The organism is Cronobacter condimenti 1330 (genome assembly GCF_001277255.1).
GTDB classification, from domain to species: Bacteria; Pseudomonadota; Gammaproteobacteria; order Enterobacterales; family Enterobacteriaceae; genus Cronobacter; species Cronobacter condimenti.
The window spans coordinates 746,033-803,703 of record NZ_CP012264.1 but is presented as its reverse complement, the minus strand read 5'-3'; the positions used below and the strand labels follow the sequence as shown (position 1 = coordinate 803,703).

The 57,671-nt window shown below is 57.1% G+C and carries 50 protein-coding genes and 1 riboswitch (2 of these 51 running past the window's edge); of the genes, 23 read left to right on the top strand and 27 right to left on the bottom strand.

The window, feature by feature from the left end; all coding sequences use genetic code 11:
* The 16 genes from AFK62_RS03675 to leuO all read right to left on the bottom strand — a co-directional run.
* Positions 1-904, bottom strand: the 5' portion of a protein-coding gene (locus AFK62_RS03675; RefSeq protein WP_007677048.1) for a D-alanine--D-alanine ligase. The gene continues 17 nt to the left of window position 1, outside the view; only the first 904 of its 921 coding nucleotides appear in the window; its start codon is at positions 902-904; its stop codon lies beyond the left edge, outside the window.
* The gene (murC, locus tag AFK62_RS03670; protein WP_007677049.1) at positions 897-2,363 is read right to left on the bottom strand and encodes a UDP-N-acetylmuramate--L-alanine ligase; all 1,467 of its coding nucleotides are present in this window, start codon (positions 2,361-2,363) and stop codon (positions 897-899) included. The genes AFK62_RS03675 and murC overlap by 8 nt, the downstream gene beginning before the upstream one ends.
* A 66-nt stretch (positions 2,364-2,429) precedes the next feature.
* Complete coding sequence (gene murG / locus AFK62_RS03665) at positions 2,430-3,497, bottom strand: undecaprenyldiphospho-muramoylpentapeptide beta-N-acetylglucosaminyltransferase (protein ID WP_007677050.1); 1,068 nt, start codon at positions 3,495-3,497, stop codon at positions 2,430-2,432.
* On the bottom strand, positions 3,494-4,738 hold the full coding sequence (gene ftsW, locus AFK62_RS03660) for a cell division protein FtsW (RefSeq protein WP_053531721.1): 1,245 nt from the start codon (positions 4,736-4,738) through the stop codon (positions 3,494-3,496). Before ftsW ends, murG begins: the two co-directional genes overlap by 4 nt.
* Positions 4,738-6,054, bottom strand: a complete 1,317-nt coding sequence (gene murD / locus AFK62_RS03655) for a UDP-N-acetylmuramoyl-L-alanine--D-glutamate ligase (RefSeq protein WP_007677052.1) — start codon at positions 6,052-6,054, stop codon at positions 4,738-4,740. The genes ftsW and murD overlap by 1 nt, the downstream gene beginning before the upstream one ends.
* A gap of 2 nt (positions 6,055-6,056) precedes the next feature.
* Positions 6,057-7,139 carry a phospho-N-acetylmuramoyl-pentapeptide-transferase gene (mraY, locus tag AFK62_RS03650; protein WP_007677062.1) on the bottom strand — a complete coding sequence of 361 codons (1,083 nt, stop codon included), beginning with the start codon at positions 7,137-7,139 and terminating at the stop codon, positions 6,057-6,059.
* A complete protein-coding gene (gene murF / locus AFK62_RS03645) occupies positions 7,133-8,491 on the bottom strand; it encodes a UDP-N-acetylmuramoyl-tripeptide--D-alanyl-D-alanine ligase (RefSeq protein ID WP_032984671.1) in 1,359 nt (452 codons plus the stop codon). The genes mraY and murF overlap by 7 nt, the downstream gene beginning before the upstream one ends.
* Positions 8,488-9,975, bottom strand: coding sequence for a UDP-N-acetylmuramoyl-L-alanyl-D-glutamate--2,6-diaminopimelate ligase (murE, locus tag AFK62_RS03640; protein WP_032984672.1), 1,488 nt, complete (start codon positions 9,973-9,975; stop codon positions 8,488-8,490). Before murE ends, murF begins: the two co-directional genes overlap by 4 nt.
* Positions 9,962-11,728 (bottom strand): peptidoglycan glycosyltransferase FtsI, encoded by a 1,767-nt coding sequence (locus tag AFK62_RS03635; protein WP_007677065.1) that lies wholly within the window; start codon positions 11,726-11,728, stop codon positions 9,962-9,964. The genes murE and AFK62_RS03635 overlap by 14 nt, the downstream gene beginning before the upstream one ends.
* Before the next feature lie 15 nt (positions 11,729-11,743).
* Entirely contained in the window at positions 11,744-12,109 is a 366-nt protein-coding gene (gene ftsL / locus AFK62_RS03630) for a cell division protein FtsL (RefSeq protein ID WP_032984673.1), read from the bottom strand.
* A complete protein-coding gene (rsmH, locus tag AFK62_RS03625) occupies positions 12,106-13,047 on the bottom strand; it encodes a 16S rRNA (cytosine(1402)-N(4))-methyltransferase RsmH (protein ID WP_007677067.1) in 942 nt (313 codons plus the stop codon). The genes ftsL and rsmH overlap by 4 nt, the downstream gene beginning before the upstream one ends.
* A gap of 3 nt (positions 13,048-13,050) precedes the next feature.
* Positions 13,051-13,509 (bottom strand): division/cell wall cluster transcriptional repressor MraZ, encoded by a 459-nt coding sequence (gene mraZ / locus AFK62_RS03620; RefSeq protein ID WP_007677071.1) that lies wholly within the window; start codon positions 13,507-13,509, stop codon positions 13,051-13,053.
* Positions 13,510-14,088: 579 nt separating this feature from the next.
* Entirely contained in the window at positions 14,089-15,093 is a 1,005-nt protein-coding gene (cra, locus tag AFK62_RS03615; protein WP_007677073.1) for a catabolite repressor/activator, read from the bottom strand.
* Positions 15,094-15,272: 179 nt separating this feature from the next.
* Entirely contained in the window at positions 15,273-15,764 is a 492-nt protein-coding gene (ilvN, locus tag AFK62_RS03610; RefSeq protein ID WP_004386411.1) for an acetolactate synthase small subunit, read from the bottom strand.
* A gap of 2 nt (positions 15,765-15,766) precedes the next feature.
* A complete protein-coding gene (ilvI, locus tag AFK62_RS03605; RefSeq protein ID WP_032984675.1) occupies positions 15,767-17,491 on the bottom strand; it encodes an acetolactate synthase 3 large subunit in 1,725 nt (574 codons plus the stop codon).
* A 400-nt stretch (positions 17,492-17,891) separates the two neighbouring features.
* Positions 17,892-18,836, bottom strand: a complete 945-nt coding sequence (leuO, locus tag AFK62_RS03600) for a transcriptional regulator LeuO (protein ID WP_032984676.1) — start codon at positions 18,834-18,836, stop codon at positions 17,892-17,894.
* Between the two features lie 615 nt (positions 18,837-19,451).
* Between leuO and leuL the strand changes: the two genes are divergently transcribed.
* The 5 genes from leuL (at position 19,452) to leuD (ending at position 24,318) form a co-directional block, all read left to right on the top strand.
* On the top strand, positions 19,452-19,538 hold the full coding sequence (leuL, locus tag AFK62_RS23045) for a leu operon leader peptide (RefSeq protein WP_129232671.1): 87 nt from the start codon (positions 19,452-19,454) through the stop codon (positions 19,536-19,538).
* A gap of 98 nt (positions 19,539-19,636) precedes the next feature.
* On the top strand, positions 19,637-21,208 hold the full coding sequence (leuA, locus tag AFK62_RS03595; RefSeq protein WP_007677102.1) for a 2-isopropylmalate synthase: 1,572 nt from the start codon (positions 19,637-19,639) through the stop codon (positions 21,206-21,208).
* The gene (gene leuB / locus AFK62_RS03590; protein WP_007677105.1) at positions 21,208-22,299 is read left to right on the top strand and encodes a 3-isopropylmalate dehydrogenase; all 1,092 of its coding nucleotides are present in this window, start codon (positions 21,208-21,210) and stop codon (positions 22,297-22,299) included. The genes leuA and leuB overlap by 1 nt, the downstream gene beginning before the upstream one ends.
* Positions 22,300-22,301: 2 nt before the next feature.
* Positions 22,302-23,702 carry a 3-isopropylmalate dehydratase large subunit gene (leuC, locus tag AFK62_RS03585; RefSeq protein WP_007677108.1) on the top strand — a complete coding sequence of 467 codons (1,401 nt, stop codon included), beginning with the start codon at positions 22,302-22,304 and terminating at the stop codon, positions 23,700-23,702.
* Positions 23,703-23,712: 10 nt separating this feature from the next.
* Positions 23,713-24,318, top strand: coding sequence for a 3-isopropylmalate dehydratase small subunit (leuD, locus tag AFK62_RS03580; protein WP_007677111.1), 606 nt, complete (start codon positions 23,713-23,715; stop codon positions 24,316-24,318).
* Between the two features lie 76 nt (positions 24,319-24,394).
* Here the strand turns inward: leuD and AFK62_RS03575 are convergent, their stop codons facing one another.
* Complete coding sequence (locus tag AFK62_RS03575; RefSeq protein WP_007677114.1) at positions 24,395-25,573, bottom strand: MFS transporter; 1,179 nt, start codon at positions 25,571-25,573, stop codon at positions 24,395-24,397.
* Between the two features lie 120 nt (positions 25,574-25,693).
* Positions 25,694-25,858, bottom strand: coding sequence for a glucose uptake inhibitor SgrT (gene sgrT / locus AFK62_RS20820; protein ID WP_007677117.1), 165 nt, complete (start codon positions 25,856-25,858; stop codon positions 25,694-25,696).
* 86 nt (positions 25,859-25,944) lie between these two features.
* Between sgrT and sgrR the strand changes: the two genes are divergently transcribed.
* From sgrR to thiQ, 4 genes are all read left to right on the top strand, one after another.
* Positions 25,945-27,609 carry an HTH-type transcriptional regulator SgrR gene (gene sgrR, locus AFK62_RS03570; RefSeq protein ID WP_007677119.1) on the top strand — a complete coding sequence of 555 codons (1,665 nt, stop codon included), beginning with the start codon at positions 25,945-25,947 and terminating at the stop codon, positions 27,607-27,609.
* A 35-nt stretch (positions 27,610-27,644) separates the two neighbouring features.
* Positions 27,645-27,746, top strand: a riboswitch (TPP riboswitch).
* 32 nt (positions 27,747-27,778) lie between these two features.
* The gene (gene thiB, locus AFK62_RS03565; protein ID WP_007677121.1) at positions 27,779-28,762 is read left to right on the top strand and encodes a thiamine ABC transporter substrate binding subunit; all 984 of its coding nucleotides are present in this window, start codon (positions 27,779-27,781) and stop codon (positions 28,760-28,762) included.
* Positions 28,738-30,348 (top strand): thiamine/thiamine pyrophosphate ABC transporter permease ThiP, encoded by a 1,611-nt coding sequence (gene thiP / locus AFK62_RS03560; protein WP_007677140.1) that lies wholly within the window; start codon positions 28,738-28,740, stop codon positions 30,346-30,348. Before thiB ends, thiP begins: the two co-directional genes overlap by 25 nt.
* Positions 30,332-31,033, top strand: coding sequence for a thiamine ABC transporter ATP-binding protein ThiQ (gene thiQ / locus AFK62_RS03555; RefSeq protein ID WP_007677142.1), 702 nt, complete (start codon positions 30,332-30,334; stop codon positions 31,031-31,033). The genes thiP and thiQ overlap by 17 nt, the downstream gene beginning before the upstream one ends.
* Here the strand turns inward: thiQ and AFK62_RS03550 are convergent.
* Both AFK62_RS03550 and araC read right to left on the bottom strand, forming a co-directional pair.
* Positions 31,027-31,797 carry a DedA family protein gene (locus tag AFK62_RS03550; protein WP_007677145.1) on the bottom strand — a complete coding sequence of 257 codons (771 nt, stop codon included), beginning with the start codon at positions 31,795-31,797 and terminating at the stop codon, positions 31,027-31,029. The two genes, thiQ and AFK62_RS03550, sit on opposite strands and share 7 nt — an antisense overlap.
* Before the next feature lie 116 nt (positions 31,798-31,913).
* The gene (araC, locus tag AFK62_RS03545; RefSeq protein WP_085960981.1) at positions 31,914-32,759 is read right to left on the bottom strand and encodes an arabinose operon transcriptional regulator AraC; all 846 of its coding nucleotides are present in this window, start codon (positions 32,757-32,759) and stop codon (positions 31,914-31,916) included.
* A gap of 339 nt (positions 32,760-33,098) precedes the next feature.
* On the opposite strand from araC, the gene araB reads away from it, so the two are divergent.
* The 6 genes from araB to rluA all read left to right on the top strand — a co-directional run bounded on the left by araB (position 33,099) and on the right by rluA (position 43,274).
* A complete protein-coding gene (gene araB / locus AFK62_RS03540; RefSeq protein ID WP_007677150.1) occupies positions 33,099-34,811 on the top strand; it encodes a ribulokinase in 1,713 nt (570 codons plus the stop codon).
* A 10-nt stretch (positions 34,812-34,821) separates the two neighbouring features.
* Positions 34,822-36,324, top strand: coding sequence for an L-arabinose isomerase (gene araA, locus AFK62_RS03535; RefSeq protein WP_032984680.1), 1,503 nt, complete (start codon positions 34,822-34,824; stop codon positions 36,322-36,324).
* Positions 36,325-36,410: 86 nt separating this feature from the next.
* Positions 36,411-37,106, top strand: coding sequence for an L-ribulose-5-phosphate 4-epimerase (gene araD / locus AFK62_RS03530; protein ID WP_007677155.1), 696 nt, complete (start codon positions 36,411-36,413; stop codon positions 37,104-37,106).
* A 98-nt stretch (positions 37,107-37,204) separates the two neighbouring features.
* The gene (gene polB / locus AFK62_RS03525; RefSeq protein WP_053531720.1) at positions 37,205-39,565 is read left to right on the top strand and encodes a DNA polymerase II; all 2,361 of its coding nucleotides are present in this window, start codon (positions 37,205-37,207) and stop codon (positions 39,563-39,565) included.
* Between the two features lie 133 nt (positions 39,566-39,698).
* Positions 39,699-42,605 carry an RNA polymerase-associated protein RapA gene (rapA, locus tag AFK62_RS03520; RefSeq protein WP_053531719.1) on the top strand — a complete coding sequence of 969 codons (2,907 nt, stop codon included), beginning with the start codon at positions 39,699-39,701 and terminating at the stop codon, positions 42,603-42,605.
* 12 nt (positions 42,606-42,617) lie between these two features.
* Positions 42,618-43,274: a bifunctional tRNA pseudouridine(32) synthase/23S rRNA pseudouridine(746) synthase RluA gene (gene rluA / locus AFK62_RS03515; protein WP_007677165.1), complete on the top strand. Its 657-nt coding sequence runs from the start codon at positions 42,618-42,620 to the stop codon at positions 43,272-43,274.
* 109 nt (positions 43,275-43,383) lie between these two features.
* On the opposite strand, the gene djlA is transcribed toward rluA, so the two are convergent.
* Positions 43,384-44,196, bottom strand: coding sequence for a co-chaperone DjlA (gene djlA, locus AFK62_RS03510; protein ID WP_007677167.1), 813 nt, complete (start codon positions 44,194-44,196; stop codon positions 43,384-43,386).
* A 183-nt stretch (positions 44,197-44,379) separates the two neighbouring features.
* On the opposite strand from djlA, the gene lptD reads away from it, so the two are divergent.
* Genes lptD through apaH form a run of 6 tightly spaced genes read left to right on the top strand, consistent with a single transcriptional unit; the run spans position 44,380 to position 51,132 of the window.
* Positions 44,380-46,743: an LPS assembly protein LptD gene (gene lptD, locus AFK62_RS03505; protein WP_007677169.1), complete on the top strand. Its 2,364-nt coding sequence runs from the start codon at positions 44,380-44,382 to the stop codon at positions 46,741-46,743.
* A 53-nt stretch (positions 46,744-46,796) separates the two neighbouring features.
* Entirely contained in the window at positions 46,797-48,083 is a 1,287-nt protein-coding gene (gene surA, locus AFK62_RS03500) for a peptidylprolyl isomerase SurA (RefSeq protein WP_007677171.1), read from the top strand.
* Positions 48,083-49,078, top strand: coding sequence for a 4-hydroxythreonine-4-phosphate dehydrogenase PdxA (gene pdxA, locus AFK62_RS03495; RefSeq protein WP_032984681.1), 996 nt, complete (start codon positions 48,083-48,085; stop codon positions 49,076-49,078). The genes surA and pdxA overlap by 1 nt, the downstream gene beginning before the upstream one ends.
* Complete coding sequence (gene rsmA / locus AFK62_RS03490; RefSeq protein ID WP_007677182.1) at positions 49,075-49,896, top strand: 16S rRNA (adenine(1518)-N(6)/adenine(1519)-N(6))-dimethyltransferase RsmA; 822 nt, start codon at positions 49,075-49,077, stop codon at positions 49,894-49,896. The genes pdxA and rsmA overlap by 4 nt, the downstream gene beginning before the upstream one ends.
* A 2-nt stretch (positions 49,897-49,898) precedes the next feature.
* On the top strand, positions 49,899-50,276 hold the full coding sequence (apaG, locus tag AFK62_RS03485) for a Co2+/Mg2+ efflux protein ApaG (protein ID WP_007677184.1): 378 nt from the start codon (positions 49,899-49,901) through the stop codon (positions 50,274-50,276).
* A gap of 4 nt (positions 50,277-50,280) precedes the next feature.
* Positions 50,281-51,132, top strand: a complete 852-nt coding sequence (gene apaH / locus AFK62_RS03480; RefSeq protein ID WP_007677187.1) for a bis(5'-nucleosyl)-tetraphosphatase (symmetrical) ApaH — start codon at positions 50,281-50,283, stop codon at positions 51,130-51,132.
* Between the two features lie 171 nt (positions 51,133-51,303).
* Here apaH and folA read toward each other — a convergent pair whose 3' ends face one another.
* Positions 51,304-51,783, bottom strand: a complete 480-nt coding sequence (gene folA, locus AFK62_RS03475) for a type 3 dihydrofolate reductase (protein WP_004386239.1) — start codon at positions 51,781-51,783, stop codon at positions 51,304-51,306.
* Positions 51,784-52,047: 264 nt separating this feature from the next.
* Here folA and AFK62_RS03470 point away from each other — a divergent pair, with 264 nt between their 5' ends.
* On the top strand, positions 52,048-52,662 hold the full coding sequence (locus tag AFK62_RS03470; RefSeq protein ID WP_007677197.1) for a LysE family transporter: 615 nt from the start codon (positions 52,048-52,050) through the stop codon (positions 52,660-52,662).
* 49 nt (positions 52,663-52,711) lie between these two features.
* Here AFK62_RS03470 and kefC read toward each other — a convergent pair whose 3' ends face one another.
* Both kefC and kefF read right to left on the bottom strand, forming a co-directional pair.
* A complete protein-coding gene (kefC, locus tag AFK62_RS03465; RefSeq protein WP_007677200.1) occupies positions 52,712-54,574 on the bottom strand; it encodes a glutathione-regulated potassium-efflux system protein KefC in 1,863 nt (620 codons plus the stop codon).
* On the bottom strand, positions 54,567-55,097 hold the full coding sequence (kefF, locus tag AFK62_RS03460) for a glutathione-regulated potassium-efflux system oxidoreductase KefF (RefSeq protein ID WP_007677202.1): 531 nt from the start codon (positions 55,095-55,097) through the stop codon (positions 54,567-54,569). The genes kefC and kefF overlap by 8 nt, the downstream gene beginning before the upstream one ends.
* Before the next feature lie 196 nt (positions 55,098-55,293).
* On the opposite strand from kefF, the gene AFK62_RS03455 reads away from it, so the two are divergent.
* A complete protein-coding gene (locus tag AFK62_RS03455) occupies positions 55,294-55,680 on the top strand; it encodes a putative T6SS immunity periplasmic lipoprotein (RefSeq protein WP_007677204.1) in 387 nt (128 codons plus the stop codon).
* 70 nt (positions 55,681-55,750) lie between these two features.
* Here the strand turns inward: AFK62_RS03455 and AFK62_RS03450 are convergent, their stop codons facing one another.
* The 3 genes from AFK62_RS03450 to carB all read right to left on the bottom strand — a co-directional run.
* Positions 55,751-55,984, bottom strand: a complete 234-nt coding sequence (locus AFK62_RS03450; protein WP_007677206.1) for a YgdI/YgdR family lipoprotein — start codon at positions 55,982-55,984, stop codon at positions 55,751-55,753.
* A gap of 132 nt (positions 55,985-56,116) precedes the next feature.
* Complete coding sequence (locus AFK62_RS03445; protein WP_053531718.1) at positions 56,117-56,980, bottom strand: hypothetical protein; 864 nt, start codon at positions 56,978-56,980, stop codon at positions 56,117-56,119.
* Between the two features lie 160 nt (positions 56,981-57,140).
* Positions 57,141-57,671, bottom strand: the 3' portion of a protein-coding gene (carB, locus tag AFK62_RS03440; protein ID WP_053531717.1) for a carbamoyl-phosphate synthase large subunit. It continues 2,694 nt past the right edge of the window; 531 of the gene's 3,225 nt are visible here — the last part of the coding sequence; its start codon lies off the right edge, out of view; its stop codon occupies positions 57,141-57,143.

Genomic DNA, 57,671 nt, shown 5'->3' with positions numbered 1-57,671 from the left:
GAATACGCACGACCAGCTGCGGGAAGCTCATGCCCGCCTGACGCGCCGCCATCGGCACAAGACTATGGCTGGTCATACCCGGCGCCGTATTTACCTCCAGCAGATAAAACTCACCATCGCTGTCCTGCATCACATCTACACGGCCCCAACCACGGCAACCCAACACACGCCAGGCTTTCATCACCAGTGCCTGCAATGCCTGTTCACGGTCGGCATCAAGGCCAGCCGGGCAGAAATATTGTGTCTCGTCAGAGAGATACTTCGCCTCGTAATCATAAAAAACGCCGGCGGGCTGAATCCGTATCGAGGGCAGAATCTCCTCGCCCAGTATGGCGACGGTAAATTCCGGCCCACTCAGCCATTTTTCGACCAGTACTTCGCTGTCATGTTCGAACGCCAGTTCAAGCGCATGCGTTAACGCATCAGCGCTATCAACCTTCGACATACCGACGCTTGAGCCTTCACGGCTCGGCTTTACGATAACCGGCAGGCCCAGCGCGGCGATACGTGCTTTCTGCGTTTCGCTCAGCCCGTTAACGATATCGCGACGCTCCAGCGCTACCCACGGCGCGACAGGCAATCCTGCGCCCTGCCAGAGCAGTTTGGTGCGCAGTTTATCCATGGTAATGGCCGACGCCATTACGCCGCTGCCGGTGTAGGGCAGCCCGAGATACTCCAGCGTCCCTTGCAGTGTGCCATCTTCACCGCCGCGACCGTGTAGCGCGATAAAGACTTTATCGAATCCTTCTTCTTTCAGCGTCGTGACGCAGATGTCGCGTGGATCAATCGCATATGCATCCACGCCAGCATCCTTCAGACCTGCGAGCACGGCGCTACCTGACTGCAACGACACCTCACGCTCCGCCGAGCTGCCGCCCAGCAATACGGCGATTTTCTCAGCCATGCGCGTTTTCCTCCGGTTGCAGCTTCGCTTCCGCCAGCTGGCGCGCGATTTTACCGATATTGCCCGCGCCCTGAACCAGAATCAAATCATTGCCCGACAACACGGGTGCCAGCATGGCGGCGACCTGCGCAGGATCGGAAACCAGAATCGGGTCGACTTTTCCACGCGCGCGAATGGTACGGCACAGCGAACGGCTGTCTGCCCCCGGAATTGGCGCCTCGCCCGCCGGATAGACGTCCAGCATCAGCAGCACATCAACCTGCGACAGCACGTTGGCGAAATCGTCATAGAGATCGCGCGTGCGGGTATAACGGTGTGGCTGAAAAATCATCACCAGGTTTTTCTCAGGCCAGCCCGCACGTGCAGCGCGTACCGTCGCATCTACTTCGGTCGGGTGATGCCCATAGTCGTCGACCAGCATCGCCGTACCCGATTTGCCATTCACATTAGCAAGCGGGAATTCTCCCAGGAAATCAAAGCGACGCCCGGTCCCCTGGAAGCTCTCCAGCGCGCGCAGAATCGCCTCGTCGTCAATGCCCTCTTCCGTCGCGACCGCTACCGCCGCCGCTGCGTTCAGCGCGTTATGGCGGCCTGGTGCGTTCAGGGTCACGTGCAGTTCAGGTTTGTCCTGCCGCACGAGGGTAAAATGCCCTTGCGCGCCAGTCTGGCGATAATTTCCCACACGTACATCGGCATCTTCGCTGAAACCATAAGTGGTAATTTGACGGCCGACACGCGGCAGCAGCTCGCGAATGACCGGATCGTCCACACACATAACGGCGCGACCATAGAATGGCAAGTTGTGCAGGAAGTTAATAAACGTCTGCTTCAGGTTTTCAAAGTCGCCGTGATACGTGTCCATATGGTCGGCTTCGATGTTCGTCACAATCGCGACCATCGGCTGCAAATGCAAAAACGACGCATCGCTTTCGTCTGCTTCGGCAATCAGATAACGGCTGTTGCCGAGGCGTGCATGCGTACCTGCCGCTTTCACCAGCCCGCCGTTGACGAACGTCGGATCCAGACCTGCTTCAGCGTAAATACTTGAAACCATGGCCGTGGTCGTGGTTTTGCCATGCGTACCTGCCACCGCGATGCCGTGGCGAAAACGCATCAGTTCCGCCAGCATCTCGGCGCGGCGAATAACCGGAATACGCGCTTCGTGCGCGGCGACGATCTCCGGGTTATCCGCAGAAATCGCGCTGGATACCACCACTACGCTCGCGTCCAGCACGTTCTCCGGACGGTGGTTGAAATAAATCGTGGCGCCCAGCGCCGTCAACTGCTGCGTGACAGCGTTCGGTGCCAGATCGGAGCCGCTGATCTGGTAGCCTTCGTTAGCCAGGACTTCCGCGATGCCGCCCATGCCTGCGCCGCCAATGCCAACGAAGTGAATGTGCCGGACGCGACGCATCTCGGGCACGATAGAACGCAGTTTCGCCAGTTGTTGTGTATTCATTCTTTAAAAGCCTTTGGCAAACGCCATAACATCATCAATCACGCGGAACAAAATTATCCGCAATCGTCACGCGCGGGCTACCGCGCGTACTTCATTTGCGACCCGTTCGGTCGCGTCGGGAATGGCGGCCGCTCTGGCCCGCTCTGCCATGTCGAGCAACGTGGCGCGATCCCATCCCTTCAGCGTCTCGCTCACCGCCTCGACGGTAAACTGCGGCTGCTCCAGAATCTTCGCCGCCCCCGCTTTTTCAAGCGGCAGCGCGTTCCAGTACTGCTGTCTGTCTTTATGCTGGAATGGCACAAAGAGCGCCGGCAAACCGGCCGCGGCGATTTCGCTCACCGTTAGCGCGCCGGAGCGGCATACGACCACATCCGCCCACGCGTAGGCTGCCGCCATATCGTCGATAAACTCGGTCACCTTATGCTGCGACTGACCGACGCTGGCGTAGGCCTGTTGAACGTCCGCCTGTGCGCCTTTACCGCTCTGATGCCAGATAGTCACGGCATCGCCGAGACGCGCCGCCACCTGTGGCATCGTCTGGTTTAGCACGCGCGCGCCTTGCGAGCCGCCAACGACCAGCACGCGCACAGGACCTTCACGTCCCGTGAGACGCTCCTGCGGCAGCGCCAGCGCCAGCACGTCGGTACGTACCGGGTTGCCCACTACGTCCGCTTTCGGGAACGCGCCGGGAAATGCCTGCATCACGCGGGTCGCGATCTTCGCGAGCCACTTGTTGGTCAGCCCCGCAATGCCATTTTGCTCGTGCAGCACGACCGGTATACCAAGCGACCAGGCCGCAAGCCCGCCGGGGCCCGAAACATAACCGCCCATGCCCAGCACCACGTCCGGCTGGAAACGCTTCATAATCGCTCGCGCCTGACGCCAGGCGTTAAAAATACGCATCGGCGCTAACAGTTGCGCCTTAATACCTTTGCCGCGCAGGCCAGAGATACGAATAAAATCGATCTCAATGCCGTTTTTCGGCACCAGGTCGGCCTCCATGCGATCGGCAGTCCCCAGCCAGCGGACCTGCCATCCCTGCGCCATTAGATGGTGCGCTACAGCAAGGCCTGGAAAGACGTGTCCGCCCGTTCCGCCTGCCATCACCATCAGCCGCTTTGGTTGACCACTCATCGTGAACCTCGTGTAAACGCCTGGGCTTTCTCCAGACGCGTTTCATAATCTATGCGCAACAGAAACATAATCGCCGTCGACATAATCAGCAGGCTCGAACCGCCGTAACTGATAAGTGGCAGCGTCAGGCCTTTGGTCGGCAGCATACCCGCCGCCGCGCCGACGTTTACCAGCGACTGGAAGCTAAACCAGATGCCGATAGAACAGGCCAGAAAACCCGCGAAACGCTGGTCGGTTTCCAGTGCGCGACGCCCGATCGACATGGCACGAAAAGCCACGAAGAATACCATCAAAAGCGCCAGTACCACACCGATATATCCCAGTTCTTCCCCAATAATGGAGAAGATGAAGTCCGTGTGCGCTTCGGGTAAATACTCAAGCTTCTGCACCGAATTCCCAAGCCCCTGCCCCCATAATTCGCCACGGCCAAACGCCATTAACGACTGAGTGAGCTGGTAGCCGCTGCCGAATGGATCTTCCCAGGGATTCCAGAATGAGGTCACGCGGCGGATACGGTATGGCTCCGCCAGGATCAGCAGCACAACGGCAGAGATACCCATGCCGATGATGGCAATGAATTGCCAGAGCTTGGCGCCTGCGAGAAACAGCATCGCAAGGGTCGTCACGAACAGCACGACCACCGTCCCGAGGTCAGGCTGCGCCAGCAGCAGGACGGCCATGACCAGAATTACGCCCATCGGTTTTAAGAAGCCGCGGAGGTTATTACGCACTTCATCAACCTTACGCACCAGGTAGTTCGACAGATAACAAAAGAGCGACAGCTTGGAGAATTCCGCAGGCTGAATACGCAGCGGCCCGAGCGCAATCCAGCGCGATGCCCCGTTGACCGAGCTCCCTACCACCAGCACGATGAGCAGCATCACGATTGAGGCAATCAGCATCGCGGCACTGTGCCGCTGCCAGAACTCCATTGGCAGGCGCAGCGTAATCAGCGCCAGAGCAAACGCCAGCAGAATATAAATACCGTCACGCTTGGCGAACAGGAACGGATCGTTCGCCAGACGCTGCCCTACCGGCATTGACGCCGAGGTCACCATAATGAAACCTATCGCCGCCAGGCCAAGCGTCAGCCAGAGCAGTGTGCGGTCGTACATGACGAGACTGGTCGTGTCTTTCTCGCGCGAACCCATCACCCAGCCACGGAGCGCCCCGAACAGCCAGGCGAAAATACCCATACCGGGCAGGCGCGGCAGGCGAAGGCGTGGGAGAGATAAACGCATCAGCCAAGCTCCTTCGCAAGACGCGTAAAGATGTCGCCGCGCTGTTCGAAGTTTTTGAACTGATCAAGGCTTGCGCAAGCGGGAGAAAGCAACACCATATCGCCTGGCTGCACGCGCCCGGCGATAAGTTTCATCGCCTCTTCCATCGTGTCGGTACGGTCGGCGACGTCCGGGCGCAGCGCCGCCAGCGCGTCGCCGTCACGGCCAAAGCAGTACAACCGCACGCGTTCGCCCGTGAGGTAATGCGCGAGCGGCGAAAAGTCAGCGGATTTACCATTGCCGCCCAGTAGCAGGTGCAGCGTACCGTCAAGATGCAGACCATTCAGCGCCGCTTCGGTGCTGCCGACGTTGGTCGCTTTGGAATCGTTAATCCAGCGCACCCCGTTATGCTCAAACGCCAGCTGGAAGCGGTGCGCCAGTCCTGCGAATGTCGTCAGCGCCTTAAGACTGCTGGCACGCGGCAGGCCAGCGGCATCAGCGAGCGCCAGCGCCGCGAGGGCATTGGTATAGTTATGCTGCCCGACCAGTTGCATCTCTTTCACGTTAAGGACTTTTTCACCGCGGACGCGCAGCCAGGTTTCGCCCTGCTGGCGGTTGAGGTGGTAATCCCCGACGTCAATGCCAAAACTGACACAGCGCGCATCGGCACCGCGAACCGGCATGGTCAGCGCATCATCAGCGTTCACCACGCATACCGTCGCGTTTTCATAAATCCGTAATTTTGCCGCGCGATACTGCTGCAGACCGAGCGGATACCGGTCCATATGATCTTCGGTCACGTTAAGGATAGTTGCCGCAGCAGCTTTAAGGCTAAACGTAGTTTCGAGCTGGAAGCTTGATAGCTCAAGCACATAGAGTTCACGCCCCTCTTCCAGCAACATCAACGCAGGCAGACCAATATTGCCGCCAACGCCAACATTCACGCCTGCCGCTTTCGCCATTTCGCCGACCAGCGTCGTGACGGTGCTTTTCCCGTTCGAACCAGTAATCGCGATAATGGGCGCCTGCGCTTCGCGACAAAACAGCTCAATATCGCCGACGATCTCAACACCCGCCTCCGCCGCTGCACTCAGCGCCGGGTGCGCGAGCGCAATACCGGGGCTTGCGACAATCAAATCGGCGTTCATCAGCCAGGCGTCATTCAGGGAGCCGAGGTGGCGCTCCACCTCTTCCGGCAGCTTATCCAGCCCCGGCGGGGAGATTCGGGTATCCATGATGCGCGGCGTCACACCGCGCCCCAGGAAAAAGTCCACGCAGGAAAGGCCGGTTAACCCAAGCCCAATGATGACGACTTTTTTACCCTGATAATCTGCCATGATTAACGTACCTTAAGCGTAGCCAGGCCAATCAGCACCAGCATCAGCGAAATCACCCAGAAGCGCACAATCACGCGCGGCTCCGGCCAGCCCTTCAGTTCATAATGATGATGAATCGGTGCCATGCGGAAAATGCGCTGACCGCGCAGCTTAAAGGAGCCGACCTGCAGAATGACCGACAGCGTCTCTACGACAAAAACACCGCCCATAATTACCAGCAGGAACTCCTGACGCAGCAGTACGGCAATAACACCCAGCGCGCCGCCGAGTGCCAGCGAGCCGACATCACCCATAAAGACCTGCGCCGGGTAAGTGTTGAACCACAAAAAGCCCAGACCCGCGCCAACAATCGCAGTACAGACAATCACCAGCTCACCTGCGTGGCGCAGATATGGAATGTGCAGATACTCCGCAAACTTAACGTTACCGGTCGCCCAGGCAACCAGCGCGAAACCGGCCGCCACCAGCACGGTTGGCATGATGGCGAGACCGTCAAGCCCGTCGGTGAGGTTCACCGCGTTGCCGGTACCGACAATAACGAAATACGCGAGCAGAATGTAGAAAATGCCGAGCTGCGGCATGACATCTTTAAAGAACGGCACAACCAGTTCGGTGGCAGGCGTATCTTTCCCGGTGATGTAAAGCGCAAACGCCACCGTCAGGGCGATAACCGACATCCAGAAGTATTTCCAGCGGGCAATCAGGCCTTTCGTGTCTTTACGAACCACCTTGCGGTAATCGTCGACAAAGCCCACCGCGCCGTAACCGACCAGCACAAACAGCACACACCAGACATACGGATTAGACGGATAAGCCCACAGCAATACCGACACCACGATAGAAGTGAGGATCATGATGCCGCCCATGGTCGGCGTGCCGCGTTTGCTGAAATGCGACTCCGGACCATCGTTACGTACCACCTGGCCGAAGGAGAGTTTCTGTAAATGCGCGATCAGGCGCGGGCCCATCCATAAAGAGATAAACAGCGCGGTCAGCAGGCTGACGATGGCGCGAAACGTCAGATAAGAAAAGACGTTAAAGCCGGAATAATATTTGACCAGATACTCGGCCAGCCACACTAACATGTCCCGTTCTCCTGTAATGCGCGCACCACCTCTTCCATGGCAGCACTACGTGAACCTTTCACTAAAAGGGTAATGATGGAATGCTCACTGATGAGCGTTTTAAGGCGTGCAACCACGGCCTGTTTATTCTGGAAATGTTCGCCCACGCCGCTTGCGCGGCTGATGCCTTCGCTAAGCGTGCCCACGCTCAGAACTTTATCGATGCCCGCCGCTTTCGCCGCTTCGCCCACCTGCTGATGACAGGCTTCAGCTTCATCGCCAAGTTCCGCCATATCGCCGACGACCATCACGCGATAACCTGGCATTTCAGACAGCACCTGAACTGCGGCGGTCATTGAACCGACGTTAGCGTTATAGCTGTCATCCAGCAGCAGCTGGTTTTCTGCAAGCGCTACCGGGAACAGGCGTCCCGGGACCGCTTTTAACTTCGCAAGCCCTGCTTTAATCGCATCATGCGGCGCACCGACGGCCGATGCCAGCGCGGACGCGGCCAGCGCATTGGCAATGTTATGACGGCCCGGCAGCGGCAACAGAACGTCCACGTCACCCGTCGGAGTACGCAGCGTGAACTCCGTGCCGTGGCTGGTGATATGTATATGAGTGGCGCTGAAATCGCTGCTCTCAAGGTTCGGTGAAAAACGCCAGACCTTGCGGTTGCCGATAATGCTCTGCCAGTTCAGCCAGTCGTTATTGTCAGCATTGAGAATAGCGATGCCGTTTTCCGGCAGCCCCGTGAAAATTTCGCCTTTCGCTTTTGCAACGCCCGCAAGCGAGCCGAAGCCTTCGAGATGTGCCGCCGCCAGATTGTTAACCAGCGCGGCTTCCGGACGTGTCAGGCTTACCGTCCAGGCGATTTCGCCCTGATGGTTTGCCCCAAGTTCAATCACTGCATACTGATGTTCCGGCGTAAGACGCAGCAGCGTCATCGGCACGCCGATATCGTTATTAAGATTGCCTGCGGTATAAAGCGTATTGCCGCATTCGCTAAGAATGGCGGCAGTCATCTCTTTCACCGACGTTTTTCCGGAAGAACCGGTCAAGGCCACAACACGCGCCGGTACTTGCTGTCTTACCCAGGCAGCCAGTTCGCCAAAGGCGAGACGCGTATCGGCCACCACCAGTTGCGGCAGGTCGATATCAAGCTTGCGGCTTACCAGCAGCGCGCCTGCGCCGCCAGCCTGCGCTTGCGCGGCAAAATCGTGCGCGTCAAAACGCTCGCCTTTCAGGGCGACAAATAAACAGCCCGGCGTCAGTGTGCGGGTATCGGTCGTAACGGCCTCGACATCGGCGTCGGCGCCGTGCAGCTCGCCCTGCAAAACGGCGGCAAGCTGGCTCAAAGATATGCGAATCATGCCACTGCTCCCAGCAGGCGCGCCGCAGTGACGCGGTCGGAGTAATCAAGACGGCGAGTGCCGACAATCTGGTAATCTTCGTGACCTTTACCGGCCACCAGCACAACGTCGTTTTCCGCCGCCTGCATGATGGCGTTGGTGACGGCTTCTGCGCGGCCCTCTACAACACGAGCGCGCCCCGCATCCAGCATGCCCGTGAGGATATCGGCAATAATCGCTTTCGGATCTTCCGTGCGCGGGTTGTCGTCGGTCACGACGATGACATCGGCAAACTGCTCGGCAATCGCGCCCATCAGCGGACGTTTGCCTTTATCGCGATCGCCGCCGCAGCCGAAAACGCACCACAGCTTGCCCGCGCAGTGCAGACGCGCCGCCTGCAACGCTTTTTCAAGCGCGTCAGGCGTATGGGCATAATCGACGACAACCGTTGGTTTGCCAGGCGCACTGAACACTTCCATGCGGCCATTAACTGGCTGCAGACGCGTCGCGCTTTCCAGCAGCGCCGCGAGCGGGTAACCCAGCGCCAGCAACGTACCGAGCGCCAGCAGCAAATTGCTCACATTAAACGCGCCCATCAGACGGCTTTCGATAGTGCCGTCGCCCCACGAGGAGCTGAAACGCAGCGTAGCGCCACGGTCGTGATACTCCACCGCATCGGCGCGCAACCAACGGCCATGGCAATCCGGGTTTATATTATTTTCCATCGACACCGCGACCGCGTCCGGCAGCTTCGCCAGCCAGCGACGACCCACTTCATCGTCGGCATTGATAATTGCCTGACCATAGTGGTGCGAGGAAAACAGCAGCCATTTCGCCGCTTCGTAATGCTCCATGTCACCGTGATAGTCGAGATGATCGCGGCTTAAATTGGTAAATACGGAAGCAGCAAATTGCAACGCGGCCACACGATGCTGCACCAGACCGTGGGAAGAGACTTCCATCGCGGCGAAACTCGCGCCCTGTTCAGCAAGTCCTGACAGCACGTGCTGAACATCAACCGCCGAGCCGGTCGTGTTTTCCGTCGGGATGACTTTGCCAAGCAGACCGTTCCCAACCGTGCCCATGACAGCGCTGGTCTCTCCAAGCAGTTGGCTCCACTGCGCTAATAGTTGCGTGGTAGTGGTTTTACCGTTAGTGCCCGTCACGCCGATAAGACGCAGGCGCTCGGACGGCTCGTGATAAAAACGTCCTGCCAGCGCGGAGAGACGCTCGTTCAGCTGGCTTAAATAGATAACCGGCACGCCGTGCATCTCACGGACTTCACCGTCCGTCGCCTCGCCTTTCGCTTCAGCGACGATGGCAGCTACACCTTGCGCTATCGCCTGCGGGATATAACGACGCCCGTCCGCCTGATGACCGACCACCGCCACAAAGAGATCCCCCGCAGCCGCAACGCGGCTGTCCAGGGTCATCTCCCGCAGAGCTCGCGCAGGCAGACCAGCTACCCACGGAGCGAGAAGGTCGCGCAAATTACGATCTGCCACCTGTTCCCTCTTCTCGATTAATTACGAATTCACTTTTTTCGCCCGTTGTCAGCGCGTCCGGCTCGATGTTCATGGTGCGCAGAACGCCGCCCATGATGGCCCCGAAGACCGGCGCGGAAACGGCGCCGCCGTAGTATTTACCCGCCTGAGGATCGTTAATCACCACCACCAGCGCGAAACGCGGATTGCTGGCAGGTGCAACGCCTGCGGTGTAAGCAATGTATTTGTTGATGTAGCGTCCATCCGGCCCGACTTTTTTCGCCGTACCGGTTTTAATCGCAATGCGGTAGCCCTTGATAGCCGCCTTCACGCCGCCCCCGCCCGGGAGCGCTACGCTTTCCATCATATGCACCACGGTGCGCACAATAGATTCCGGGAAAATACGCTCGCCTGGCACTGGCGGGTCAACCTTCGTTATCGATAGCGGACGATAGACGCCGTAGCTGCCGATGGTCGCGTAGACACGAGCTAACTGTAACGGCGTTACCATGAGCCCGTAGCCGAATGAGAAGGTGGCCCTCTCTATGTCAGACCACCGTTGTTTTTGTGGGAATAAGCCACTGCGTTCTCCGACCAGTCCCAGATTGGTCGACTTACCAAGTCCAAAGCGTGAGTAAGTATCTACTAACGCTGAGGAGGGCATCGCTAACGCCAGTTTGGAAACCCCGACGTTACTCGACTTCTGTAAAACCCCGGTAAGCGTCAGCTCGCTGTAACGCGCGACGTCTTTAATCTCATGGCCGTTAATCCGATACGGCACCGTATTCAGCACCGTATTTTCCTGCACCACGCCGCGCTGCAACGCCGTCATCACCACCATCGGTTTTACCGTCGAACCCGGTTCGAACACATCGGTAATGGTACGGTTACGCATGACATCTTTCGGCGTACCGGTGATGTTATTTGGGTTGTAAGAGGGGCTGTTGGCCATCGCCAGTACTTCACCAGTATTCACATCGACCAGTACGGCGCTGCCGGATTCTGCCTTGTTAAAGGCTACGGCGTTATTAAGTTCACGATAGACCAGCGCCTGCAGGCGTTCGTCGATACTGAGTGCAAGGTTATGCGCCGCCTGGCTGTCGGTTGAGGAAATATCCTCAATGACGCGGCCATAGCGGTCTTTACGCACAATGCGCTCACCAGGCTGACCAGTCAGCCATTTATCGAAGCTTTTTTCGACGCCTTCAATTCCCTGGCTGTCTACGTTGGTGAACCCAATGAGGTGAGCGGTCACTGCGCCTGAAGGATAGTAACGGCGTGACTCTTCACGCAGATGAATGCCCGGAAGCTTAAGCTTTTTGATGTACTCGCCAATATCCGGGTTTACCTGGCGTGCCAGGTAGATAAAGCGGCCTTTCGGGTTCGCGTTGACGCGCGCGGAAAGCTGGTCGAGCGGGATTTTGAGCGCGTCGGAGAGCGCTTTCCAGCGGTTATCAAGCGTAATGCCGCCCGCGTCGTGAAGCTCTTTCGGGTCAGCCCAGATAGCTTTTACCGGCACGCTCACCGCCAGCGGACGGCCTGAACGGTCGGTAATCATACCGCGCGCAGTAGACACTTCCTGGACACGTAACGAACGCATATCGCCCTGGCGCACCAGCATGTCCGGGTCGACTATCTGCAGCCAGGCGACGCGCGCCAGCAGAAACGCCAGAGCCAACAAAATGCAGCCGCAAAGCAACGCAAAACGCCAACTGATAAAGTTGGCCTGTTCTTCCTGACGTTTTGGTTTAAGCGTCTTTGCTGCTGCTTTCATTCGCCTGGTCAGTCCTTATTTCTGCACCACGATATTTTCCTGCGAAGGATCGACATGCTGCATTTGCAGCTTTTCCGTGGCGATCCGTTCCACCCGGCTGTGATCGCCGAGCGCATTTTCTTCAAGAATCAGGTTGCGCCATTCGATATCCAGCGCGTCGCGCTCCAGCACCAGTTGCTCACGCTGGGCAGTGAGCAAACGGGTGTGGTGCGCGGTGGTCACCACGAAAATCGCGGTCACGATAATGGCGATAAACAGACAGAGCGGCAGTTTCCCGTAGCGCAGAAGATCGCCACCGATCACCGCAGGCAGCGCATGGCGCTCGTTGCTGCTTAGCGATCCGGTGACTTTGCTTAAGGTCTCTGTCACTCGGCTAATCATGCGCCGGTCCTCTCGGCGACGCGTAATACGGAGCTGCGCGCGCGTGGGTTCTCAGCGACTTCCGCCTCGCCCGGCATCAGTTTGCCAAGCGCCCGCAATTCGCGACCGCCAAGCTTTTGCAACTGTGCTTCGGTCATCGGCAAGCCTGCCGGCACTTGTGGACCCCGGCTCTGCTCACGCATAAAGCGCTTCACGAGGCGGTCTTCCAGTGAATGAAAGCTGATAACAGAAAGCCGTCCGCCAGGCGCCAGCACGCTAACCGCGCCTTTCAGCGCCTGCTCAATCTCTTCGAGCTCGCTGTTAACCCAGATGCGTACCGCCTGAAACGTTCGTGTGGCAGGGTGTTTAAACTTGTCTCTCACGGGCGTTGCGGCAGCCACAACTTCCGCCAGCTCTTTCGTACGGGTCATCGGCAATTCGCGGTTGCGCTCAACGATCGCACGCGCGATACGTTTGGCGAAACGCTCTTCGCCAAAGGTTTTCAACACCCAAGCGATATCCGCTTCTTCGGCGTTGCGCAGCCATTCGGCAGCCGATTGCCCGCGTGTCGGATCCATACGCATATCAAGCGGCCCGTCGCGCATAAAAGAAAAGCCGCGTTCCGGATCGTCAAGCTGCGGAGAAGACACACCGAGATCGAGAAGAATGCCGTCGATTTTGCCCTGCAGCTCACGCTCACACACATAATCGGCAAGCGCTGAGAAAGGGCCGTGAATGATGGAGAAACGGGGATCGGCAATGGCAGCGGCCGCCGCAATCGCCTGCGGATCGCGATCGATCGCCAGTAAACGCCCTTGTTCGCCCAGCTGTGAAAGGATAAGGCGCGAGTGTCCGCCGCGGCCAAAGGTGCCGTCAATGTAAATGCCGTCTGGACGTATATTCAGGCCGTTAACGGCCTCATCAAGGAGCACCGTCGTATGTTTATAATTTTCCATCATATTTTATAAAGACAAATCCTGCAGCCGCTCCGACAACACTTCAGAAGATGACTGCTCAGCGTCGATGTCTTCCCTGACCCGTTGATACCAGGTCGCTTCGTCCCACAGCTCAAATTTGTTGAACTGCCCGACCAGCATCACTTGTTTGGTCAATCCGGCGTGTTGCCGTAACACGGGTGCTAATAAAAGACGGCCCGCGCTGTCCATTTGGCATTCGCTGGCATGGCCCAGCAGCAGGCGCTGCACTCGACGTTCTGCGGGGTTCATGCTCGACAGACGCGACAATTTTTGTTCGATAATTACCCATTCGGGCAGGGTATAAAGCAACAGGCAGGGATGGTGAATATCGATGGTGCAAACCATCTGTCCGGACGAGGCATCGTTCAGTAAATCGCGATAGCGCGTCGGAACGGATAACCGCCCTTTGCTGTCGAGATTAACCAACGTTGCGCCACGAAACATTCCAGCCTCACTGAGCTCAGCCCTTTTTCACCACTTTATCCCACAAATTCCCACCCACCGGAGTTTACGGAGCGGAGGAAAAGCTTGTCAAGCCAGCACCGGGGCAGCCTTCAACAAAAGATTCGGCGCTGACAAAGAGAAAGCGGCAAATAAAATCCCTGCCATCCTGACGAGGCAAAATTAACGCTATGAATATTTGTAAGAAAAATGACGAATACACACAGGACCGTTAAAAACCACTTAATACGATCGGTGAAGAGGACTAAGTGTTGAGTTTGCGACGCGAGCGGCATTTTAAGGTAAAACCCCTGGAGTTAACAGCGTCTGCTGTGGTTTGGGACGCTTTTATCACCTGTTTGCGAACTGTTTGAATATAAAACGCTTACGCGGGTCATCCGGCTGTTCATTACCGTTACAAATTTACACATAAGAAATGATTGGTTACGACTAAACCGATACGGCACCTCACATCTTCATAGTGCGAAGAAGCGATGTCAGGTTGTGTAAAAATGCGCCAGAATTATCCGAATAACGGAAAAAGGCAGCCAAAGCTGCCTTTTTATCGTTTTTCTTGTCCGGTTAACGTCGGCTCAGACTGCCACGACGGTAGAGGTTACGGCGAATGCGGGTCAGGCCAGGACGCGGTTTGCGGGGCTCATCCAGGCTTGCGAGCACCAGTTCCAGCACACGTTCAGCGACATCACGATGACGCTGGGCCACCGCAAGAACGGGGCATTGCAAGAAATCCAGTAACTCGTTATCGCCAAATGTGGCGATAGCCAGTTCCGAAGGCAGACGCCCTTCACGCTTAAGCGTCACGTCCATGACGCCCTGCAACAGCGCAAAAGAGGTGGTGAACAGCGCCTGCGGCATCGGGTGCGTTTCCAGCCATTTTTCAAACAATGCCGCCGCCGCTTCTCGCTCGTAGCTGTTGGCATATAAGAAGTGGACTTCACGCGGGTCATCTTTCCATGCACTACGGAAACCCAGCTCACGCAGGAAACTGACGGAAAGCTCCGGCAGCGCGCCAAGATAAAGGACGGTTTCAGCCGGGAAGGTGCGCAATTCGCTCGCCAGCATTTCGGCATCATCCTGATCGGCGCCGACTACGCTTGTGAAATGTTCGCGATCCAGCGCGCGATCGAGTGCGACTATTGGAAACGCGTCATTCGCCCAGCGTTGATAAAAGGGGTGCTCAGGCGGCAAAGAAGTAGAAACAATAATGGCGTCGACCTGCCGCTGCAGCAGATGTTCAATGCAGCGCATTTCGTTATCCGGCTGATCTTCGGAACAGGCGATAAGAAGCTGATAACCGCGCTGGCGCGCCTGACGCTCAAGATAGTTGGCGATACGGGTATAGCTGGTGTTTTCAAGATCGGGGATGACCAGACCGATAGAGCGCGTGCGCCCCGCACGCAAGCCGGCAGCGACAGCATTCGGGTGGTAGTTATGCTCGCGCACCACCGCCATCACTTTCTCAACGGTTTTATCGCTCACACGGTACTGCCGGGCTTTTCCATTAATGACATAGCTCGCCGTGGTGCGCGACACGCCTGCCAGCCGCGCGATTTCATCCAGTTTCACGTTTGCCCCTTACTAAAAGTGTTACTCCATAACCTTTTAAGGGTTATAAGTTAAAATCCTTAACATCTAAGCGCAGAATAATACCCTGAGCAACTGGTTTTGCGCGCGCCTGTCGCGCCCGCTGCAAAAAAAAGCCCGGCAGCGACGCCGGGCGGATGTATAACAAGAAGGCAATACGGTTAACGCATAATTTTTTCGCCGCGGGAGAGGCCGACCACGCCGGAGCGCGCGACTTCCACGATTTTCGCCACATCGCGAATGCTCGCGAGGAAGGCGTCGAGCTTTTCGCTGGTGCCAGCCAGCTGCACGGTATAGAGCGACGGCGTAACGTCGATAATTTGCCCGCGGAAAATCTCCGCGCTGCGTTTGACCTCTTCACGGCCATAGCCGCTCGCCTGGATTTTCACCAGCATGATTTCGCGCTCAACGTGCGCGCCCTGCCCGAGCTCACTGACGCGCAAAACATCGACCAGCTTATGGAGCTGTTTTTCTATCTGCTCCAGCACTTTTTCGTCGCCGACTGTCTGAATAGTCATGCGAGAAAGCGTCGGATCGTCGGTCGGTGCCACCGTCAGGCTTTCAATGTTATAGCCACGCTGCGCAAAGAGCCCGATTACACGCGACAACGAGCCCGATTCGTTTTCCAGTAAAACTGATAATATCCGGCGCATAATCAGGTTCTCTCCGTTTTGCTTAACCACATTTCATCCATTCCGCCGCCGCGGACCTGCATCGGATAAACATGCTCGGTCCCGTCCACCGTAACATCGACAAACACCAGCCGGTTATTGCGTACATGCTCCAGCGCCTCGCTGAGCTTGCTTTCGAGCTCTTCCGGGCGGGTGATGGAAATCCCGATATGCCCATAAGCCTCCGCCAGTTTGACGAAATCGGGCAGCGATTCCATGTATGACTGCGAGTGGCGACCCGAATAGATCATATCCTGCCACTGCTTCACCATGCCCAGATAGCGATTATTCAGATTGAGCACCAGTACCGGCAACTCATACTGCAGCGCAGTGGAGAGCTCCTGAATATTCATCTGGATACTGCCGTCGCCGGTTACGCACACGACCGTTTCCTCCGGCAACGCCAGCTTCACGCCGAGCGCCGCAGGCAGGCCAAAGCCCATCGTGCCAAGCCCACCGGAGTTGATCCAGCGGCGCGGTTTATCGAAGGTGTAATACAGCGCGGCAAACATCTGATGCTGCCCCACGTCAGATGTCACGTAAGCGTCGCCATTAGTCAGGCGATACAGCGTTTCGAGGGCGGCCTGCGGCTTGATGCTGCCGCTTTCGCGATCGTAATTCAGGCACTGGCGGGCACGCCACTGTTCAATCTGCTGCCACCAGTCGCGAATGTCGTCCAGCGGCTGCTGGCCCTCTTCCTGGCCAAGCAGTTCCAGCATCTGGTTCAATACCTGCCGCGCATCACCGACAATAGGCACATCTGCCGCCACGGTTTTTGAAATCGACGTCGGGTCGATATCAATATGCAGCACAGTGGCGTTCGGACAATATTTCGCAAGATTATTGGTGGTGCGATCGTCAAAACGCACGCCGACGGCGAAAATCACATCGGCGTTGTGCATTGTCATGTTGGCTTCAAACGTACCATGCATGCCAAGCATACCGAGCGCCTGACGGTGGGTGCCAGGAAACGCGCCGAGACCCATTAATGAAGAGACCACCGGCACGTTGAGTTTTTCCGCGACCGCGCGCAGTTCATTTTCACACGCCGCCGTGATAGCCCCGCCGCCCACATACATCACCGGTTTTTTCGCGGCGGTAAGCGTTTGCAGAGCGCGTTTAATCTGCCCTTTGTGTCCCTGCGTCGTCGGGTTATAGGAACGCATGCTGACAGTTTCCGGCCAGACATAAGGCAGCTTTTTAGCCGGGTTGAGAATATCCTTCGGTAAATCGACCACGACCGGGCCAGGTCTGCCGCTGGCGGCGAGCCAGAACGCTTTCTTCAGTACTGTCGGGATATCTTCGGTTTGCTTTACCAGAAAGCTATGCTTCACCACCGGGCGGGAGATCCCCACCATGTCGCACTCCTGAAAGGCGTCATAGCCAATCAGCGAGGTCGCGACCTGGCCTGATAGCACCACAAGCGGAATGGAGTCCATATAAGCAGTAGCGATACCGGTAATGGCGTTGGTGGCGCCAGGGCCAGATGTCACCAGCACCACGCCCACCTCGCCGGTCGCGCGCGCCAGACCATCGGCCATATGCACCGCGGCTTGCTCATGGCGCACCAGCACATGATCAATCCCGCCAACGGTATGTAGCGCGTCGTAAATATCGAGCACGGCGCCACCGGGATAACCGAATACTTGCTTCACGCCCTGATCGATAAGCGATCGGACGACCATCTCGGCTCCAGACAACATCTCCATGGTTTGCCTCCAGGCTTTTGTTTACGGACTGACGGCAGAAGTCATTTTCCGCACGGTCACTGGTACAGGTGTGATGTCCTGTCGTTAATTATCGTTATATGTTCTTCCTAACATAACCGCTGGAAATGAGGCAGGCAATTAGCAATCAGAGGGTGTGCCACATGTGAAATGGCCGCGTAGCGCCAAAGAAAAGCGGTTAAACGGAGAGATATGCTGAATATAAGCGGCGCTTATGACCGTAAATTTCGCCACGCCCATTCCTGACAGTGATAAATCAAATAATTTGGGGATTGACCAGACCGGCAGCGAGGCGGGAAATAACCACAGGATAAAATGCTAAGAAAAAGATGATAAAAAGAAAAACGGGCGGTCAACGCCGCCCGATATCGGATAACAGCATTTATCGCCGACACACGTTTGATAATAACTCTTCCATCCACTGATGGCCCTTATCGCGCCCGGCGGCTTCATGCCAGGAGAGATAACAGGTGCGGCTGTTTAATTTGAACGGCAGCGGCATGATTTGCAGTTGCAGCGTCTGTTCATAATCCTGTGCCAGCCAGCGCGGCGCGATGGTAATCAGGTTGGTGCGCGACACGACATTTAATACGCTGGTCATTGCCATTCCCTGATACGCGATCGCGGATTGTTTTTCCGGCGTGTCATACCACGGCAGGCTAAAAGAACTAAAGCGGTCTAACGCCACAACGGCATGCTGTTCTTTAAATACTTCGCTTTCGCGTAACAGATTATCTTTCCGCGGATGGCTTTGGCTGCTCACCAATACCATTTCATCTTTGAAGAGGGGAACGCAGGTAAATTCCGGGCGGCGAAATTCATCATAGCCGATAACAAATTCCGTCTCCTGATAACGCAACTGGTGTTCAATATTCTGATTGAGCGAAGATTTAAATACCAAATGAATATTGGGCGCAATATTCATTACGCTGTTATAAATAATCGACGTCAGCAGATTATCCAGCGGGCTGCATACGCAAAGGTTAAAGAGCCTTTCGCTGCTGAGCGGTTCAAAGCCAGAGCCAGGCAGCTCGTTTTGCACCAACTGAAGCGCCTGACGAATCGACCCGAACAGCTGGCATGCCCGGACTGTCGGCTGAATACCGCGTCCATAACGCACAAATAATTCGTCATTAAACATCACTTTAAGGCGCGCCACGGCGTTGCTGACGGCAGGCTGAGACATCCCCAGCATGTGTGCGGCGCGGGTAATATTTTGTTCCTGCATTACCGCATCAAAAACCGTCAATAAATTGAGATCGACCGTGCGTAATTGAGGTTTCAGCCCTTCGGATACGGGTGAATGTTCAATATGATCATCAGACATCATTTACTCCACTGATACATTATTCCCTTTGCATGCATTACCCAAAACATTCCGTTTATCATGTAGCAATCTCAGGCAAAAGAGGAGGTTCAAAAAATCATAAATCCCTACTGTTTCGTAATAAAAGATCATTAATAGACAATAAATTAATTCTCCTGATACTTCTGGACTTTGTTTATCATGTCTTTCTCATCACGGCGTGATCAAATCATAAAAAACACGAATAAACAATAATTCACTTTATGAATTATGAATTAAGCGTTAGTAAATGCTTCACTTTGTTCGCAAATGATGATCTGCTTTTTAAAATCAGCGGCGCCAAAAGACGTCAATAAACCTTCAACGGCTTTAATCAATTGATATGGTAAATAATTTACCGCGATAAAAACGACCAGAAGAGGCTAAAAATGCGCAACGTCTGTGCGTCAATACTTACGCTTCGCTTAACTTATCCATATCTTTTATATAAGAGCGATTACTCAGCATAATCCACTAAATGCGCCTCTGACGTCGCGCCGTTGCGTTAACTGTAGAATTACGGACAGGGGGTTGACATGGGTAGAGGTATCAAGTACCACTAAAAGCCTGTTAACGCATTTATTCGGGACATGATTCATGATTCGCATCGTTCGTCTGGCTGGTCTACTACTACTAAACGCATCTTCAGTGCGCGGTAGACTGGTGCGCGACGTCCGGCGATAACGCTTGAGTCAGGTCATCAGAAATACGAAAACCCGCGCCACTGCGCGGGTTTTTTTATGCTCACGCAAGGCGCCCCAGGACAAATAAGGACACCAACCATGAGCCAGCAAGTCATTATCTTTGATACCACATTGCGTGACGGTGAGCAGGCGCTGCAGGCAAGCCTGAGCGTTAAGGAAAAGCTGCAAATCGCGCTGGCGCTTGAGCGTATGCGTGTTGATGTTATGGAGGTCGGGTTTCCGGTTTCTTCGCCGGGCGATTTCGAGTCAGTACAGACCATTGCTCGCCAGGTGAAAAACAGCCGCGTCTGCGCCCTGGCCCGCTGCGTCGAAAAAGATATCGATGTCGCCGCTGAATCCCTGAAAGTCGCCGAGGCGTTTCGTATTCACACCTTTATCGCCACCTCGCCGATGCACATCGCCACCAAACTGCGCAGTACGCTCGATGAAGTCATTGAGCGTGCCGTCTACATGGTAAAACGCGCCCGTAACTATACCGACGACGTCGAGTTCTCCTGTGAAGACGCAGGCCGCACGCCTATCGACGATCTGGCGCGCGTCGTGGAGGCCGCCATCAATGCAGGCGCCACCACGATTAATATTCCTGACACCGTTGGTTACACCCTGCCCTTCGAATTCAGCAACATTATTAGCGGCCTGTATGAGCGCGTGCCGAATATCGACAAAGCGATTATTTCCGTCCATACCCACGATGATTTGGGCATGGCGGTCGGCAACGCGATGGCCGCCGTTAACGCGGGCGCACGTCAGGTTGAAGGCACGCTGAACGGCATCGGCGAACGCGCGGGCAACTGCGCGCTGGAAGAAGTCATTATGGCGATCAAGCTGCGCCAGAGCCTGTTGAACGTCCATACCACGGTTAACCATCAGGAGATCTGGCGCACCAGTCAAACCGTCAGCCAGATCTGCAACATGCCGATCCCGGCGAATAAAGCGGTGGTCGGTACCGGCGCCTTCGCCCACTCGTCGGGCATCCATCAGGATGGCGTACTGAAAAACCGTGAAAACTACGAAATCATGACGCCGGAATCCATCGGCCTGAATCAGGTTCAGTTGAACCTGACATCCCGCTCCGGCCGTGCTGCCGTGAAGCATCGTATGGAAGAGATGGGGTATCAGGAAAGCGACTACAACCTGGACAACCTGTACGACGCCTTCCTGAAGCTGGCGGACAAAAAAGGCCAGGTGTTTGATTACGACCTGGAAGCACTGGCCTTTATCAATAAACAGCAGGAAGAACCGGAGCATTTCCGTCTGGAATACTTCAGCGTGCAGTCGGGCTCCAGCGCGATGGCTACGGCCTCGGTGAAACTCGCCTGCGGCGATGAGATCAAAGCCGAAGCCGCGAACGGCAACGGTCCGGTCGACGCGGTCTATCAGGCCATCAACCGCATTACCGACTACGACATCGAGCTGGTCAAATATCAGTTAGGCGCCAAAGGCCACGGCAAAAACGCGCTGGGCCAGGTGGATATTGTGGTGAGCTATAACGGCCGTCATTTCCATGGCGTGGGCCTGACCACGGATATCGTCGAATCCTCCGCCCGCGCGATGATCAACGTGCTGAACAACATCTGGCGCGCCGGTGAAGTCGAAAAAGAATTGCAACGCAAAGCACAGAATAAAGAACACAATCAGGAAACCGTGTGATGTCTAAAAATTATCATATTGCAGTTTTGCCGGGCGACGGTATTGGCCCGGAAGTCATGGCGCAAGCCCTGAAAGTACTGGATGCAGTTCGTGGCCGTTTTGATATGCGTATCACCACCAGCCACTATGACGTTGGCGGTATCGCCATTGACCGTCACGGCAATCCGCTGCCGCAGGCGACGGTCGAAGGCTGTGAGCAGGCGGACGCCATTCTGTTCGGCTCGGTCGGCGGCCCGAAATGGGAAAACCTGCCCCCGGCACAGCAGCCGGAGCGCGGCGCGCTGTTGCCGCTGCGTAAACACTTTAAGCTCTTCAGCAATCTGCGTCCGGCGAAGCTCTATGCCGGTCTGGAAGAGTTTTGCCCGCTGCGTGCGGATATCGCCGCCAACGGGTTCGATATCCTTTGCGTGCGCGAGCTGACCGGCGGGATTTACTTCGGTCAGCCGAAAGGCCGCGACGGCAGCGGTATGCATGAAAAAGCGTACGATACCGAGATCTACCACCGTTTCGAGATAGAGCGTATCGCCCGCATCGCGTTTGAATCAGCACGGAAACGCCGTAATAAAGTCACTTCTGTCGATAAAGCGAACGTGCTGCAAACGTCGCTGTTATGGCGTGAAATCGTTAATGAAATCGGCCAGGAATATCCGGATGTCGAGCTGGCGCATATGTATATCGATAACGCGACCATGCAGCTGATTAAAGACCCTTCGCAGTTTGACGTACTGCTCTGCTCGAATCTCTTTGGCGATATTCTCTCTGATGAATGCGCGATGATCACAGGCTCGATGGGAATGCTGCCGTCAGCAAGCCTCAACGAACAGGGTTTTGGCCTGTATGAGCCGGCAGGCGGCTCGGCGCCAGATATTGCGGGAAAAAACATTGCTAACCCGATTGCGCAGATCCTGTCGCTCTCGTTGCTGCTGCGCTACAGCCTGGAAGCTGACGACGCGGCGACAGCGATTGAAGCGGCGATTAACCGCGCGCTGGAAGAAGGCGTACGTACCGGCGACCTGGCCCGCGGCGGTCAGGCTGTCAGCACCGATGAAATGGGCGATATCATTGCCCGCTATGTGGCCGAAGGGGTGTAACCATGGCAAAGACCTTATACCAGAAGCTGTTTGACGCTCACGTGGTGTTTGAAGCGCCGAACGAAACGCCGCTGCTCTATATCGACCGTCATCTGGTGCATGAAGTGACCTCCCCGCAGGCCTTCGATGGCTTGCGTGCGCATGGCCGCCCGGTCCGCCAGCCGCGTAAAACCTTCGCGACAATGGACCACAACGTCTCTACCCAAACCAAAGACATCAATGCGTCCGGCGAAATGGCCCGCATCCAGATGCAGGAGCTGATTAAGAACTGCAACGAGTTTGGCGTGGAGCTGTACGATTTAAATCACCCGTATCAGGGCATCGTGCATGTGATGGGGCCGGAACAGGGCATTACGCTGCCGGGCATGACCATCGTCTGCGGCGACTCCCATACCGCTACCCACGGTGCGTTTGGCGCGCTGGCGTTTGGTATCGGCACCTCGGAAGTCGAACACGTGCTGGCGACGCAAACCCTCAAGCAGGGCCGTGCCAAAACCATGAAAATCGAAGTCAAAGGCAACGCCGCACCGGGCATTACCGCTAAAGATATTGTGCTTGCGATCATCGGGAAAACCGGGAGCGCTGGCGGTACCGGTTATGTGGTGGAATTCTGCGGCGACGCTATCCGCGCGCTCAGCATGGAAGGCCGCATGACGCTGTGCAACATGGCGATTGAAATGGGCGCCAAAGCGGGCCTGGTTGCGCCGGACGAAACCACTTTTAATTACGTCAAAGGCCGCCTGCACGCGCCGAAAGGCCAGGATTTTGATGACGCGGTAGCGTACTGGAAAACCCTGAAAACTGACGACGGCGCGCAGTTTGACGCCGTCGTCACGCTGAATGCCGAAGAGATTGCTCCGCAGGTGACCTGGGGCACCAACCCAGGGCAGGTTATTTCGGTTAGCGATGCCATCCCCGACCCGGCATCTTTCGCCGATCCGGTCGAGCGCGCCTCCGCTGAAAAAGCGCTGGCCTACATGGGCCTGAAACCGGGCGTGCCGCTGACCGATGTGGCTATCGATAAAGTGTTTATTGGCTCTTGTACGAACTCGCGTATTGAAGATTTGCGTGCGGCGGCAGACATCGCCCGCGGTCGTAAAGTGGCGCCGGGCGTTCAGGCGCTGGTCGTGCCGGGCTCCGGGCCGGTGAAAGCGCAGGCCGAAGCCGAAGGGCTGGACAAGATTTTCATTGAGGCGGGTTTTGAATGGCGTCTGCCGGGCTGCTCTATGTGCCTTGCGATGAACAACGACCGCCTGAACCCGGGCGAGCGCTGTGCGTCCACCAGCAACCGTAACTTTGAAGGCCGCCAGGGCCGCGGCGGGCGCACGCATCTGGTTAGCCCGGCGATGGCCGCCGCCGCCGCCGTTACCGGCCGTTTCGCCGATATCCGTAGCCTGAAATAAGGGGAACACCATGGCAGAGAAATTTACCCAACACACCGGTCTGGTGGTTCCGCTGGATGCGGCAAACGTAGATACCGATGCGATTATCCCAAAACAGTTTCTGCAAAAGGTCACCCGCACCGGCTTTGGGGCACACCTCTTTAACGACTGGCGCTTTCTGGATGACAAAGGCCAGGTGCCGAACCCGGAATTTGTGCTGAACTTCCCGCAATATCAGGGCGCATCGATCCTGCTGGCGCGAGAGAACTTTGGCTGCGGCTCCTCGCGCGAGCACGCGCCGTGGGCGCTGACCGATTACGGTTTCAAAGTGGTGATCGCCCCAAGCTTCGCCGACATTTTCTACGGCAACAGCTTTAATAATCAGTTGCTGCCCGTAAAACTCAGCGATGAAGAGGTTGATGAACTGTTCGCACTGGTGAAGGCAAACCCGGGCATCCGTTTTGAAGTGGATCTGCAGGCGCAGGAAGTTAAAGCGGGCGATAAGTCTTACAGCTTCAGCATTGATGCCTTCCGTCGTCACTGCATGTTAAACGGGCTGGACAGTATTGGCCTGACGTTGCAGCACGACGACGCTATCGCCGCGTATGAGAAAAATCAGCCGGCGTTTATGGGGTAAGTTTTACGGCTTCTCTGACGCCTGGGCGGGTACGCGTTGCTGACCCGCCCTCTCTTACTCTTCCTCACGCCAGCTTTTATACATCCTTCACGCGGCTCGTTAACCACAGCGCCACCAGCGCCACTGCGGCGATCACCGGATATACCGCGTAATGCCCGGCGCTTTCGACCAGCGCCCCCTGCACCACGCCCGCCAGGATCACCCCGGTCCAGATACTGTTGCTAAACAGTGTGGTGGCAGACCCGGCCCGTCCAGGCATAAGATCCTGAAACCAGATCATCCCAATCCCGGCGATAACCCCGATAAACACCGCGTTAAACAGTTGTAACCCGAGCAGCGCCTCGCGGCTATGAAAGAGATTCAGCCCCGCGTAGAACAGCACGCCCGCGCCCACCGCGAGCAGCATCATCGGCTTTTTACCGACGCGCTTCACGTAAAACCCGGCAAGCAGCATCGCCGGGATCTCAAGCCCGGCCGCGGTGCCCATCAGCACGCCCGCGAGGCTCTCCGGCAGCGCTAAATCCTGACTCACCCACAGCGGCATATCGATGATATACATCGTGTTACATGCCCACATCAGCACCGAGGCGATAAACAGCATTCGCACATTTTTGTCTTTCCAGCCGCTTACCTGCGTCAGCGCCATATCAGCGGGCTGCTCAATACGCGCAACAGACGGCAGTGCGAAAAAGATAATCGCAAGGCTTAGAAGAAAGATCCCGCCGGCGAACAGAAACATGGCGGTAAAGCCCAAATTCAGCGCCAGCATAAACGACAGCGGCGGCCCGATAACCCACGCGAGCGACAGCTGCGCGCGCATCATGGAGCTGAACATCACCGCCTCGCGGGCAGAATTGTCAGCATATTCGCGCGCCAGCGCGAAAAGCTGCGGCATCGCGGTGTTTGCCAGCGACGCCAGCATCACGCCTGCGGTAATCAGCGTCAGATAGTGACGGTTAAACGCGAACAGCACGCAGTTTCCAACCGCCATCAGACAGCAAAAAAGGATCAGCTTGCGTCGGTCGCCGCGGCTATCGGAGCGCTTCGCCAGCAGCAGGCTGACCACAATCCCTGCGATGGCGTTAACGGTATAGAACAACCCGACCCAGAACGGCGGCACGCCAACTTCGCGGCTCAGAAACAGGCTCAGTGTCGGCGCCTGGAGCGCGCCCGCTACGCCCATCATAAACGCGACGATCATAAAGGCGAGATAAACGAGATTGAGACGTCTTGCAGGCGTAAGGAACCACAGCATCAGGCGCATCCTTTCATGTAGGGGCAGGCGGAAACGTGTTCATCATAGACGAAAAAAGCCAGCAGTAGCACACTGCTGGCGGGTGAAAAGCACCAATACTCAGTTACACGTGATGTCCGCTTAGCGGCGCTTAAACGTCACAGGGAAAGTCGCTTCCCATTGCATAACATCATCCAGCATCCGTTGCGGCGTCTGGCTGCTCAGGCGGGCCAGCCATGAGCAAGAGAGACGCGGTATTGCACTGAAATATCGCAGGTAAAACCTGCCGGTTGACGACGTTTTCATAAGCACCTCCGCTTTCATCGAAGAGAAGTATTGCCGTAATATAGGGAATATTAAATTGATGAGTTTCCCGCAGGAGTTCCCCTTTTATGCCGTCAGGTCGTCTGCAACAGCAATTCATCCGCCTGTGGCAATGCTGCGACGGCCAGCCGCAGGAAACCACGCTTAACGAACTGGCCGACCTGCTGAACTGTTCGCGTCGTCATATGCGCACCTTGCTGAATGCCATGCAGGCGCGCGGCTGGCTGACCTGGGACGCGGAAGCCGGGCGCGGCAAGCGCTCCAGGCTGCGATTCCTCTATACCGGTCTCGCCTTACAGCAACAGCGGGCCGAAGATCTGCTGGAGCAGGACAGGGTCGATCAGCTGGTGCAGATCGTCGGCGACAAATCCGCCGTGCGCCAGATGCTCCTTTCGCATCTTGGCCGCAGCTTCCGTCAGGGACGCCATATCCTGCGTGTGCTCTACTACCGACCGCTGCAAAACCTGCTGCCCGGCAGTGCCCTGCGCCGTTCCGAAACCCACATCGCCCGGCAACTCTTTAACGGGCTGACGCGCATAAACGAGGAAAACGGGGAACTGGAAGCAGATATCGCCCATCACTGGCAGCAAATTTCCCCCTTTCACTGGCGCTTTTTCTTGCGTCCCGGCATTCATTTTCATCATGGCCGCGAGCTAGACATGCTGGATGTCATCAGCTCGCTGCAACGCGTCTGCGCTCTGCCGCTGTATGCGCACCTCCGGCAGGTCGTCTCCCCCACCGCCTGGACCTTAGACATCCACCTGAGTGAACCGGATGACTGGCTTCCGTGGCTGCTTGGCAGCGTACCTGCAATGATCCTGCCGCGTGAATGGCCAGATCTGCCGAATTTTGCAAGCCAGCCAGTCGGCACCGGGCCGTATGCCGTGGTACGTAATAATCGCAATCAGCTCAAGATCCATGCCTTTGATGACTACTTCGGTTATCGCGCACTGATTGACGAGGTCAACTTCTGGGTGCTGCCGGAGATAGGCGACGAGTTAAGCTGCGCGGTACAGCTCGAAGGCCCGGCGCAGGCGACCGAAGAGAAAGCCGTTGAAAGCCGCCTCGAAGAAGGCTGTTACTACCTGTTGTTTGATTCCCGCACGCGTATCGGCGCTATGCCCGACGTACGCCGCTGGATAAGCCATCTCTTCACGCCAGCCCGGCTGTTGCATCGCGCCGCGCCGCAGTATCAGCGTATCTGGTTCCCGGCTTACGGCCTTTTGCCGCGCTGGCATCATGCGCCGCAGATTCTTGAGGCGCAGAAACCCGCTGGGCTTGAGCGCCTCACGCTCACCTTCTATGGCGATCATATCGAAAACCGGGTCATCGGCGAGTTGCTGCGCGCAATCCTGGCGCAGGAACAGGTCGAGCTGGAACTGCGTGAAGTGAGCTATGAAGAGTGGTATCAGGGCGACATCACAAGCGATCTGTGGCTTAACAGCGCCAACTTCACGCTGCCGCTCGATTTCTCGCTGTTCGCGCATCTGTGCGAAGTGCCGCTCATCCAGCGCTGCATTCCGCTCGACTGGCAAGGCGACGCGCAACGCTGGCGTACCGGCGCGCTCAATCTGCCGCAGTGGTGCCGCACCATGCTGGAGCGCCAAGACATTTTACCGCTTATCCACCATTGGCTGATGTTGCAGGGTCAGCGCAGCATGCGCGGCGTACGAATGAACACGCTCGGCTGGTTTGACTTTAAATCCGCCTGGTTTGCCCCACCCGAGCCGTAACCCTTTCGCAACATTACGCAAATCATTACAATGGGCCGTTCTCAACGGGGTGCCGCCGGAAAACCGGCGCGCTGAGATAATACCCGTCGAACCTGATCCGGATAACGCCGGCGAAGGGATTTGAGGCTACTGCTCAAAATCCTTTGCCCCCATTTGATAAAGGTGCAAAGTGTTAAAAAAACTACTTCCGCTGCTGGCGCTGGTCGCCGTCCCGGCTTTTGCCAAACCCGTCCTGACCGTCTACACCTACGATTCCTTCTCCTCCGAATGGGGCCCTGGCCCGAAAATTAAAACCGCCTTTGAAGCGGAATGCGGCTGCGAGCTGAAATTCGTGGCGCTGGAAGATGGCGTCTCGCTGTTGAACCGTCTGCGTATGGAAGGCAAAAACAGCAAAGCCGACGTTGTGCTGGGGCTTGATAACAACCTGCTCCAGGCGGCGAGCGCCACGGGGCTCTTCGCCAAAAGCGGCGTCGCAGCAAGCGACGTCAACGTACCGGGCGGCTGGAGCAACGACACGTTCGTGCCGTTCGATTACGGCTGGTTCGCTTTTGTGTATGACAAAAACAAGCTGAAGAACCCGCCGAAAAGCCTGAAAGAGTTGGTTGAGAGCGACCAGAAATGGCGCGTCATTTACGAGGATCCGCGCACCAGCACGCCAGGGCTTGGCTTACTGCTCTGGATGCAGAAAGTCTATGGCGATAAAACGCCGCAGGCGTGGCAGAAACTCGCGGCGAAAACCGTCACCGTCACCAAAGGCTGGAGCGAAGCCTATGGGCTTTTCCTTAAAGGCGAAGCCGATGTGGTGCTGAGCTACACCACCTCCCCGGCCTACCACATCATCGAAGAGAAGAAAGACAACTACGCGGCAGCAAACTTCAGCGAAGGCCACTATTTGCAGGTGGAAGTCGCCGGACGCACCGCCGCCAGCAAACAGCCGGAACTGGCGGAAAAATTCCTGAAATTTATGGTATCGCCCGCGTTCCAGAATGCGATCCCGACTGGCAACTGGATGTATCCGGTCGCCCGTGTCACGCTGCCGGAGGGCTTTAACGCGCTGACCCAACCACAAACCTCGCTGCAATTCACCGCTGAGGAAGTGGCCGCCCAGCGCGCACAATGGACGAGTGAATGGCAACGCGCCGTGAGCCGCTGATCCCAGGCTGGCTTTGGCCCGGCCTCATCGCCGCCCTGCTGATGGCGGCGGTGGCGCTGGCCGCCTTCGCGGCGCTGTGGACACACGCGCCGCAGACCGGGGTTCGCGCGCTACTGAGCGACAGCTACCTGTGGCATGTGGTGCGCTTCTCGTTCTGGCAGGCGTTTCTCTCAGCGCTGATCTCCGTGGTACCCGCTATTCCCCTTGCCCGCGCGCTTTACCGGCGTCGCTTTCCGGGGCGGCGCACGCTGCTGCGCCTGTGCGCGATGACGCTTATCCTGCCGGTGCTGGTGGCGATTTTCGGCCTGCTCAGCGTCTACGGGCGCAGCGGCTGGCTCGCCGCGCTTTGCGCCGCGCTGGGTATTGAATGGTCGTTCTCGCCTTACGGGCTACAGGGCATTTTGCTGGCGCACCTCTTTTTTAATATGCCGATGGCCACCCGCCTGTTCTACCAGACGCTCACGCAAATTCCCGGCGAGCAGCGCCAGCTGGCCGCACAGCTTGGCATGCGCGGCTGGAATTTCTTCCGACTGGTGGAGTGGCCGTGGCTGCGCCGCCAAATCCCACCGGTGGCCGCGCTCATTTTTATGCTCTGTTTTGCAAGTTTCGCCACGGTGCTGGCGCTCGGCGGCGGGCCGCAAGCCACCACCATTGAGCTTGCCATCTATCAGGCGCTGAGCTACGACTACGATCCGGGCCGGGCCGCGCTGCTGGCGTTGATTCAGATGGGCTGCTGTCTGTCGCTTATTCTGCTTAGCCAACGGCTTAGCAAAGCGATTCCCGTCGGTGCGACGCTGGTGCGCGGCTGGCGCAATCCGGAAGATTCGTGGCGCAGTAAGCTTACCGACGCGCTGCTGATTATGGCCGCGCTGTTGCTTCTGTTGCCGCCGCTGCTGGCGGTGCTGGTAGACGGCCTGAGCGGCGACATCCGCCATGCGCTCGCCGACCCGGCGCTGTGGCGCGCGCTCTGGACGTCGCTGCGCATCGCGCTTTGTGCGGGCCTGTTGTGCGTCATCTTGACCATGATGCTGCTCTGGAGCACCCGCGAGCTTTACCTGCGAAACCGTCGTCTTGCCGGACAGAGCCTTGAGCTGTGCGGCGTCATGATCCTCGCGATGCCAGGCATCGTGCTGGCGACCGGCTTTTTCCTGCTGCTGAACGCGACCCTCGGGCTGCCGGAACGCGCCGACGCCCTGGTGATTTTCACCAATGCGCTGATGGCTATTCCCTACGCCCTGAAAGTGCTGGATAACCCGATGCGCGATATCGCCGCGCGCTATGGCGCGCTCTGCGCGTCGCTTGAGATCCGCGGCATTAACCGGCTGCGGCTGGTAGAGGCGCGCGCGCTGCGGGTGCCACTCGCGCAGGCAATGGCTTTCGCCAGTGTGTTGTCGATTGGCGATTTCGGCGTCGTGGCGCTGTTCGGCAATGAGGATTTCCGCACCCTGCCTTTTTACCTCTATCAGCAGATCGGCGCCTACCGCAGCGACGCCGGGGCCGTTACTGCCCTGCTGCTGCTGCTGCTCTGTTTTCTGCTGTTCACCTTGATTGAAAAACTTCCGGGGCGCCATGCTGACACTGACTGATCTCACCTGGCTTTATCACCATCTGCCGATGCGCTTTACCCTTGATGTGCGGGCAGGCGAACGGGTGGCAGTGCTGGGGCCAAGCGGCGCAGGCAAAAGTACGCTGTTAAACCTGATTGCCGGTTTTCTCACACCTGCGAGCGGTACGCTGCGCCTTAACGGCGAAGACCACACCTACACGCCGCCCTCTGCGCATCCGGTCTCGATGCTGTTTCAGGAAAATAATCTCTTTAACCACCTGACGGTGCGCCAGAATATTAGCCTCGGGCTGTCGCCCGGCCTGCGGTTAACCGCCCCGCAAAAGCGGCAGGTAGGAGCCATTGCCGAGAACATGGCGATTGGCGACCTGCTTGAGCGATTGCCGACGGCGCTTTCCGGCGGTCAGCGACAGCGTGTGGCGTTGGCGCGCTGTCTTGTGCGTAAGCGCCCTGTGTTGCTGCTCGACGAGCCGTTTTCCGCGCTCGACCCGGCGCTGCGCCAGGAGATGCTGACGCTGCTGGAGAAGGTGTGTTCAGAGGAAGGCACTACACTGTTAATGGTGTCGCACAGCGTGGAAGACGCGGCGCGCATCGCCACGCGCAGTCTGGTGGTGGTGGAAGGCCGTATTATCTGGGACGGCCCCACCGAGCAACTCCTGCGCGGTGAAGCCAGCGCCTCTGCGCTGCTCGGCATTACACCTCACTGAGCGCCGGTCACCACGCGCCACAAAATACTGCGATAGACCGGCATCAGTGGATGGCTCTGGATAGCAAACAGCGCCACTGCTGCCGCTGCCGCAACGCCGGGCGCCAGCCAGTGCAGGCGTCCGCGCGGCAGATAACGAGTGAGGCGGTCTTCCGTTTTAGCGCTGCGCCACCAGCGCCAGACCAGCCACCCGGCGAGCCAGACCAGCAGCGCCACGCCGCCTAACAGCCACTTAAACGCGCCGCTTTTCATCTCCGGTGGAATGTCGATGGCCGCTCCGGCAAGGATACCTGGCAGAAAGTAGAACGGCGGCCAGAGCAGGCAGCCGATGATGTTTGGCAGCAGAAATTTACGAACCGGCAAGTCCAGCATTCCCGCCACCATCGGCACCAGCGGCCGTGTCGGCCCGACAAAACGTGCGACAAGAATAGTAAACAGACTGTGCTGGTGCAGCGCGTGTTCGGTTTTATCAAGCAGCGCTTTATGTTTTTTAAGGAAAGACCAGCGATGCAGCGGCTTTTTAAACCGCCAGCCGAGCCAGAAGGAGATCCAGTCACCAAGCAGGCAGCCGAGAATCCCCGCCGCCCAGGCCTCGTAAAAATTCACCTCGCCGCTGCCGATAAGCGCGCCCAGCGCCGCCATCAGCACCGTGCCGGGCAGCAGCAGCCCGACCAACGCCAGGGATTCGAGGAATGCTACCAGCGCAATGGCAATCAGCGAGTACGCCACTGACTGAGTAATAAAGTGTTCCAGAAAAGCTTCCATAACGCATCCGGTAAAGTAACGAAGAGAGGATTCTCCCGAGCGCCATGTGCTGCGTCAAGACATCCTTCTTTAACCATACTTTACTTTACCGGGCATGACACAACACCCGTAGGGCGTTATTCACACCCGGCGCGGAATTCGCTTGGGCTCGCCCCCGTGCATTTTTTAAAGACGCGGGAGAAATAGAGCTGATCTTCAAACCCAACGTTACGCCCAACGCTCGCGATAGGCATTCGCGTCGTGCTGAGTAACAGCTTCGCCTGGCTGATACGCTGATCTTCACGCCAGCTCAGCACACTCACGCCCAACTGCTGGCGGAACAGATGCGAGAGGCGCGACGGCGAGAGACAGACGTGTTGCGCCACGCTTGCGATATCAAAATGGCTGTCAGCCAGATGATCGCTGATGTACTGGCAGGCATCTCGCACGCGGCTGTCGAGCGGGGCTTTGAGCGATTCGCTGATAGCCTCGACGCGACGCAGCAGCAGTTGCTCCAGCAGATTGATCGCCAGCAGTTCAGCATAGCGTCCCGGCCCTTGGGCGGCGTCGATAATCGACTGGAACAACGTGGATAACTGTTCGTGATGCGCCTCATCGGGGCGGTAAAAACCGGTGTTGCCGAAAATCGCCGGCCAGTTCAGCCACTCGTGCCAGTAGGCGCGTGGGCGGAAGTAGACCCACTGGTGATACCACTCTTTGGCCTCCGGGTTGCGGCCATAGTGATGCACCTCTCCTGGCGGAAACAACAGCATATCGCCGGGGCGACAAAAATATTCTTTCCCCTGATTTTTCACCACGCCTTCGCCGCGCACCGTCAGGTTGAGGATAAAGCCTTTCATGCCAAGCGGCCGGTCGATAAAGAAATCGAGCCAGCCATCGGCTTCAATCGGCGTCAGTCCCGCCACCAGATGGGCATTGAACGAGTAACCGGGCAGCAGAGGATCGTTTTGTGTTTCAGCCATTTTCACGGCGCTCCGAAGCGAGAGTGAAGAAACCATTTGTCCATATCGTCATTTTAACCGGAACCGGCAGGTACAGGGACACGCATCAGAGCGCCCCCTGCGGCTTAAGCCCGCTTTATTACAGAAAATAACCTGTATTGGCTTTGCTGTCAGGCTTTTTAACACATAACCAAAGTGTCTATAAGTGCGGCAGAAATGTCCACATCGATTATTTGCGTGGCGTCACAAATTCTCTCCTCACAGCATTTTCGTCCATAAGTTCAGCGTATCTACCCTGACTCTTTTAGCGGGGTAAAACTAATGTTCTCTCCATGTTTGTTTATCGCATGGAGTATGAAGATGGCTATTGCGCTGGGACTCGATTTTGGCAGCGACTCGGTTCGCGCGTTGGCGGTGGATTGCACCACCGGCGCCGAACTTGCCACAAGCGTTGAGTGGTATCCACGCTGGCAGGAAGGGCGCTATTGCGACGCGGCCCGTAACCAGTTCCGCCATCATCCGCGGGATTACATTGAATCAATGGAAGCGGCGCTGAAAACCGTGCTGGCGGATCTGTCGCCAGAGCAGCGCGCGACGGTGGTCGGCATTGGCGTCGACAGCACCGGCTCAACGCCCGCCCCGATAGACGCCAGCGGCAACGTGCTGGCGCTCAACCCTGAATTTGCCGACAACCCCAACGCGATGTTTGTGCTCTGGAAAGACCATACCTCCGTGGACGAAGCCGAAGAGATAACTCGCCTGTGCCATACGCCTGGTAAAGTGGATTACTCGCGCTACATCGGTGGCATTTACTCCAGTGAATGGTTCTGGGCGAAAATCCTGCACGTCACCCGCCAGGACAGCGCGGTCGCTGAGGCTGCCGCCTCGTGGATTGAGCTGTGTGACTGGGTGCCAGCGCTGCTTTCTGGCACCACTCGCCCGGCAGATATTCGCCGCGGCCGTTGTAGCGCCGGGCATAAATCGCTGTGGCATGAAAGCTGGGGCGGCCTGCCGCCTGCGAGCTTCTTCGACGAGCTTGACCCGCTGATTAACCAGCATCTCGACTACCCGATGTTTACCGACACGTTCACCGCCGATATCCCGGTTGGCAACCTTTGCGCCGACTGGGCGCAGCGTCTGGGCCTGCCGGAAAGCGTCGTGATTTCCGGAGGCGCGTTTGACTGCCATATGGGCGCTGTTGGCGCGGGCGCACAGCCGAATACGCTGGTGAAAGTCATCGGCACGTCAACCTGCGACATCCTGGTGGCAGAAAAAGCAGATGTTGGCGAGCGCGCGGTGAAAGGCATCTGCGGCCAGGTCAATGGCAGCGTGGTGCCCGACTTCATCGGCCTGGAAGCTGGTCAGTCTGCCTTCGGCGACATTTACGCCTGGTTTGGCCGCCTGCTCGGCTGGCCGCTCGACAAACTGGCGCAGCAGCATCCGGAACTGAAAACGCAGATTGAAGCGAGCAAAAAACAGCTGCTCCCTGAGCTGACCGAAGCCTGGGCGAAAAACCCGTCGCTCGATCATCTGCCGGTGATCCTCGACTGGTTTAACGGTCGTCGCACGCCGTTTGCGAACCAACGCCTGAAAGGCGTCATTACCGATCTCAACCTCGCGACCGACGCACCGTTGCTGTTCGGCGGGCTGATTGCCGCCACCGCCTTCGGCGCGCGCGCCATTCAGGAGTGCTTTATCGATCAGGGCATCGCAGTGAACAACGTGATGGCGCTGGGCGGCATCGCCCGTAAAAACCCGGTGATTATGCAGGTCTGCTGTGACGTCCTTAACCGTCCGCTGCAAATCGTCGCCTCCGATCAATGCTGCGCGCTGGGTGCAGCCATCTTTGCCGCCGTCGCGGCGGGCGCCCATGCCGACATCCCACAGGCCCAACAGGCCATGGCAAGCCAGATTGAAAGCACGCTGGAGCCAATACCCGAGCGCGCCGCGCGTTTCGAACAACTCTACCGCCGCTTCCAGCAATGGTCGCAAAGCGCGGAACAACACTATCTCCCTTCAGCCGCCACCCCGCAGTCTGCCGAGCGTGCAGACCAGGCGGCCCTGACACATTAAGGACACGATGATGACAATTTTCGATCAGTATGAAGTGTGGTTTGTGATTGGCAGCCAGCACCTGTACGGCCCAGAAACGCTGCGTCAGGTTAATCAGCACGCTGAGCAGGTGGTGAATGCGCTGAACACCGAAGCGAAACTGCCGTGCAAGCTGGTGTTAAAACCGCTTGGCACCACACCGGACGAAATCACCGCCATCTGTCGTGACGCTAACTATGACGATAAATGCGCGGGTCTGGTGGTCTGGCTGCATACCTTCTCGCCAGCCAAAATGTGGATCAACGGCCTGTCTATCCTCAACAAACCGCTGCTGCAATTCCATACCCAGTTCAACGCGCAGATCCCGTGGGACAGCATCGACATGGACTTTATGAACCTGAACCAGACCGCACACGGCGGCCGCGAGTTCGGCTTCATCGGGGCGCGTATGCGTCTGCAGCACAGCGTGGTGACGGGCTACTGGCAGGACAAACAGTCCCAGGGGCGTCTCGGCGCGTGGATGCGTCAGGCGGTGTCCAAACAAGATACCCGCCATCTGAAAGTGGCGCGCTTTGGCGACAACATGCGTGAAGTGGCAGTAACCGAAGGGGATAAAGTCGCCGCGCAGATCAAATTCGGCTTCTCGGTGAATACCTGGGGCGTGGGCGACCTGGTCGCTATCGTGAATGATGTCAGTGAAGGTGATATCAACGCGCTGGTCGATGAATACGAAAGCAGCTACCGTTTGACGCCAGCAGCACAGATTAATGGCGACAAGCGCCAGAACGTGATTGACGCGGCGCGCATCGAACTTGGCATGAAGCGCTTCCTGCAGGATGGCGGCTTCCACGCGTTCACCACCACTTTTGAAGATCTGCACGGCTTAAAACAGCTGCCGGGTCTGGCGGTACAACGTCTGATGCAGCAGGGCTACGGCTTTGCGGGCGAAGGCGACTGGAAAACCGCCGCGCTGCTGCGCATCATGAAAGTGATGTCCACGGGCCTTGAAGGCGGCACCTCCTTTATGGAGGACTACACCTATAACTTCGAGAACGGCAACGACATGGTGCTCGGCTCCCACATGCTGGAAGTCTGCCCGACCATCGCCACCCCGGAAAAACCAATCCTGGACGTGCAATACCTCGGCATCGGCGGCAAAGCCGATCCGGCGCGTCTGATCTTCTCCACCACCACAGGCCCTGCGGTGAATGCGAGCCTTATCGATCTGGGCGATCGCTTCCGTCTGCTGGTGAACTGCGTCGACGCGGTGGAAACGCCGCACTCCCTGCCGAAACTGCCGGTCGCCAACGCCCTGTGGAAGGCCCAGCCGGATCTGCCGACCGCGTCGGAAGCCTGGATCCTCGCGGGCGGCGCGCACCACACCGTCTTCAGCCAGGCCCTGTCGCTCGATGACATGCGTCTGTTTGCGGAAATGCATGACCTTGAACTCGCCGTTATCGACAACGAGACCCGCCTGCCTGCCTTTAAAGACGCGCTGCGCTGGAATGAAGTTTATTACGGTTCAAAACGTTAAAGCATGGAATGCCCGGTGGCGCTCTGCCACCGGGCCTGCACGCCGCGGGCCCGGTAAGCGATGCGTCATCCGGCACGGAGATGACAATGTTAGAAGAACTCAAGCGTCAGGTCCTCGACGCCAATCTGGCGCTGCCAAAACATAATCTGGTGACGTTAACCTGGGGCAACGTGAGCGCAGTCGACCGCGAACGCGGTGTTTTTGTGATTAAGCCCTCGGGGGTCGATTATACCGTGATGACCGCAGACGACATGGTGGTGGTCAGCATCGAGACCGGCGAAGTGGTCGAAGGGAACAAAAAACCCTCTTCCGATACGCCGACCCATCGCCTGCTCTACCAACAGTTCCCGACCATCGGCGGCATCGTTCATACCCATTCGCGCCACGCCACTATCTGGGCGCAGGCGGGGCTGCCGATCCCGGCAACCGGTACCACACACGCCGATTACTTCTACGGCGCTATCCCCTGCACACGTAAGATGACCGATGAAGAGATTAACGGCGCGTATGAATGGGAAACCGGCGTGGTGATTGCCGAAACCTTCCGCGAGCACGATATCGATCCGGCGCAGATGCCCGGCGTGCTGGTACACTCCCACGGCCCTTTCGCCTGGGGAAAAAATGCCGAAGACGCGGTACATAACGCCATTGTGCTGGAAGAAGTCGCCTATATGGGCATTTTCTGCCGCCAGCTCGCCCCGGAACTGCCGGCGATGCAGCAGACGCTGCTGGATAAACACTATCTGCGCAAACATGGCGCAAAGGCATATTACGGGCAGTAAAACCGTGCCTGCTGATGCTGGCACACCTGTATAAAACCCCAGCCAAACACCCTCAACCAGGCTATACTGACGCCTGGTTTTTTACGTGAGTACGCAGCGTGGCTGAAGCGCATCAGGGGTTTATTTTAAGCCGTCACTGGCGGGATACACCGCAAGGTACGGAGATTGAATTCTGGCTTGCAACGGACGACGGGCCGCTACGGGTGTGCCTTCCCCCCCAGGAGTCGGTGGCGTTTCTTCCCGAGGCCGAACGCCTGCTCGCCGAACGCCTGCTCGCACAGGAAAGTGACGCGCGCTTCGCCCCACTCGCCCTGAAGGATTTTCAGCGCCAGCCGGTTTGCGGCCTTTACTGCCGCTCCCACCGCCAGCTGATGCGCCTTGATAAACTGCTGCGTGAAAACGGCGTGACGGTCTATGAGGCAGATATTCGCCCGCCGGAGCGTTTTCTGATGGAGCGCTTTATTACCGCGCCGGTGTGGGTTAGCGGCGATCGCCAGGGCGATCGGCTCATCAACGCCCGCCTGAAGCCAAATCCGCCCTATCGTCCTCCGCTCAAGTGGGTATCGCTCGATATCGAAACGACCCGCCACGGCGAGCTCTATTGTATTGGCCTTGAAGGCTGCGGCTCCCGTGTGGTGTACATGCTCGGGCCGGAAAACGGTGACGCCAGCGCGCTCGACTTTCATCTGGAATATGTTGCAAGCCGCCCGCAATTGATTGAAAAACTTAACGCCTGGTTTGCAAAGCACGATCCGGATGTGCTGATCGGCTGGAACGTGGTGCAGTTTGACCTGCGAGTGCTGCAAAAACATGCCGAGCGTTATGGCGTGCCGTTGCGGCTCGGGCGCGGCAACAGTGAACTGGAGTGGCGCGAACATGGCTTTAAAAACGGTGTTTTTTTCGCGCAGGCCACAGGGCGGCTCATTATCGACGGCATTGATGCCCTGAAATCCGCGTTCTGGAATTTCTCGTCGTTTTCGCTGGAGGCGGTTTCTCAAGAGTTACTGGGCGAAGGCAAAGCCATCGATAACCCGTGGCAGCGCATGGATGAGATAGACCGGCGCTTCGCCGAGGACAAACCGGCGCTCGCTACCTATAACCTGAAAGATTGCGAGCTGGTCACGCGCATTTTCCATAAGACGGAAATTATGCCGTTTCTGCTGGAGCGCGCTACGGTTAACGGCCTGCCGGCCGACCGTCACGGCGGCTCGGTGGCGGCGTTCAGTCATCTCTATTTTCCCCGGATGCATCGCGCGGGGTTTGTCGCGCCGAACCTTGGTGCGGTGCCGCCGCAGGCAAGCCCTGGCGGTTATGTGATGGATTCGCAGCCGGGTCTTTACGACTCGGTACTGGTGCTGGATTACAAAAGCCTCTACCCGTCGATTATTCGCACTTTTTTAATCGACCCGGTAGGCCTGGTGGAAGGGCTTGGCGCGCCAGATAATGCCGCGAGCGTGGAAGGTTTTATCGGCGCCCGGTTTTCGCGCAAGACGCACTGCCTGCCGGAGATTGTGACGCAAATCTGGCAGGGGCGCGAAGAGGCAAAGCGGGTGGGTAATAAACCACTCTCGCAGGCGCTGAAAATCATCATGAACGCGTTTTACGGCGTGCTGGGCACCAGCGCGTGCCGGTTCTTTGACCCACGCCTCGCCTCTTCTATTACCATGCGCGGTCACGACATCATGCGCCAGACCAAAACGCTTATCGAAGCGCAGGGTTATTCGGTGATATACGGCGACACTGACTCAACGTTTGTCTGGCTGAAAAGCCCGCACAGCGAAGATGCCGCCGCACAGATAGGCCAGCAACTGGTGGCGCACGTCAATGCCTGGTGGACGCAACATCTGCAGGACAGTATGGGGCTTGAGAGTGCGCTGGAGCTGGAATTTGAAACGCACTTCTGCCGTTTTTTGATGCCGACCATTCGCGGCGCGGAGATGGGCAGCAAGAAGCGCTACGCGGGGTTGATTCAGGAAGGCGACAGCCAGCGTATGGTGTTTAAGGGGCTTGAGACGGTGCGCACCGACTGGACGCCGCTCGCCCAGCAGTTCCAGCAAAATCTTTACCTGCGAATTTTCCGCCGCGAGCCGTATCAGGATTATATTCGCGAGACCATCGCCCGGTTGATGGCAGGCGAGCTGGATGATCAGCTTGTGTATCGCAAGCGTCTGCGTCGACCGCTCAGTGAATACCAGCGCAACGTGCCGCCGCATGTTCGCGCGGCCCGGCTCGCTGACGAGCACAATGCGCGGCTTGGGCGCGCGGCGCAGTACCAGAACCGTGGCACCATTAAATATGTGTGGACGATGAACGGCCCGGAACCCATCGATTACCAGCAGGCCGCGCTCGACTACGATCACTATTTAACGAAACAGTTACAGCCAGTGGCAGAGGGGATTTTGCCTTTCATGGAAGATGACTTTGCTACACTCATGACAGGGCAGTTGGGGCTCTTTTGACAGGTGACGAACGTCCTGGCATCCAGTACCATAGCGCCCTTTTCACATCACCCTGATCACGACCCCCCGCCTGCATGCAGGCGGGAGTCATACTATTGCCTGCAAATTTGATAAGAGAATAGAGCCGATATATATGCCTTTTACACTTGGTCAACGCTGGATCAGCGATACGGAGAGCGAACTGGGACTGGGCACCGTTGTGGCGATTGACGCCCGCATGGTGACACTGCTTTTCCCGGCTACCGGTGAAAATCGTCTGTATGCCCGAAATGACTCCCCGGTCACCCGCGTAATGTTCAACCCGGGCGATACCGTGACCAGCCATGAAGGCTGGCAGTTGAAAGTGGATGAAGTAAAGGAAGAAAACGGCTTACTTATCTATATCGGCACGCGTCTGGATACGCTTGAGGAAAATGTCACGCTGCGCGAAGTGTTCCTCGACAGCAAGCTGGTGTTCAGCAAACCGCAGGACCGCCTGTTCGCAGGCCAGATAGACCGCATGGACCGCTTCTCCCTGCGCTTTCGCGCCCGCAAATACCAGAGCGAACAGTACCGGATGCCGTGGAGCGGCCTGCGCGGCCAGCGTACCAATCTGATCCCGCACCAGCTCAATATCGCCAACGATGTGGGCCGCCGTCATGCGCCGCGCGTGCTGCTGGCGGATGAAGTGGGTCTTGGCAAAACCATCGAAGCCGGGATGATCATTCATCAGCAACTGCTTTCCGGAGCTGCCGAGCGTGTGCTGATTGTCGTGCCGGAAACGCTGCAACACCAGTGGCTGGTAGAGATGCTGCGCCGCTTCAACCTGCGCTTCTCGCTGTTTGATGACGAGCGCTATACCGAAGCGCAGCATGAATCTGACAACCCGTTCGATACCGAACAGCTGGTTATCTGCTCGCTCGATTTCGTGCGCCGCAACAAACAGCGCCTTGAGCATCTCTGTGATGCCGAATGGGATCTGCTGGTAGTGGACGAAGCGCACCACCTGGTGTGGAGTGAAGATGCGCCAAGCCGCGAATATCAGGCCATTGAACAACTGGCCGAACGCGTGGCAGGCGTGCTGCTGCTGACCGCAACGCCAGAGCAGCTCGGGATGGAAAGCCACTTCGCGCGCCTGCGTCTGCTGGACCCGAACCGCTTCCACGATTTCGAACAATTTGTCGAAGAACAGCAGAACTACCGCCCGGTGGCGGACGCCGTCGCGTTGCTGCTGGCCGGGACGCATCTTAGCGATGAACAGCTCAACACATTAAGCGAGCTGATTGGCGAGCAGGATATCGAGCCGCTGCTGCAAACCGCGAACAGCGACCGTGACGGCGCCGAGGCCGCGCGTCAGGAACTGGTCTCAATGCTGATGGACCGCCACGGCACCAGCCGCGTCCTGTTCCGCAACACCCGTAACGGCGTGAAAGGCTTCCCGCAGCGCGAATTACACACCATTAAGCTGCCGTTGCCGACCCAGTACCAGACCGCCATTAAGGTTTCCGGCATCATGGGCGCGCGTAAAACCGCTGAAGAACGCGCCCGCGATATGCTCTACCCGGAACAGATTTATCAGGAGTTCGAAGGCGACAGCGGCACCTGGTGGAACTTCGACCCGCGCGTGGAGTGGCTGATGGGCTATCTCACAAGCCATCGCTCGCAAAAAGTGCTGGTTATCTGCGCGAAGGCCGCCACCGCGCTTCAACTGGAGCAGGTGCTGCGCGAGCGCGAAGGCATCCGTGCCGCCGTGTTCCATGAAGGGATGTCGATTATCGAACGTGACCGCGCGGCGGCCTGGTTTGCAGAAGAAGATACCGGCGCACAGGTGCTGCTCTGCTCGGAAATCGGCTCTGAGGGCCGTAACTTCCAGTTCGCAAGTCAGCTGGTGATGTTTGACCTACCCTTCAACCCGGATCTGCTGGAGCAGCGTATCGGCCGTCTTGATCGTATTGGCCAGGCGCACGACATTCAGATCCATGTGCCGTACCTCGAAAAAACCGCGCAGTCAGTGCTGGTGCGCTGGTACCACGAAGGTCTCGATGCGTTCGAGCACACCTGTCCCACCGGGCGTGCGATTTACGACAGCGTTTACGAACAGTTGATTGGTTATCTGGCCGCGCCGGAAAACGACGAGGGCTTTGACGATCTCATCAAGGCATGTCGCAAGCAACACGATGAGCTGAAAGCGCAGCTTGAGCAGGGCCGTGACCGTCTGCTGGAGATCCACTCCAACGGCGGCGAAAAAGCGCAGCAGTTGGCCGACACCATTGCGGAACAGGATGACGACACGGGTCTGGTGAATTTCGCCATGAACCTGTTCGATATCGTGGGGATTAACCAGGACGATCGCGGCGAACATATGATTGTGCTGACGCCTTCCGATCATATGCTGGTGCCAGATTTCCCGGGCCTGCCGGAAGATGGCTGCACCATTACGTTTAACCGCGACGTGGCGCTGTCGCGCGAAGACGCGCAGTTCATTACCTGGGAGCATCCGCTTATTCGCAACGGTCTGGATCTTATCCTTTCCGGCGATACCGGTAGTTGCACGATTTCGCTCCTGAAAAACAAAGCGTTGCCGGTGGGCACGCTGCTGCTGGAGCTTATCTACGTGGTGGAAGCCAAAGCGCCGAAGCAGTTGCAGTTAAACCGCTTCCTGCCGCCAACGCCGGTGCGCATGCTGCTCGATAAAAACGGCACTAACCTCGCAGGTCAGGTGGAGTTTGAAAGCTTCAACCGCCAATTAAGTGCCGTCAATCGCCATACCGGCAGCAAGCTGGTGAATGCGGTGCAGCAGGAAGTTCACGCCATTTTGCAAGGTGGCGAAGCCCAGGTGGAAAAAGCCGCACGCGCACTTATCGACGCAGCGCGCCAGGAAGCCGACGATAAACTGTCTGCCGAGCTTTCCCGCCTCGAAGCGCTGCGTGCGGTAAACCCGAACATTCGCGACGACGAACTGGCGGCAATCGAACACAATCGCCAGCAGGTGCTGGAGAATCTCAACCAGGCGAGCTGGCGTCTGGATGCGCTGCGTCTTATCGTGGTGACTCACCAGTAACCGGAGCAAAACATGCTGGACGCCTATAACCCGCCACAGTATCCCTGGCTGCACATTCTTTATCAGGATGAGCACATCATGGTGGTCAATAAGCCAAGCGGTCTGCTCTCCGTGCCTGGACGGCTCGACGAGCATAAAGACAGCGTGATGACCCGTATTCAGCGCGATTTCCCTGGCGCGGAATCGGTGCATCGCCTCGATATGGCCACCAGCGGGGTGATTGCGGTCGCGTTGACCAAAGCCGCGGAGCGCGAGCTTAAGCGGCAGTTCCGCGAGCGTGAGCCGAAAAAGCAGTACGTGGCGCGTATCTGGGGCCACCCGGAAAAGGCGGAAGGTGTTGTGGATTTGCCGTTGATTTGCGACTGGCCGAACCGGCCGAAGCAGAAGGTTTGCTTCGAAACGGGCAAGGCCGCGCAAACCGAGTATGCGGTGCTGGCGTATGCGGAGGATAATACCGCCCGCGTGCTGCTAAAACCGATTACCGGTCGTTCGCATCAGCTGCGTGTGCATATGATGGCGCTGGGTCACCCTATTCTCGGGGATAAGTTTTACGCAACCCCCGAGGCGCTCGCCCGCGCGCCGCGCCTGTTGCTGCATGCCGAGCAACTGACGATTACGCACCCGGCGTACGGCACGCCGATGACGTTCCGCGCGCCTGCGGATTTCTAAGGCGCTTACGAGGCAAACTCGCGCGCAAGCTAACGTGAGATGAAAAGAAAAGAGACGCCCGTGCGTCTCTTTTTTATGTATGGCCCAACGGTGACAGCTTGCGATGCAATCAACGAAAGCCTTTCGCCGTTTTGATCATGTCGTAGGCTTTCTGGATTTCCTGCGCCTTCTGCTGCGCCATTTGCATCATCTGCGGCGGTAGCCCTTTCGCCACCAGTTTATCCGGGTGATGCTCGCCCATCAGCTTACGGTACGCCCGCTTGATGGTAGTGGCGTCGTCGGTGGTTTTTACGCCCAGCACGCTGCAGGCATCTTCAAGCGTCGGCGCGCGCTGCGCCTGCTGCGGATCGCCCTGCTGGTAAGAGTGCTGGCCGCCGCCGAACTGCGCGCCGCCCTGCATCATGCGCAGAAACTGATCGAACTGCATACGGGAAATCCCCAGCTCTTCGCCAATCACATACAGCACGTCGCGCTCTTTCGGGTGCAGCGAGCCATCGGCGAAGGCGGTCTGGATCTGAATTTCCAGAAACATCCGAATCAGATCGAAGCGGCCAAAACAGACGCTGCGCAGCTGACGCATTTTATCACGCAGCGGATAGCCATGTTCCTTGCCGACGCGAAACGCGTTGCGGGCCGCATCTCTTGACGCCCCATGCAGGTTCATGCGGTCCATAAATTGCGTCGCCACCTGGATATCGGCTTCGGTGACACGACCTTTCGATTTGGTCAGATGTCCCATCACTTCAAACGTGGTGGCGAAGAAAAGCGACTGACGTTCCTGCTGGCTGGTGAACCAGACGGTACGGCGGCTGCGCGCTTTGTCTATCATATGCCCGATGACCAGGCCGAGGATGACGCCCCAGACTCCACCGCCGAGCAGCAGTCCGGTGAGTCCTCCAATCAGTTTTCCCCAATACTGCATATACTCCCCAAATCGTCATGCCGTCAGCCAGAAATTCCTTTATCATACCTGCCATTCAAAGCGGTGCCTAACCGGCAGGCAGAAAAGCAGACAGGATAACACTGGCGCTGTAGTGATGAGTAAGTTAGTCTCTGACCGTTTGCCGACGCGAAGCCATTGATGACGGAACCACGAATAACTCGTATGAAAAAACGTATTCCCACCTTGCTGGCCACCATGATTGGCACAGCCCTTTACAGCCAACAAGGCATGGCTGCCGATCTTGCTTCTCAATGTAAGCTTGGCATTCCCACCTATAACCGTCCTCTGGTGCAGGGCGAACCTAACCAGTTGCCGGTGACCATTAACGCCGATCACGCTAAAGGTAACTACCCGGACGACGCGGTGTTTACCGGTAATGTGGATATTCAGCAAGGTAACGGTCGCCTGCAGGCAGATGAAGTGCAACTTCATCAGAAACAAGCGGAAGGCCAGCCAGCACCTGTGCGCACGGTCGATGCCCTGGGTAATGTGCACTATGATGACAATCAGGTCATCCTGAAAGGTCCTAAAGCGTGGGCAAATTTAAATACGAAAGATACGAATGTCTGGGAAGGTGACTACCAGATGGTGGGACGTCAGGGCCGCGGTAAAGCGGATCTGATGAAACAGCGCGGCGACAACCGCTACACCATCCTGGAAAACGGCTCCTTCACGTCGTGTCTGCCGGGTTCCGATACCTGGAGCGTCGTGGGTAGCGAGGTGATTCACGATCGTGAAGAGCAGGTTGCCGAGATCTGGAATGCTCGCTTTAAACTCGGCCCGGTGCCGGTATTCTACAGCCCTTATCTGCAATTGCCGGTGGGTGACAAACGCCGCTCAGGCTTCCTGATTCCGAATGCGAAATACAGCACCACTAACTATTTCGAGTTCTCTTTACCGTACTACTGGAACATCGCGCCGAACTTCGATGCCACCATTACACCGCATTACATTCATAAGCGCGGCAATGTTCAGTGGCAGAACGAATTCCGTTATCTGACCCATGCAGGCGCGGGCCTGATGGAGTTCGATTATCTGCCGTCTGATAACGTCTATCAGGACGAGCATCCGGAGATGGATTCCAAGCATCGCTGGCTCTACTACTGGCAGCATGGCGGCGTGATGGACCAGGTGTGGCGCTTTAGCGTTAACTACACCAAAGTCAGCGACACTAACTACTTTAACGATTTTGACTCTAAATACGGGTCAAGCACCGACGGCTACGCCACGCAATACTTCAGCGTAGGTTACGCGGTGCAAGATTTTGACGCCACGCTGTCTGCCCGTCAGTTTCAGGTGTTTGACACTACACGCGGTAACGCTTACCGCGCCGAGCCCCAGCTTGACGTCAATTTCTATCAGAACGATGTTGGTCCGTTCGACATGCGCCTGTATACCCAGGCGGTCCGCTTTACTAACGTTAACGAAAACCTGCCGGAAGCGACGCGACTGCACCTTGAGCCGACCATCACCCTGCCGATGTCCAACGACTGGGGCAGCCTGAATGCCGAAGCGAAACTGCTGGCAACGCACTACCAGCAGGATAACCTTGAGCGCTATCAGGCCTATCGAGGCGGTAACAACGAAGCAGCCAATAAACTGGAAGACTCAGTTAACCGCGTGATGCCGCAGTTCAAGCTCGACGGCAAAATGGTCTTCGAGCGTGACGTGGGCCTTATCGGCAATGGTTTTACCCAGACGCTGGAGCCGCGCGCGCAATATCTCTACGTGCCGTATCGCGATCAGAGCGCCATCAATAACTACGACTCCTCCCTGCTGCAGTCTGACTATTCCGGCCTGTTCCGCGACCGTACTTACGGCGGCCTTGACCGTATCGCTTCCGCAAACCAGGTCACGACCGGCGTCACGTCGCGTATTTATGATGACGCCTCTGTGGAACGTTTTAACGTTTCTGTAGGTCAAATCTACTACTTCACCCAGTCGCGCACCGGCGATGACAACATCAACCGGGAGAAGAATCAGGATACCGGCTCGATGGTATGGGCAGGCGATACCTACTGGCGTATCAGCGATCGCTGGGGCCTGCGCGGCGGCGTGCAGTACGACGCGCGTCTTGATAGCATCGCGACCGGCAACGGCGTACTCGAATATCATCGTGATGATGATCGCGTGGTGCAGTTGAACTATCGTTACGCCAGCCCGGAATACATCCAGGCGACGCTGCCCTCCTATGCGACGGCAGAACAGTATAAAGACGGTATTAACCAGGTCGGCATGACGGCAAGCTGGCCGATTATGGATCGCTGGTCAGTCGTGGGCGCGTATTACTACGATACCAACGCCAATGCGGCAGCCGATCAGATGCTCGGCCTGCAGTACAACTCCTGCTGTTATGCCATCCGCGTCGGTTATGAGCGGAAAATCAACGGTTGGGAACTCAATAAGAGCAAATACGACGATGTCATCGGCTTCAACATCGAGCTGCGCGGCCTGAGCTCCAATTACGGTCTCGGCACCCAGCAGATGCTGCGCTCGAACATTCTGCCGTATCAACGCGCCATGTAATGCTCAGGTTTTGAAACATCCTCCGCTTTGCGGTTAAACGAAATGGAAAAGGTATGAAGAACTGGAAAACGCTGCTTCTCGGTATCACCCTGGTGGTGAATACCAGCTTCGCTGCTCCGCAGGTTGTCGATAAAGTTGCAGCCGTCGTGAACAACGGCGTGGTACTGGAAAGTGACGTTGATGGCCTCATGCAGTCAGTAAAGCTGAATGCAAACCAGGCAGGCCAGCAGCTCCCGGATGACAGCACGCTGCGTCATCAAATTCTGGAACGTCTGATTATGGATCAGATAATGCTTCAGATGGGCCAGAAAATGGGCGTGAAAATCAGTGATGAGCAGTTGGATCAGGCCATCGCGAATATCGCCAAACAAAACAACATGACGCTCGATCAGATGCGTAGCCGCCTGGCCTATGATGGCCTGAACTACAACACCTATCGCGCGCAGATCCGTAAAGAGATGATCATCTCTGAAGTCCGCAATAACGAAGTGCGCCGTCGCGTCACTATTCTGCCGCAGGAAGTCGAAACGCTGGCTGAGCAGGTGGGCAATCAAAACGACGCCAGCACCGAGCTGAACCTGAGCCACATCCTGATCCCGCTGCCGGAAAACCCGACCGCCGATCAGGTCAGCGAAGCAGAAACCCAGGCGCGCTCGATTATCGACCAGGCGCGTAACGGCAGCGATTTTGGCAAGCTGGCGATGACCTATTCCGCTGACCAGCAGGCGCTGAAAGGCGGCCAGATGGGCTGGGGCCGTATTCAGGAGCTGCCTTCCGTGTTCGCGCAGGCGCTGAGCACCGCGAAGAAAGGCGATGTTATTGGCCCTATCCGTTCAGGCGTCGGCTTCCATATCATTAAAGTTAACGATCTGCGCGGCCAGTCCCAGACCGTGTCGGTAACCGAAGTCCATGCCCGCCACATTCTGCTTAAACCGTCGCCGATCATGACCGATCAGCAGGCACGTCAGAAGCTTGAAGAGATAGCAGCGGATATTAAGAGCGGGAAAACCACTTTCGCTCAGGCCGCACGCGAATTCTCTCAGGATCCGGGTTCGGCTAACCAGGGCGGGGATCTCGGCTGGGCGGCAGCGGACGTTTACGATCCGGCGTTCCGCGATGCGCTGATGAACCTCAACAAAGGCCAAATGAGCTCGCCAGTGCACTCCTCTTTCGGCTGGCATCTCATTGAGCTGCTTGATACCCGTAAGAGTGACCGCACCGACGCGGCGCAGAAAGATCGCGCTTACCGGATGCTGTTTAACCGTAAATTCTCTGAAGAAGCAGCGACCTGGATGCAGGAACAACGCGCCAGCGCTTACGTGAAAATTCTGAGCAACTGATGGTAAAAACACCCCGCGTGGTCATTACTCCCGGCGAACCAGCCGGGATTGGCCCCGACCTGGTAGTAGAACTGGCGCAGCGCGCCTGGCCTGCACAACTGGTCGTCTGCGCTGATCCGACGCTTCTTACGGCACGGGCAGCGCAGCTCGGTTTACCGCTCTCGCTGTTGCCCTTCTCATCTGATAAGCCCGCCACGCCCCAACCGGCGGGCACGCTCACGCTTTTGCCAGTTATGCTGCAGACGCCGGTTATCCCCGGTACGCTGGATACGGCGAACGGCGTTTATGTGGTGGAAACCCTGGCGCGCGCCTGCGACGGCTGCCTGAATGGCGAATTCGACGCGCTCGTGACCGGGCCGGTGCATAAGGGCATTATCAATGACGCGGGCATTCCGTTTACCGGCCATACCGAATTTTTTGAAGCGCGCTCCGGCAGCGAAAAAGTCGTCATGATGCTCGCCACCGAAGCGCTACGCGTCGCGCTGGTGACCACGCATCTGCCACTGAAAGCCGTTGCTGAGGCCATCACGCCAGACCTTCTTCGTCACATTCTGACGACGCTGCACCACGACCTGCAAAGCAAATTCGGCATTGCGAATCCGCATGTGTTGGTCTGCGGGCTCAATCCGCACGCGGGTGAAGGCGGCCATATGGGCACCGAAGAGATCGAGACGATTATTCCGGTGCTGGACGCGATGCGCGCCCGCGGAATGCAACTGACCGGCCCACTGCCAGCTGACACCCTTTTTCAGCCCAAATACCTCGAAAACGCCGACGCCGTACTGGCGATGTACCACGATCAAGGCCTGCCCGTGCTAAAATACCAGGGATTTGGCCGCGCAGTAAACATAACGCTCGGTCTGCCCTTTATCCGCACGTCGGTCGATCACGGCACCGCGCTGGAGCTGGCAGGGTCTGGAAATGCCAGCGTCGGCAGTTTTATTACGGCGCTTAATCTCGCCATCAGCATGATTGTGAACAGTAAGAATCAATGAATAATCGAGTCCATCAGGGCCATCTCGCCCGCAAACGTTTCGGGCAAAACTTTCTTAACGATCAATTCGTTATAGAAAGCATCGTCTCCGCTATTAACCCGCAGAAAGGCCAGGCGATGGTAGAAATCGGCCCAGGCCTCGCCGCGTTAACCGAACCGGTAGGCGAACGCCTTGACCAGCTCACGGTGATTGAGCTGGACCGCGATCTCGCCGCGCGTCTGCAAACGCATCCGTTCCTCGGCCCGAAGCTGACGATTTATCAGCAGGATGCCATGACCATGAACTTTGGCGAACTGTCGGAGAAAATGGGTCAACCGCTGCGCGTGTTTGGCAACCTGCCCTACAACATCTCTACCCCACTGATGTTCCACCTCTTTAGCTATACTGATGCGATTGCCGACATGCATTTCATGCTGCAAAAAGAAGTGGTGAATCGTCTGGTTGCGGGGCCGAACAGTAAGGCGTATGGTCGCCTGAGCGTGATGGCGCAATATTTCTGTCAGGTCATCCCGGTGCTGGAAGTTCCGCCGAGCGCCTTTACGCCGCCGCCTAAAGTGGATTCCGCCGTGGTGCGTCTTGTGCCTCATGTCACGCCGCCGCATCCGGTCAAAGAGCTGCGCCTGTTAAGCCGCCTCACCACCGAAGCGTTTAACCAGCGCCGTAAAACGATTCGTAACAGCCTCGGCAATGTGTTTAGCCCGGATGTGCTGACATCGCTCGGCATCGACCCGGCCATGCGCGCCGAGAATATTTCTGTTGCGCAGTATTGCCAGATGGCAAACTATTTAGCTGATAATCCGCCCTCGAAGGAGAGCTAAACATGGCTGATTCACCCCGCGTTTGCGTACAGGTACAGAGCGTTTATATCGAGGCACAGTCTTCCCCGGAGGATGAGCGTTTCGTCTTTGCCTATACCGTCACCGTTCGCAATCTGGGGCGAGCGCCTGTTCAGTTGCTGGGCCGCTACTGGCTTATCACCAACGGTAACGGTAAAGAAACCGAAGTGCAGGGTGAAGGCGTGGTTGGGGTTCAGCCCCATATTCAGCCTGGCGGCGAATACCAGTACACCAGCGGCGCGGTCATTGAAACGCCGCTCGGCACCATGCAAGGCCATTACGAAATGGTGGACGATCAGGGTAACGGTTTTCGCCTCGATATCCCGGTTTTCCGCCTCGCCGTTCCCACACTGATTCACTGATACGATGTCAACTTATCTGATTGGCGACGTTCATGGTTGCTACGATGAACTGGTCGCACTGTTACAGCAGGTCGAATTCACTCCCGGTAAAGATACGCTGTGGCTGACAGGCGATCTGGTGGCCCGTGGCCCTGGCTCTCTGGAAGTGCTGCGCTATGTCCGTTCACTTGGCGATGCGGTTCGTCTGGTGCTGGGCAACCACGATCTGCATCTGCTGGCGGTTTTCGCAGGCATAAGCCGTAATAAGCCAAAAGACAGAGTCACGCCGCTGCTTGAAGCGCCGGATGCCGATGAGCTTCTCAACTGGCTGCGTCGCCAGCCGCTGTTGCAGGTTGATGAAGAGAAAAAGCTGGTGATGGCCCATGCGGGTATTACGCCGCAGTGGGATCTCGCCACGGCGCAGGCCTGCGCCCGCGATGTCGAAGCGGTGCTTTCAAGCGACAGCTATCCGTTTTTCCTGGATGCGATGTACGGCGATATGCCGAACAACTGGTCGCCGGAGCTGACCGGGCTTGCACGCCTGCGCTTTATCACCAATGCGTTGACGCGCATGCGTTTTTGCTTCCCGAACGGGCAACTGGATATGTACTGCAAAGAGAGCCCGGAAAGCGCGCCCGCGCCGCTAAAGCCGTGGTTCGCCATTCCGGGGCCGGTTTCACAGGATTATTCCATTGTTTTCGGACACTGGGCATCGCTTGAAGGGAAAGGTACGCCGGAAAATATCTACGGCCTGGATACCGGTTGCTGCTGGGGCGGTACGCTCACCTGCCTGCGCTGGGAAGATAAAGCTATTTTCACTCAGCATTCCAACCGCCAGACCGACGGCGACGAAGACAAGGCGGTTGTCGCGTCCTGATGCCGCACCGGTGGGGGCGCTACGCGTACCCACCTTATCATCCTAAAGGCATATCACTCGTCAGGCAGGTAAGCGCATCACCACCCGCCGTTACCTTCGATGAATCTCATAAAAAAAGCGGATGCGCCATGCGCACCCGCTTTTTTATCACAACCGTTGCCACAACGCGGCTTAACGGCGCTCCAGGATCTCAAAGCAATAGCTGTGCGAGTTTTTCTCGTCAGCATCATGAAACTCGCTAAACACCGATTGCCACTCGTCCGGCTCGTAATCCGGGAAATGGGTGTCGCCTTCCACTTCCGCATCAATATGGGTGAGATAAAGACGCTGCGCGCGCGGCAGGAACTGCTCGTAAACGCGACCGCCGCCAATCACCATCACTTCTTCGGCATCACCGCAGGCCTGCAACGCTTCCTCGACAGAGCGCACCCACACCACGCGATCGTCATCGCCAGGACGGCTACTCAGCACGATATTTTTACGGCCCGGCAGCGGACGACCGATGGATTCCCAGGTCAGACGCCCCATGATAACCGGTTTGTTAAGCGTGTTACGTTTAAACCAGGCGAGATCGGCAGGGAGGTCCCACGGCATGGCGTTTTCCATACCAATTACGCGATCCACCGCTAAGGCCGCAATCAGACTGATCATTGATAATTTCCCAGGTATAAAAAATTGCCGCCACTATACGGAAAGCGCAATCTTTAGTCGACTGGCGACCCGAACCAGACGGAGAATTTTTTTTGTTCTGCTGCGTGGTGCACGATGCACATTTTTCCACCGGTGCGTTAACCGTTTGAAACCACTGGCGCTTCGTCTTTACAGCGCCGTAAAGCCTCCGCGTTGCACATTGACGCAGATGCCAAAACACGCGGAATGCTTTATAGTGCGCGCTCGTTGATGTGAGGATTCACCATGCTGGAAACCACCCTTTTCGTTGCCACCATTGCGGCGCTGGGCATGCTCTCGCCGGGCCCCGACTTTTTTCTGGTCATTAAGAACGCGGCACGTTATCCGCGAAGCGCGGCGATGATGACCGCTGCGGGCGTCATCGCAGGTGTCGTGACGCATATGACCTACTGCGTGGCTGGCATTGCGGTGGTCATCACCACAACGCCGTGGCTTTTCGGCGCGCTGAAATATGTCGGCGCAGCGTATCTGGTGTGGCTTGGCGTCAACGCGCTACTGGCGCGCGGCACCACGAGCCTTGCGCTGGACGGCGTGGCGCAGGAGACCACCTCGCTTAAAAAAGCGTTTATCCAGGGCTATCTCTGCAACCTGCTGAACCCCAAAGCCACCCTCTTCTTCCTTGCGATGTTCACCCAGGTGCTGAACGTTAACTCGGGCATGATGGAAAAACTCTGGTACGCGGGCATTATCGTCGCGCTGACGCTGGTCTGGTGGCCGTTGCTGGTTTTGCTCATCCAGAGCCAGCCGGTACGCCGGGGCCTGACCAAAGCGCAAAAGGTCATCGACAAACTGCTGGGCGGCATGTTGCTGGCGTTGGGTATTAAAGTCGCGCTGAGCTAACGCCGCCCTTTTCACATCGCCAAAAAAAGCCCCGGTCGGGGCGTTTTTTTTATGGCTGCGGTGTGACCGCAGGTTCATCGGCATCATTGCCAGTGTGCTTACCTTCCTGCGTTCCCTGCCAGCCGTGGCGCTGAATCAGCGATAAGTGCGCACGGTCCTCACTGATTATCTCCGTCAGCATCGCGCTGGTGCGCCTGAAGGTCGCGGCACGCGCTGTAGTGTCGTTATCGCCCTCGGCCATCTCGTCAATCATCTGCTGGTTGTAACAACGGAACAGGTCGGCCCGCTCGCGCGCTTCATACCGGCCAATGCCGAGTTCTTCCAGCGCAATACGCCCGACCCGCAGCGCGCCTTCAAACGTTTCGCGCTCCGGCTGCGCCACGCCCGCCTGACGCAGACGGATATAATGGTCCACATCGCGGGCGCGGGCGATAATTCGCACCTGCGGGAAATGTGTCTGGACCAGTTCCGTCAGTTGCAAATTCGCCTGCGGATCGTCGATTGCGTTAATCAACACTTCCGCTTTCGCCACCCCGGCGGATTCCAGCAAATCGACGCGCGTGGCGTCGCCGTAAAACACTTTCATCCCGAACTTGCGCAGCGTCTCGATATGATCCGGGTCGTGGTCGAGCACCACCATTTTCACGCCGCTCGAAAGCAGCAAACGGCCAGCTATCTGCCCGAAACGCCCGAAGCCCGCGACGATCACGCGCGGCTGCTCTTCATCTATCTCATCCGCCTCGCGCGCCTGCTGCTGGCCTGATTTCTCAAGCCGGCTTAGCAACACCAGCAGGAGCGGCGTGGCCGCCATAGAGAGCGCCACGGCGAGCGTCAGCGCCTTCGCCCATTCGGCATCGAGCACCTCGGCACTACGCGCCGCACCGAAAATAACAAAGGCGAATTCGCTCCCCTGCCCTAACAGCGCCGCAAACCAGCGACGCTGACGCCCCGGCACCTTCAACGGTTTCGCCACCAGCCACAGCGTGACGGTTTTGATAACGAGGAACCCCAACAGCAGGATCAGCACCCGCAGTGGATGCGCGACCAGCGTGCCAAAATCCACCGACATGCCAACGCCGATAAAAAAGAGCCCCAGCAGCAAGCCTTTAAAAGGTTCGATGTCGCTCTCCAGCGCGTGGCGGTATTCCGAGCTTGCCAGTAACACGCCAGCAAGGAAGGCGCCCATTGCCATCGACAGCCCCGCCTCTTCGAGCAGCAGTCCAAAGCCAAACACCAGGAAGAGCGCGACGGCGCTGAAAACCTCACGAAGCCCCGAGCGCGCCACAAAACGCAGCGCCGGACGCGCCACAAAGCGGCCGAGTATGACTACCAGCGCCAGCGCGCCGACGACTTTTAATGCCGAGAGTAAAAACACGCCAGCGGTCATCGCCTCACCACTCGCGGCAAGCAGCGGGATCATCGCGACCAACGGGATAGCCGCAATATCCTGAAACAGCAGCACAGCGAACGCGCTGCGCCCCATCTGCGATGCCGTGAGATTACGCTCATTCATCGCCTGCATGGCAATGGCCGTTGAGGAGAGCGCGAGCGTCAGGCCAATCAGAAGCGCCACCTGCCAGCGCAGCCCCAGCGCCATACAAAAACCGCCCAGCAACAGGCCGCACGCGCCCATTTGCAGCGCGCCACCCCCGAATACCGAGGCGCGCAGTTTCCACAAGCGCTGCGGATCAAGCTCAAGGCCGATAACAAACAGCATCAATACCACGCCGATTTCCGCGAAATGCAAAATAGCCTGCGCATCGGTCACCAGCCGCAATCCCCACGGGCCAATCAGCGCGCCTGCAATTAAATATCCCAGTACCGAGCCCAGTCCCACGCGCACTGCAACTGGCACAATCAGCGCCGCCGATCCGAGGTAGATCAGCGCCTGAATGAGGGTATGACTATCCATGGAAATGCTCCTGCCAGTCGGTTAACCGTTTTTGATATTCACGCGCGTTGCCTTCCAGCGTTTCATCATCGCAGACAAAGGTGCGGTGCATCGCGTAAGGCGTAAGCCAGTTAAGGCCGCAATAGAGCGCCGTCGCCTGCAAAGGCTGAGCAAGCACATCAAAGCCGGGATGATCGCCAATCTCAAAATGGGATTTGTCGCCACCCGTCGTGACGGCCCATAACACGCTTTTGCCCCTTAGCGCCGTTCCGCCTTTGCCGTAGGCCCAGCCGTGCGACAAGACTTTATCGAGCCAGAGTTTGAAGAGCGGCGGCACGCTGTACCACTGCATGGGATGCTGCCAGACAATCAGGTCGGCACGCGCCAGCGCCGCCTGCTCATCCGCCACGTTAATATTGAAATCGGGATAACGTTCATACAGCGAGCGCACTTCGAGTTCGTCCAGCCCCTGCACATGTTCCAGCATCCGCCGGTTGGCGTGGGAGTGGTGCGGATAGGGGTGCGCATAAATAATTAAAATCATAACTTTGCCTGTGTTCTGCCCACCATAAGAATGCAATGAGTGTAGCCAGTTAACAGGCGCGCTTACAGGGACAATCCGCAGGGGTATTCCGGCCTCTCGCGTTAAGGCTGCATGCCTATCGACGCGCGCTGATGCCAGCGTCTTCGCGCGCAGGCATAATGTCCGCTCTGTTTTAGCCGGTGCAAGGATTGCCGCTATGAAAAAGATCGTTATTCCCGCTTTCGCCTGTCTGCTCTCAGGATGCCTCCTGGGAGACCGCGTCAGTTTCCTGCCAGCACAAACCGAGGTGAGCGACGGCAAACTCTGCATATCGGTTGATGAAGAGACTGTTCCCGTGCCGGAAAAGATCCTGCGGGTCAGCGTCTGGAGCTACGAGGCGCAAAATGACATCTTTGCCGAGAATATGGTCGCCAGCGCGTTAATGCTGGATGCGCGGCGCTGCACACCGGCCCTCAACGATTTTCATTTTTCACCGGGCAAACGTTATAGCGTGACTGTCGACACGACGTCGCATCGCTATATCACACGAGAATTTTCAGTGGTTAACACACGGGAAGGAATCGCGGTTCGTGGCAATAACTGAAGGGAATTCACCGCCCGGTGAAGTCACACGCCGAAGGCGTGAGCGCGGGCGGTGTGGCAGGCGGGTACCGTTAGTTATCCAGCTCGCTCATGGATTTCACCTGGTCGCGATTGACCTGCTCGGTCTGGCCGGTCTGGGCATTTTTATAAGAGACCAGTCCGGTATCGCTATCTACTTCAGGTTTTCCGTCCGTGACAATCGTCTTGCCATCGGTGGTTTTAACGGCCTGATTGGATGAACAGCCTGCAACGGTCAACAACGAGGCGGCAGCAAAAATGGACGTTATCAGTAGGTTCGATCGCATGGTGTTCTCCCTGCTTTCAGTTGGATTTGATTACTCACCCCATTATTTTAGGTTAACGTACTGAAAGTGTATGAAAATACAGAAGGTTCTGAGGCCGGGCATTCTCATCGAGCAATGCCCGGCAGACAGACGTTAAGGCTTAAGCTCCAGAACAGAGCCCATCATGGTGTGATTCAGATTGGTCATAACTTCATAATAACGAGTCAGCTCTTCACCGCCCGCTTTAGGGCTGCGCCATTTATCCTGATTCTGTTTTTCAAACGCTTTCAGCAAATCTTTTTGCTCGCTTGCCGACGCCGCGTGAATAAAGTCATTATAAATTTTGGTGGCATCTTTCAGGTTTTGCTGAAGTTCCGGAGAATTGAAATGCGCAGTGATCACAGGCGGCTGATAACGTGACTCCGTGATACGCATATTGTCGGTGTATTCAACGGATGGCGAAAACTCATTGTTATAAAAATGCTTAAAGTCTTCTACGCGGAAAAGCTTGGTTTTGTAATTATCCGCAGACGTTGATGACATTGATTCCGGGAACGCTTCTGTCGGGTTCAGCTCCCAGTTTTTCAACGCATTATCGATAAACAGTTCGCTGCCCATATCTTCGAACGGGCCAGTAACAACTTCCCCATCAATCGTGAGGGTATGCACATCGCCATTTTCACCGGCGGGTGTTACGCCTTCCGCCAGATATTTTTGGATCACGTAAATATAACGCGTACGGGTCGGGTTAATTAACCCATTCACCCCTGAGCGAGGCCAGGCGCCAAGCACGCTGAACTTCACCTTTTCGCCATTTTCAAGCGTCAGCGTATGTTGCCCCGCATCCAGTTTAATATTCTGTGACTCCTGCGCCGGGATCGTTAATTTTTGATCGTCAATCGAAATCGCTACCGCTTTCCCGGTTGGGTTATCAATCAGAAATTCTCGACTTTCACTGTCGCCAAAGCAGGCGGTTAATGCCAGGCAGGCACTCAAAAGCATGACTTTTCTTAACACGTGTTTCTCCTTAAACGTGAAACATAAATTCAGTAAATGACACGGCGGTAAGGGTAACGGATGGCCACACCGTAGTGAGAAAAAATTAGCTATTAAATTTAGGGGGGAAGTGCCAATAAAAAAGCCAGCTTACGCTGGCTTTCAGGGCATTCACGATAGCTTATTTCGTGATTTGCGCGTGCATTTCCTGCACGGAAGTGACCTTTTCGGTAGCGTCGGCATTCAGCGCCATCGCCGTGGCGAAACCGCCATTCAGCGTGGTGTCGTAATGCACTTTATACTGCAGCGCGCTGCGGCGAATCAGCTTAGAGTCTTCAATCGCCTGGCGGCCCGCGGTGGTGTTGATGATGTAGGTGTATTCGCCATTCTTGATCCTGTCCTGAATGTGCGGGCGGCCCTCATGCACCTTGTTCACCAGACGCGGGTTAATGCCCGCCTCACCCAGCACGATTGCCGTACCGTGGGTCGCATCGAGCTCAAAGCCAAATTTCAGCAGTTTGGCGGCAAGATCCACCACGCGCTCTTTGTCGCCTTCACGCACCGACAGCAGCGCACGGCCCTGCTTCTTCATGGTGGAGTTACTGCCAAGCTGCGCTTTGGCGAACGCCTCCGCGAAGGTGCGGCCCACGCCCATCACTTCACCGGTGGAGCGCATTTCTGGCCCCAGCAGCGGGTCGACGCCCGGGAATTT

Coding starts and splice junctions, on each gene's coding strand:
- rapA (WP_053531719.1), top strand. CDS start 39,699: ATGCCTTTTACACTTGGTCAACGCTGGATCAGCGATACGGAGAGCGAA.
- apaH (WP_007677187.1), top strand. CDS start 50,281: ATGTCAACTTATCTGATTGGCGACGTTCATGGTTGCTACGATGAACTG.
- AFK62_RS03450 (WP_007677206.1), bottom strand. CDS start 55,984: ATGCGATCGAACCTACTGATAACGTCCATTTTTGCTGCCGCCTCGTTG.
- kefF (WP_007677202.1), bottom strand. CDS start 55,097: ATGATTTTAATTATTTATGCGCACCCCTATCCGCACCACTCCCACGCC.
- thiP (WP_007677140.1), top strand. CDS start 28,738: ATGGCAACGCGCCGTGAGCCGCTGATCCCAGGCTGGCTTTGGCCCGGC.
- AFK62_RS03635 (WP_007677065.1), bottom strand. CDS start 11,728: ATGAAAGCAGCAGCAAAGACGCTTAAACCAAAACGTCAGGAAGAACAG.
- mraY (WP_007677062.1), bottom strand. CDS start 7,139: ATGTTAGTGTGGCTGGCCGAGTATCTGGTCAAATATTATTCCGGCTTT.
- ftsL (WP_032984673.1), bottom strand. CDS start 12,109: ATGATTAGCCGAGTGACAGAGACCTTAAGCAAAGTCACCGGATCGCTA.
- ilvI (WP_032984675.1), bottom strand. CDS start 17,491: ATGGAGATGTTGTCTGGAGCCGAGATGGTCGTCCGATCGCTTATCGAT.
- murG (WP_007677050.1), bottom strand. CDS start 3,497: ATGAGTGGTCAACCAAAGCGGCTGATGGTGATGGCAGGCGGAACGGGC.
- leuC (WP_007677108.1), top strand. CDS start 22,302: ATGGCAAAGACCTTATACCAGAAGCTGTTTGACGCTCACGTGGTGTTT.
- rluA (WP_007677165.1), top strand. CDS start 42,618: ATGCTGGACGCCTATAACCCGCCACAGTATCCCTGGCTGCACATTCTT.
- leuL (WP_129232671.1), top strand. CDS start 19,452: ATGATTCGCATCGTTCGTCTGGCTGGTCTACTACTACTAAACGCATCT.
- thiQ (WP_007677142.1), top strand. CDS start 30,332: ATGCTGACACTGACTGATCTCACCTGGCTTTATCACCATCTGCCGATG.
- rsmA (WP_007677182.1), top strand. CDS start 49,075: ATGAATAATCGAGTCCATCAGGGCCATCTCGCCCGCAAACGTTTCGGG.
- rsmH (WP_007677067.1), bottom strand. CDS start 13,047: ATGATGGAAAATTATAAACATACGACGGTGCTCCTTGATGAGGCCGTT.
- araD (WP_007677155.1), top strand. CDS start 36,411: ATGTTAGAAGAACTCAAGCGTCAGGTCCTCGACGCCAATCTGGCGCTG.
- mraZ (WP_007677071.1), bottom strand. CDS start 13,509: ATGTTTCGTGGCGCAACGTTGGTTAATCTCGACAGCAAAGGGCGGTTA.
- AFK62_RS03455 (WP_007677204.1), top strand. CDS start 55,294: ATGAAAAAGATCGTTATTCCCGCTTTCGCCTGTCTGCTCTCAGGATGC.
- murC (WP_007677049.1), bottom strand. CDS start 2,363: ATGAATACACAACAACTGGCGAAACTGCGTTCTATCGTGCCCGAGATG.
- AFK62_RS03550 (WP_007677145.1), bottom strand. CDS start 31,797: ATGGAAGCTTTTCTGGAACACTTTATTACTCAGTCAGTGGCGTACTCG.
- surA (WP_007677171.1), top strand. CDS start 46,797: ATGAAGAACTGGAAAACGCTGCTTCTCGGTATCACCCTGGTGGTGAAT.
- leuA (WP_007677102.1), top strand. CDS start 19,637: ATGAGCCAGCAAGTCATTATCTTTGATACCACATTGCGTGACGGTGAG.
- folA (WP_004386239.1), bottom strand. CDS start 51,783: ATGATCAGTCTGATTGCGGCCTTAGCGGTGGATCGCGTAATTGGTATG.
- araB (WP_007677150.1), top strand. CDS start 33,099: ATGGCTATTGCGCTGGGACTCGATTTTGGCAGCGACTCGGTTCGCGCG.
- djlA (WP_007677167.1), bottom strand. CDS start 44,196: ATGCAGTATTGGGGAAAACTGATTGGAGGACTCACCGGACTGCTGCTC.
- AFK62_RS03470 (WP_007677197.1), top strand. CDS start 52,048: ATGCTGGAAACCACCCTTTTCGTTGCCACCATTGCGGCGCTGGGCATG.
- leuD (WP_007677111.1), top strand. CDS start 23,713: ATGGCAGAGAAATTTACCCAACACACCGGTCTGGTGGTTCCGCTGGAT.
- sgrR (WP_007677119.1), top strand. CDS start 25,945: ATGCCGTCAGGTCGTCTGCAACAGCAATTCATCCGCCTGTGGCAATGC.
- leuO (WP_032984676.1), bottom strand. CDS start 18,836: ATGTCTGATGATCATATTGAACATTCACCCGTATCCGAAGGGCTGAAA.
- kefC (WP_007677200.1), bottom strand. CDS start 54,574: ATGGATAGTCATACCCTCATTCAGGCGCTGATCTACCTCGGATCGGCG.
- AFK62_RS03575 (WP_007677114.1), bottom strand. CDS start 25,573: ATGCTGTGGTTCCTTACGCCTGCAAGACGTCTCAATCTCGTTTATCTC.
- araC (WP_085960981.1), bottom strand. CDS start 32,759: ATGGCTGAAACACAAAACGATCCTCTGCTGCCCGGTTACTCGTTCAAT.
- ilvN (WP_004386411.1), bottom strand. CDS start 15,764: ATGCGCCGGATATTATCAGTTTTACTGGAAAACGAATCGGGCTCGTTG.
- pdxA (WP_032984681.1), top strand. CDS start 48,083: ATGGTAAAAACACCCCGCGTGGTCATTACTCCCGGCGAACCAGCCGGG.
- araA (WP_032984680.1), top strand. CDS start 34,822: ATGACAATTTTCGATCAGTATGAAGTGTGGTTTGTGATTGGCAGCCAG.
- murF (WP_032984671.1), bottom strand. CDS start 8,491: ATGATTCGCATATCTTTGAGCCAGCTTGCCGCCGTTTTGCAGGGCGAG.
- murD (WP_007677052.1), bottom strand. CDS start 6,054: ATGGCAGATTATCAGGGTAAAAAAGTCGTCATCATTGGGCTTGGGTTA.
- apaG (WP_007677184.1), top strand. CDS start 49,899: ATGGCTGATTCACCCCGCGTTTGCGTACAGGTACAGAGCGTTTATATC.
- sgrT (WP_007677117.1), bottom strand. CDS start 25,858: ATGAAAACGTCGTCAACCGGCAGGTTTTACCTGCGATATTTCAGTGCA.
- ftsW (WP_053531721.1), bottom strand. CDS start 4,738: ATGCGTTTATCTCTCCCACGCCTTCGCCTGCCGCGCCTGCCCGGTATG.
- leuB (WP_007677105.1), top strand. CDS start 21,208: ATGTCTAAAAATTATCATATTGCAGTTTTGCCGGGCGACGGTATTGGC.
- lptD (WP_007677169.1), top strand. CDS start 44,380: ATGAAAAAACGTATTCCCACCTTGCTGGCCACCATGATTGGCACAGCC.